The following is a 57014-nucleotide window of genomic DNA, read 5'->3' as shown; positions in this document are numbered from 1 at the left end:
CTGCGCTCGGCCGAGGCATCGGTCAGCGCCACGCACAAACCGGTGTCGCGTTCGGCAGGTTCAGCGATACCGATGCTGATGCCTTCCGCCTGCATTGCCTGCCGCGCCAGATCGCCGAAACGTCCGGTGCCGTGACGCCCCAGATAAACCACGGGCAGACCATTGCGCACCGCTGCTGCCATCACGTTGAACCCGCCACCCGCTTCGAAACCCGCCGACTGCGCCAACACGTCGCCGCCGATCTGCGGAAGTTTTTCCACGGCCATGACCAGGTCGATGATGACCTGGCCGGTGTGCAACATCTTAGGCATGAGCATTCTCGGGGTGCGCGGCGCGGCGATCTTTGGCCCCGCCCAGTACAAGGTAAAGGCCGCCGGCGACAACAAAGGTCACGATCCAGCCGAGGCCGTTATGGCCCAGCCACGAATCGGACAGGAAACCTTTGAACCAGACGTTCTCGGCGGTGGTGCCGATGGTGGTGAAACTGAAACCCAGCACGATGGCGATCGCCCAGGTGCCGAACGCGCGCCATTCGATACCGCCGCGATACCAGTAGGCACTGCTCGGGCTGACGTCGAGCAGGTCTTTCGGGCTGTAGTAATGACGATGGATCAAGTCGACCACGAAAATCCCGACCCACGCCGTGATCGGCACCGCCAGCAGGGAAATGAAGGTGATGAACGGGCCGTAGAAGCTGTCAGCGATCAGCATGAAATAAATCGAACCGGCGAAGATCGCGACGATATCCACCACCACCGCGTACACACGTTTGACCTTGAGACCCAGCGTCAGCGTGGTCAGGCCGGCGGAGTACACCGACAGGTTGTTCGATAGCAGCAGACCACCGAACGCCGTGATCAGATACGGCACGGCCATCCAGGTCGGCAGCATGTCGCGAATTGCCACGATCGGGTCAGTGGCCGAAGCCAGATCATTGTTGCCCACCGACAGCAAGCCGCCGAGGGTGATCAGCAGCACCAACGGAATACCCGCGCCGAACGCAGCAGAGGCGACCAGGCGCACGGCTTTGACGCTGCGGTGCTGATAACGCGACATGTCCGCGCCAGCGTTGGCCCAACCAATCCCGGTGCCGGCCGCCATGGTGCCGATGCCGATGATCATCGCGCTCAGCGGTGCAGGCGTCGCGTTGAACACGGCGCTCCAGTCGATGGTCGCGCAGAGGAAGCCGCCGACCAGGATGTTCAGCGCGCCGAACACATAGGTCGCCCACTTCTGAATGACCAGCAAGGTCGCATGACCCAGGCCGGACACTGCCAGAGTCAGCAAGACGAAAATTGCGATGAAGATGAGCGTCAGCAGCGGCGCACTTTTCGCTTCGACCGGCGAGCCGAACAGGATCGAACACAGCGACAGCAGCACGAACGCGGCAGTGGTGGTGTTGACCGTTTCCCAGCCCAGACGCGACATCAGCGACACCAGTGTCGGACCGATATTGCCGCGTACGCCGAAGATCGCTCGTGACAAGGTCAGGCTCGGCGCGCGGCCACGTCGGCCGGCAATCGAGATGATCCCGACCACCGCAAACGAACCGGCGGCGCCGAGGATCGCGACGATGATCGCCTGCCAGATCGCCAACCCGCGAAACGCCACCAGCGTGGCGCCCAGTGGCAGGCCGAGAATGGAAATGTTGGCAGCGAACCAGACCCAGAACAATTGCAGCGGATGGCCGTTGCACTCGGCTTCCGGCACCGGCTCGATGCCGCGGGTTTCCAGTTGCCCGGCGCTCTGCCCGGCGGTCGATGAACTCATGAACGTGCTCCTGTTTGCCTTTTTTGTGGTTGTGGCAATGATGCAAAACGACAAGACCATCGGCCTTCCGAGGCCTGTCTGGGCGATCCATTGCGGTGTTGAGAATTCAAATAGGCGGTGCGCCCTTCGCGAGCAGGCTCGCTCCCACAGGGAAACACGGTGTCCAGTGTGGGAGCGAGCCTGCTCGCGAAGAGGCCAGTCGGTCAGCGCAAGGCCAACAGCCCCTGCACCAACGGCTCAAGCTGCAACTGATTAACAGTTTTCACCGTTTCAATCATTGGCTCCGGCCAACACCCGAGCCCCAGGCAGGCGCCGAGCATCGCGCCGAGTATCGCCGCGATGGTATCCGTGTCGCCACCGAGGCTGGCCGCCATGCACAGCGCCTCGAATGCGCTCATCTCGCCAATGGCCACTTGCTGCGCCAAAGCGAACGAAACCACCACCGATTCCTGCGACGCCACCGAAGTACCAATCACGTCGTACAGCAGATCCGCCAGCAAGGCTTTATCACTATCGACACTGATCGTGCGCGCCCAACTGATCCGCGAGCCGATACGACCACCGGCCACCCAATGCCCGTGGGTTTCAGCCTGCTGGGCGATTTGCTGACCAAGGTTCAACGCCTCGCCCAGATCCAGACCATTGACGCCAGCAGATACCACCGCCGCCACCGCCGCCGCGCTGGAAATTCCCAGCGTGGTGTTATGGGTGACCTGGCAGGCCTGCACCACAGCCGCGATAAACCGTTCGCGATCAGCCACATCGGCGGCGATCCCGACCGGAGTGATGCGCATCGCCGCGCCGTTGGTGGTGCCATAGCGCCCGGCCTCTTCCGGCGAATGGCCGGCGAGAATCATTTCAATCGCACGCTTGGTCGACGGCCCGAGCAGATCCTGCGAACCCTTGGCCTGCATCTCGGCTTCCCACTCGATCAGGCGTTGCGCGAGGATCGCCGGCTCGATGTGGCCCTTGCCTTCGACCAGCAATTGACCGACCAGAATCGCCTGCTCGGTGTCATCGGTGATCGAGCCCTTGGGCATGTTCGCCGCGATGGGTTGCAGCGGCCCGGCGTCCTGCAGATCGTTGATCTGGCCAAAACGCGCCTTGATCGTTTCGCGACTGAGCGACTGCGTCGGCATGCCCAGCGCATCACCGAGGGCCAGACCATAAAAAGCGCCAAGAGCACGGTTGAGCGGGGTCATTGCGATTCTCCGAATTGCAGGTGCAGACGAAAATGCACCGGGTCGAGCAGGCTTTCGACCTGCTCCATGAAACGGTTCTGGCGGTCGTAAGTGGTGCGCAGGGCTTTGAGGAAGACCGTACCGACCGGTCGACCGAGCAGTTCGGCATCTTCGGCATTCAGCGGTTCGGCGCCGATCCATTGATCGCCGCGTTCGCCGATGTAGCCATAAGCGGCCAGGGTGATGGTCAGCGAGTTGTCGATCAGGCCCACGCGCGGCAGGCTTTCCAGGCCGCCATTGGCCGGCATCAATGAGCGTTCGAGGGACACCAGGGTACCGTCGGTAGCGCGCCGACGACGGTCGAGAGTGATGAACTGGTCGGTGCCGAATCGCACCAGCAGGTCGGGACGGGTCACGGCTTCGAGGCGCAGCACTTCAGTGTTGATCAGCGCCCCGCTGTCGGCCAGCGCCTGCGCCCAGCCGCTGCGCTGATCGAGCGCGACACCGTCGAACGTGACGATAGAGCCGACGCCGCTTTGCGTGGCGATGTAATTGCGCCGCTTCAGCTCGGCCAGCGCCTCACGCAACGTGCCACGGCTGACCTTGAGTTCCTGCGCCAACTGGTGCTCGCCGGGCAACAGAAAGCCGTCCTCCATGAGGCCGCTTTCGATGCGCCGGACGAGCTCGTCGACCACCCGTTGTTTCTTGTCGAATCGTACCTGTCTAATCATGTACAAATTGATAACCGAAACGGGGTGTGGCGGGCAAGGGATATTTTGTGGGAGGTGACCGGAGGGGGCCAAGATCAAAAGCAAAATCAAGAGCCCCTCACCCTAGCCCTCTCCCGGAGGGAGAGGGGACTGATTGAGGTGTTTATTCGAATTGCATCGACCTGATATATCCAGTCGAACTCAGGTTTTGAAAAGCCAGGAGATCTGCTCCCTTTCCCCCTCTCCCTCTGGGAGAGGGCTGGGGTGAGGGGCTTTTGACCTTAACGTTGCTTCAGTCGATCAATCACCACGGCCAGCAACAAAATCGAACCACGAATCACATACTGATAAAACGTGTCGATGTTCTTCAGATTCATCGCATTCTCGATGATCGCCAGAATCAACACCCCGGCAATCACATGGCGGATCATGCCGATCCCGCCGCTCAGCGACACGCCGCCCAGCACGCAGGCCGAGATCACCGTCAGCTCGAAACCCTGGCCAATCATTGGCTGCCCGGAGGTCATCCGCGATGCGAGGATCACCCCGGCCAGCGCACCGATCAAGCCATGCACAGCGAAGATGATGATCTTGGTCCGGTCTACGTTGACGCCCGCCAGCAGCGCCGCTTCCTGGTTACCACCGATGGCCATGGTGTTGCGCCCGTAGGTGGTGTAGTTCAGCAGCCAGCCGAAAAACAGGAAGCAGACGATGGTGATCAGGATCGGCACCGGCACGCCAAACAACTGGCCGTTACCGAAGACGAAGAACGATTCCTGCGACACGCCCACCGCTTTGCCGTTGGCAAAAATGTAGGCCAGGCCACGGACGATCTGCATGGTCGCCAGCGTGGTGATCAAGGCATTGACGCGCAGTTTGGCGATCACGATGCCGTTGATCAGGCCAACGATCAGGCCCATCGCCAGCGCCGCGCTGACGCCGAGAAACACACTGTTGGTGTCGCGCATCACCACTGCCGCGACCACACCGGCACAGGCGATCACCGAACCGACCGACAAGTCGAAATGCCCTGACGCCAGGCAATACAACATGGTGCACGCGGCGATGCCGGTGGTGGAAATCGCCAGACCCAGCCCGCGCATGTTCAGCGGCGAGAGGAAGTTATCGATCAGCAGCGTGCAGGCAATGAAAATGCCGATCGCCGCCAGCAGCATGACCCAGTCGTCGAGGAAGCGCCGCATGTCCAGCGGTTTGCGCTCGGTCGGCAGGGTTTCGTTTTGGGTTGTCATCATAGTCACCTCTCAGTTCGCCACGCCGTCAGCGCGGTGGCGCGGCAAAGCCAGTTGCAGCAGGTTGGATTCATTGGCCTGGTCACGGTTGACTTCGCCGCGCAGGGCGCCTTCGCACAGCACCAGGATGCGGTCGGAAATCCCCATCACTTCCATCAGGTCGCTGGACACCACGATCACCGAAATACCGTCGGCGGCGAGGTTATGGATGATCTGGTAGATCTCCGCTTTGGCACCGATGTCGATGCCGCGGGTCGGTTCGTCGAGCAGCAGGACTTTCATCGGCATCGACAGCCAGCGGCCAAGAATGGCCTTCTGCTGATTGCCGCCAGAGAGGAATTTGATCTGCTGGCCGGCATGCGGCGTTTTCACTTTCAACGCCTTGATCTGCTTGTCGGCGTTGCCCTTCTCCCACAGCCCGCGAATCAGGCAGCCGAGACTTGAATGGGCGCCACGGGCACTGATATTGATGTTCTCGGCGACGCTGGCCAGCGGGATGATGCCTTCCTTTTTACGGTCCTCCGGGCACAGCAGAATGCCGGCGGCAATCGCGTCGCGCGGCGAACGCAGTTTCAGTTCGTGCCCACGCAATTCCAGACGTCCGGCGGTGTTGCGCTCCAGCCCACTGAGCAGGCGAAACAGCTCGGTGCGCCCTGCCCCGACCAGCCCGAACAGACCGAGGATTTCGCCTTTGTGCGCTTCGAAACTGATCGGCTCGCGCAGTCCTGGGCCGAGCAAACCGTCAACCTTGAGCGCCACGGCGCCGCGCGGTCGATGGCGATAATCGTAGATGTCCTGAATGTCACGACCGACCATGCAGGTCACCAGTTGATCGTGGGTCAGTTGGCTCATGTCGTCGAAGGTGCGTACGTAGCGACCGTCCTTGAACACCGTCACCGCATCGCAGATACGGAACACTTCTTCCATGCGATGGGACACGTAAAGCACCACTTTGCCCTCGTCGCGCAGGCGGCCGATGATTGCCATCAAACGATCGATTTCACGCGCCGAGAGGCTGCTGGTCGGTTCGTCGAAAGCGATGACGTGGGCGCCGCGCGACAGCGCTTTGGCGATTTCAACCAGTTGCCGCTGACCCAACGACAAGCGTCCGACCTTGGTCTGCGGGTCGATTTCGTCGGCCAGGCCTTTGAGGCAATTCAAGGCTTTCTGGCGCAGCTCACCGCGATTGATCAAACCGAAACTGGCCGGTAAATGCCCGAGAAACAGGTTTTCGGCGACAGTCATTTCCGGGACCAGATGCAATTCCTGGTGAATCACCGCGACGCCGCTGCCAATGCTGTCGGCGGTCGATTTGAACGCCATGGTCTGTTCGCCGATCTGCAACTCCCCGCTGCTCGGGATGTAGGCGCCACCGAGGATTTTCAGCAGGGTCGATTTGCCAGCGCCGTTCTCGCCCATCAGCGCATGAACCTGACCGGGATGAGCGACGAAACTGATGCCGTCCAGCGCCTTCACACCGGGAAAGGTTTTGCCGATCCCGTTGAAACGCAGGCTGCCGCTGGCGCTGTGTTGTTCTTGTGTCTGTACTTGCGCGTGCATAAAGCCACCTCTTCACACCGATAAACGGCCCGGCTGCCGGGCCGTCGCTGCGTCAGTTCCACAGGCCGATTTTTTCCAGCTCTTGCTTGAAGTTTTCGCGGGTGATCAGGGTGACGTCATCCATGGCGGTGTACTTCGGTGGTTCTTTGCCGGCGGTGATCCATTCGTACATCATCTCGGCAGTCTTGTAGCCTTCGATGTGCGGGCTTGGCAGCATCGAACCGAAGAATCCGCTGTTAGGCTTTTTCAGTTCGCCGATAGCATCGGTGCCGTTGATGCCGATGCCGATCACGTTGGTCGCGGCAAAACCGGCCGCTTCAGTGGCGCGCACGCCGCCGAGCACAGTGTTGTCGTTCATGCCGCCGATGATCAGGTTTTTCGCCGCGCTTGGCAGCTTGACCAGCGCCGAGTTGGTGGCGTCCATGCTGCCCGGTACGTCGAGGGTTTTCAGGGCGGCGAAAAGGATGTGATCTTCCGGCATGCCGGCCTTCTTCAAAGCATCGACCGAACCGTCGGTGCGCTTCTTGCCGGTGTCGAGTTCGTTATAGGTGTTGACCACCGCGTAGGTGTCTTTCCAGTCCCAGTTACGCTTTTTCGCTTCAGCGGCCATGGCGGCGCCCTGCTTCTGGCCGACTTCGAACGCAGCCATGCCGAGGTACGGCACGTCTTCCATGAATTTGCCGTTAGCGTCGACGAAACGGTCGTCGACTGCGATCACCTTCAGATCGTTAATCTTGGCTTTGGCCATGATCGCCGGGCCGAGGGACACATCCGGCGGGCAGATCACGAAGCCCTTGGCGCCATTGGCCGCTAGGCTGTCAATGGCCGAGAGGGTCTTCTCGCCGTCGGGTACGGCGATCTTGATCAGTTCAAAGCCTTTGTCCTTGGCGGCTTTCTCGGCAAAAGCCCACTCGGTCTGGAACCACGGTTCTTCGGCCTGCTTGACCAGAAAACCGATCTTCACCGCGTCGGCAGCGAGCAGCGCGCTGCTCAGGCTGAACGCAGTGACCGCCAGGGCAGTGCTGCACAGGGTACGAATCCCGAATCGACGTTTCATCAGATGACTCCTTGTTATTTTTTTTGAGCAAGGTTTGAAAAGCGTTGAAGCGTGTTCTCAGTGAAGCGTGTTGAAAATAGTCATATCGTATGATGATTGGATTGCAAGCGTAGTTCAGCGCTGCGAACCGTTTATTCAGTCGTGGTACATCACCGAGCGTCCACCATCGATGGTGATGCACGAAGCATTGATAAAGGGTGCTTCGTCACTGGCGAGAAACACCGCCGTCATCGCCACTTCCAGCGGCTGGCCGATGCGTTTCGGCGGGTGCAGGTCGAAGGCGCGCTGGCGCTCGGCATGCGGGTCGGCGAAACCGTTCCAGTAGTCGACGTTCAGTTGCGTTTCGATGTAGCCCGGCGCGATGGCGTTAACGCGAATGCCTTTGGGCGCGTATTCGATGCCCAGCGCGCGGGTAAGGCCGAGCAAACCGTGTTTGGCTACCGGGTATGGAAAGCAGCCGGGAATGATGTGGCTGGAATGGGTCGAGGCGATATTGATGATGCTGCCCACGCCCTGCTCGATCATTTGCGGCAGTACCGCTTTGCAGCCGTACCAGGCGCCGTCCAGATCGATGGCGAAGCAACGGCGCCAGTCTTCTTCGGTCATCTGCAGCGGATCACGGAACACGTTGACCCCGGCGCAGTTGACCAGCACGTCGATACGCCCGTGCAGTTCAACGGCGCGTTTGGCCATGGCGTTGAGATCGGCCTGACGCGAAACGTCGGCCTGCATGGCTTGCACGTCGTAACCCTGAGCGCGCCAGTGTGCAGCGACGTTTTCGACCTTTTCGCCCTGGATGTCGCTGATCAGCAGTTTTGCCTGTTGGCAGGCGAACGCAGCGACGATGGCTTCACCGATGCCTTGCGCAGCGCCGGTCAGCAGCACGACTTTGCCTCGCAGACGTTCACCTTGGGGTGGCGCAGGCACCGGCGGCAGAGTAAGCGCTTGAGCCACGATCAGGCCTCCTGTGCGCAGGCGCAAAAAAACCGGGCATCCGCCGATCTCCGGTTTGCAAGGCATGAAGAATTGAACAGGCAAGTGCGCGCCACGACTTCAAGCCGTGGCGAGAGACGGACTCCGCGCTGGAGTGCGATAGACATTCGCTGCATCACTTCACCTGTTTTGTTCTTTTTAAGTGTGAGTGCGTGTTACTGCTGGAGCCGACTATAAACCCGACTGCCAAATAATCTCAATATATAATTTTGCATCCCATATTATGGGATTTAACCGGCAAAACGCGTACAGAGCTTTCCTGCAACATCGACGCGCATGGACAGCACCGCGCCGTCCAGCGGATGGTTGTGCGGGCTCTGCGCACTGGTGATGTACAGGGTTTTCAGATCCGCACCACCGAATACGCAACTGGTCGGACGACTGATCGGCAAATCGATCTTGCGGTCGACAACACCGTCGGGTGTCAGGCGCAGCAGACAGCTGCCGTCCCAGCGCGCATTCCATATGCAACCTTCAGCGTCCATCGCCGAGCCGTCCGGGCCGCCGTGCTGATCGGATTTATAAAAAACCTGCGGATCGTCGAGACTGCCGTCGGTGCGGATGAAATATTGATTCAGCGTGCTGTCGAGGCTGTCGCCGAACAGCAGCCGGGTGCCGTCGTCACTCCACAGCAGGGTGTTGGGAATGCCCAGGTTGAGCAGCAACGGCGTGACGCGTTGATCCGGATCAACCCGGAACAAACCGCCGGAGCGGCGCACGATCGGCAGGTCTTCACCCTGCTCGCCGATGTTGTTCTGCATCGTGCCGAGCCATAGCCGACCCTGCGCATCGCAGCGCGCCTCGTTCGGCCGGTTGCCGGGTTGCGGGTCGGCGACGCAGAACAGCGTCAGCCGCGGTTCGAGGCCTGGCGAATCGAGGTCGAGGCGATAGACGCCGCTGCTCAGGGTCACCAGCGCATCGCCGCTGTTGCATGGGATGAACGCGGACACATGCTCCGGCATCTGCCAGATCTGCACGTTCTGGCCGATCAGACGCAGTGCCTGCTTGCCGGCGATATCGACCCAGTACAGCGCTTGGGTCGGCGCGTCCCAGAAAGGACCTTCACCGAGCTGGGCGCGGTGTTCGGTCAGGGCGGTCCACTGCATTTGAACTCCTTCTTTGTTGTTGTTTTACTGTGGGAGCGAGCTTGCTCGCGAAGGCGGAGAGTCAGTCAATGATGATGTATCTGACCTGACGCATTCGCGAGCAGGCTCGCTCCCACAAGTGTCTCGCGTTTTTCAGCTGGCTTTTTTGTCGGCCATGACTTTCGGGTAAAAACGTTTTATCGCCAGATCCGCGTTGTCGATCAGGGTCATGCACGCCCAAACGCCGCGCGTTGAGTCGCGGGCGGCGATGGCGTCGGCCATGTCCTTGTGGATCGGTAACGTGCGGCGCAGTTCATCCGGGTCGGCGGCCGACACTTCGAACGACACCGCGAGCAGCGCGCCGAGGGCCGGGACCATCTGTTCGATAAATTGATTATGGCTGGCGGCGAGAATGCATTCGTGGAAGGCCTGATCGGCGCGGTTGTAATCGATGCCGCTGTCCACTGCGCGTTCGAGCGCGTGATAGGCCAGTTTCACCGCCTCGGTCTGTTCCGGGGTTGCGCGTTCGCAGGCCCAGCGCACCGCCATCGGCTCGATGGTACGACGCAAGTCGAGCAGGTCGTCGACGAAGTTCTCCGGCAAACCATTGCGCGACAGCCAGCCGACCACTTGCGGGTCGAACAGGTTCCAGCGCCGCACCGGCAAGACCCGCGTGCCGACTTTCGGCCCGACTTCGAGCATGCCTTTGGCGACGAGGGTTTTGATCGCTTCGCGAATCACCGTGCGGCTGACTCCGAGCTGTTCGCCCAGATCCGCCTCGACCTTGATGGTCTGCCCCGGTCGCACCTGGCCCGCGGCGATCCAGCTGCCCAGCCAGTCAACGGTTGACGCATGAAAGCTGCTGGACATGAACACCTCAAAGCGGTTCGCGATGGGTGAACAAGCTAATCATCATACGAATAACAGTCAATCGGATATTTTTCAGGCAAACCAAAAACCCATTGTGAGAGCGAGCCTGCTCGCTCCCACAGGGGTTTAGTTCTAAGGTTCGAGACCGATGCGGAAGAACTCGCCGCCGCTCCATACGCCCAGCCAGCGCAGGCCATCGATTTCCCGGCTGACGGCCAACTCCACCAACTCGTAGAACACGTTGCGGTGGATCAGCGCTTCAAGATTAGTGCGTACATGCACATAAGGCGCGGGTTCCTGCGTCTTCGGATCGATCTCGACACGAAGCGGATGCTCGGGTCCGGCCTCGGTGGTTTCATCGACGTTGGTGGTGAAGCGCAGCACTTGCGCTTCGCCCTCGCCTTGTACCTCAACGGCGATCGCCACGAACGGCGCGTCGTCGACCTTGATGCCGACCTTCTCGACCGGCGTGATCAGGAAATAATCATCGCCGTCGCGGCGGATGATCGTCGAGAACAGCTTGACCATCGGCTTGCGCCCGATCGGCGTGCCCAGGTAATACCAGGTGCCGTCGCGGGCGATGCGCATGTCGATGTCGCCGCAGAAGTCCGGGTTCCACAAGTGCACCGGCGGCAGGCCTTTGGTTTTGGGGATCTGTCCCAACAGGTCATTGGCTTTTTGCGGGCCACTCATGGCGTCCTCCTTCGGTTATTGGTTGCCGATCCCCAGCAGACTGCGTGCATATTGCGCCAGTGGCGGGCCGATCAGGTCTTCAGGCTTGTTGTCGTGGAACGTCAGTAAACCGCCACGACTTTTGATCCGTGCAGTATCAATCAAATACTGGGTGCTGGTCTCGATCAACATGATCTGAATCACGCCGCCGTCGATACCGAGGCGGTCGACCGCTTCCTGATCGAGCCATTCATCGGAGTTGCCGATGCGGTCATCAGCCTTGGCGAAACGCGTGTACAACAAATAATGCGCGCCGGCATCACGAGCTTCGCCCATGGCCTGGTCAAGGCCTTCGGGAGCGCGGGCGCGGCGGACCATCGGGAAGTATTCGACAAAACCCTTGAAGGCTTCTTCGGCGACCACATTCGGCCGCGGATAGGAACCGCCCGGCGGCGCAAAAGCGCCCTGAGCGATGTAGATGAACGAGTCCGGCTGAATGCGGAAGTTGTTCACGCGACGACTGTCGCTGTGGTCCAGCAAACCGGCATCGCTCATCTGGTAGCGAGTGCCTTCGGCCATATCGCTGACAGTCATACAGCCGCCAAGCGCCAAAACGGCCAGCAGCAAAACCAGGCTACGCATCCTATTCCTCCAAAGGCCGGTGACGGAAAACCGGCGAATGGCCGTTGAATGCAGCTTTTGCGCCAGCTCTGAAGATTCAGCGCCAGACGCATTCGCGAGCAGGCTCGCTCCCACATGTGAAATGCATTCCAGGGTGGGAGCGAGCCTGCTCGCGAAAGCGGTTAATCAGCCGCCGATAATCTTCATGACGGTAGCACCACCGGAAAACGCCACCTCCTGCTTGTCCCCCAGCGCCTTGATCAGCAAACGCTGCAACGCCGGCAACGCCTCATGCCGCGGCTTGTCGAGCAGATCGCCGACATAGTGGCGGTTGCTCGACGACAGGCAGCCATGCAGCCAACCCGTCGAAGACAGGCGCAGGCGCGAGCAGGTCCGGCAGAACGGCACGCTTTCGTTGGCGATCACACCGAAGTTACCCAGACCGGGAATCGCATAACGAACCGCAGTGGCATCGATCGGCGCGTCGGTCTGCGCATATTCGTAGCGCTCGCCGATCAGGCTTAGCAGTTGCTCGAGGCTGACGAACTGCTGCAGGAACGCATTGGAGTCCTTGGCCAGATGGCCCATGCGCATCAGCTCGATGAAACGCAGTTCGAATCCGCGTTCGAGGCAGTAATCGAGCAACGGCATCACCTGATCAAGGTTCTGCCCGCGCAACGGCACCATGTTGACCTTGATCTTCATGCCCGCCGCGGCGGCCTGTTGCATGCCATCGAGTACGCTGGCCAGATCACCACCACGGGCGATACTGCGAAACGCTGCCGGGTCGAGGGTATCGAGGGAGACGTTAATGCGGCGCAGGCCGGCATCGATGAGCAAGGGGAGTTTTTTCGTCAGGAGCTGGCCATTGGTGGTCAGACTGATGTCATCCAGGCCCATCTTGCCGACGGCGCTCATGAACGATTCGAGTTTGGGGCTGACCAGCGGCTCGCCGCCGGTGATGCGCAAGCGCTCGATGCCGGCCGCTTCGATCAGATACGCCACGCCGCGGGCCATGGCTTCGGCCGACAACTCGTCCTGCGCCGCCACCAGCCGCTTGCCGTTGGGCACGCAGTAGGTACAGGCGTAATTGCAGGCGGAAGTCAGGCTGATACGCAAATTGCGAAAACGCCTGCCTTGACGGTCAACGATCATGATCACTCCGGCGATGGAAAATCGAGCGGCTAAAACTTGACTCAGAATTCAAGTTTTAGCAAGCCCTATGCCTGAGTATTTTCCTGCGGTATTGCGACCTGTAGCGAAATCACGACGCAATAAGCCGGCTGAATGGCTCAGCTACTCGGCGTTTCCGGGTCGCGCTTGCGCTTGTTGCCCATGCGCACGCCGATGTCCATCAGGAACTGGAAGAAGCCTTCCTGATCTTCCAGCACATTGCTCCAGAATGGCGAGTGGTACAGCGCGACTGCGCCGTGCACCAGCGCCCAGGCAGCGCAGTAATGGAAGTACGGCGGCACGTCTTCAAGCTTGCCTTCGCTGATGCGGCCCTTGATCAGCAGGGTCAGGCGTTCGAAGTTCGAGGCGCGGATCTTGTGCAGCTCCTCGACCATTTCCGGCACTTGATTGCCTTTGACGACCTTCTCTTCGAGACGGTCGAACAGGCGATAGCGCTGCGGGTCGCGCATGCGGAATTCGAAGTAGGCGCGCGACAGCGCTTCCTTGTCCTTGTCGACGTCCGCCGAATGCAGCAGCTCGTTCAAATCGCGCTCGTAATCGAGCATCAGGCGCAGATAGATCTCGGCCTTGGATTTGAAGTGCTTGTAGATCGTGCCTTTGCCGATACCCACGGCATCCGCAATCATCTCGACGGTGACACTGTCTTCACCTTGTTCGAGGAACAGCTTGAGCGCGGTATCGAGAATTTCCTGCTCGCGGCGACGAAACTCACGGACCTTACGAGGTTCTTTGTGCATAAGAAAAGGTCTGAAGGGTCAAAATACGAAGCCGCGTATTATGCCTAACTTGCGCAAAAAAGCACGGATCATCGACCATATCTGTGTTTGTCGTTCATTTTGGGAACGTTTCAGGGGCAATGAGAACTCAACTGAAGCGAACGTATTCCAAATTTGTTTAAAAATCCCGACCGGCTTACTGGACTGCGCGCCAGACTGATCAATACTTGAACTGTCGGGCGACATCTCCCCCAAGTGTCGCGCCGGTAAAGGTACCAAGGGACCGCGTGCCTTTGTTTTACTCCTAATGGTCTTAACCCGGATTCACCCCCCAGAACCCGGGTTTTTTTTGCCTGCGATTTGGCCAACCGCTACAGAGCAGACTTAACACTCGCCAAGGGAAACAGACGCATGAAGTTATCGGTGGTCTGCTCGGCAAAGCGCTCGTAGTTTTCGCCGCGCAGCATCGCCAGAAACTCCGCCACCTCGCGCACATACTGCGGCAGGTTGGGCTTGCCGCGATAAGGGATCGGCGCCAGATAAGGCGAATCGGTCTCCACCAACAAGCGATCTGCCGGCACTTTGCTGGCGACATCGCGCAACGCATCGGCATTGCGGAAGGTGACGATGCCCGACAGGGAAATGTAATAACCCATGTCCAGCGCGGCTTTGGCCATGTCCCAGTCTTCGGTGAAACAGTGCAGCACACCGGCCTGAGGCAATGCGGCTTCGCGCAGCAGCTCGAGCGTGTCGGCCCGCGCACCACGGGTGTGGATGATCACTGGTTTACCGGTCTGTTGCGCGGCTTGCAAGTGCAGGCGGAAGGACGCTTGCTGCAGCTCGGCGGCCTCCGGTTCGTAGTGATAGTCGAGACCGGTTTCGCCGATTGCCACCACTTTCGGGTGATCGAGTTCGTGCAGCAGCCAGTCGAGCGCCGGCGCAGCGCCGGGCTGGACGTCGAGCGGATGCACGCCAACCGAGCAATCCACATCCGCATACCGCTCGGCGAGGGCTTTGACGTCGGCGGCGTTGTCGGCGCTGACGCCGATGCACAGAAAGTGCCCGACGCCGCGCCCGCGAGCTGCATCGAGCGCAGCATCCAGCGAGCCGTCATGGGCGGCGAGGTCAAGGCGATCAAGGTGACAATGGGAATCTACGAGCATAAAAACGGCATCTTACATCGTGTGGGTGGGACGGTCGGACTTCAACGCTCCGGCCAGATGGGTTTCGATGCGACTGCGCGCGGTGTCGTCGCCGTCGTTGAACTGCACGCCGACACCGGCGGCACGATTGCCCTGCGCACCTTTGGGCGTAATCCAGGCGACCTTGCCGGCAACCGGGATCTTCTCCGCCTCGTCCATCAGATTGAGCAGCATGAACACCTCGTCGCCCAACCGGTAGCTCTTGTTGGTCGGGATGAACAAGCCACCGTTCTTGATGAAAGGCATATAGGCGGCATACAGCACGGATTTGTCCTTGATCGTCAGGGACAGAATGCCGTTGCGCGGGCCGGGGCTGATCGGTTCAAGCATGTTCACCTCCACTGCTGATGTGCAGAGTCTAGGTACACATTTCTATCTTTGACCAGGCAATCCCGCCCATTGCACCAATAAAGCTTCGAGCAGCAACGCCGAATTGAGGTTGGCCTTGCTCAGCACCTTCTGCCGCTGGGCGAGAATCCAGTCCTGAATATCGAGGACTTTGCCTTGTGCACTTTTCTGTGCCAGGTACTGCACGACCTTGCGCATGTCAGGCAGACCGAGGCCGGCCTCGTCCTGAGTCAGTTGATAGCGCAGGATCAGGCTCGACCAGTCGCAGAACCAGTCGAACAGGCGCAGCATCGGAATGTTTTTCCACTCCTCGGCCAATTGCGTTGGCGACTGCTGGCCCTTGAGCAACTTTTTCACGCCCTCGACCACTTGCGCACGCTGCTCACGAACTCCCTGGGCTTGCAGGCTGACCGCCATTAACGGCGAGCCGGCCGCCAATGTCAGCAGTTCGACCCGCTCTTCTTCGGAACACTCCGGCAACGCTTGCGCCAGCCATTGCAGGCTCATCGCCTCACCCGGCAACGGACAGGCCTGCTGCACGCAGCGGCTCTTGATCGTCGGCAGCAAACGGCTGGTCTGGTGGCTGACCAGCAGCAACACGGTGTCGCCAGACGGCTCTTCAAGGCTTTTCAGCAAGGCGTTGGCGGCGTTGATGTTCATCGACTCGACCGGCTCGATCAGTACCACTTTGCGCCCGCCCAGTTGCGCGGTCTGCACGACGAAACTGACCAGATCGCGCACCTGGTCGACCTTGATGGCCTTGTCGGCTTCTTCCGGTTCAAGAATGTAATTGTCCGGGTGGCTGCCGGCCTTGAGCAAAAGACAGGATTTGCAGTCGCCGCACGCTTGCGGCGTCGGACGCTGACACAGCAGGCTGGCCATCAGGCGCTCGGCCAGGGCCCGCTTGCCAATACCGGCCGGGCCGTGCAGCAGATAGGCGTGGGCGTGCTGGCTACGCCCGGCCAATTGCTGCCAAAGGCTGTCCTGCCACGGATAGGCCTCAGCCACGGCTCAGCTCCACCAGATTCGGAATCAGGGTATCCAGCGATTGCTGCACCTTGCTCAGCGGCTGACCGGCGTCGATCCGCACATAGCGTGCAGGATCGGCTTCGGCACGCTTGAGGAATGCACTGCGCACCGCTTCGAAAAAGGCCCGCCCTTCGAGCTCGAAACGATCCAGCCGGCCACGAGCGCTGGCGCGCGCCAGGCCGATTTCCACCGGCAGGTCGAAAATCAGGGTCAGGTCCGGGCGCAGATCGCCCTGGACGAAGCTTTCCAGGGCGGCGATGCGCTCCAGCGACAATCCGCGACCGCCGCCCTGATAGGCGTATGTCGAGTCGGTGAAACGATCGCACAGCACCACCGCGCCACGGGCCAATGCCGGACGAATCACCTCGGCCAGATGCTGCGCGCGCGCGGCGAAGACCAGCAACAGCTCGGTATCGGGGTTCATGACTTCGTCGGCCGGGGCCAGCAGCACATCGCGAATCCGCTCGGCCAGTGGCGTGCCACCCGGCTCACGGGTCAGCACAACCTCGATACCGGCGGCGCGCAGGCGCTCGGCGAGGTATTCGCGGTTGGTGCTTTTGCCGGCGCCTTCCGGGCCTTCGAGGGTAATAAACAAGCCAGTCACAGGCAGTCCTTAATCAAAGTCATTGCGCGTTTTCGGGGGCAGCGGCATCCGGTGCCGGCGCAGGCTCCTGCGGCGTAACCTGTGGCAATGTTTCCGGCGCAGGATTGGGCGAGGCCGCCGGAATCGCTTCCTCGGTTGCCGGCGCTTCCGGCGCCGTTGCCGGTGCGGGACTGGATCGGTAATCGGCACGACGCTTGAGCTGATATTCGCGCACCGCATTGTTGTGCGCATCCAGGTCATCGGAGAACACATGGCTGCCGTCACCACGGGCGACGAAATACAGGCTGGTGCCCTCCACCGGATTCAGCGCAGCGTGAATCGCTTCACGCCCGACCATCGCGATCGGCGTTGGCGGCAGGCCAGGAATCACATAGGTGTTGTAGGCCGTTGGCTCTTTCAGGTGCGCACGGGTCAGCTTGCCGGTGTAGCGATCACCGAGGCCGTAAATCACCGTCGGGTCGGTCTGCAGTTGCATGCCCAGCGCCAGGCGTCGTACGAAAACCCCGGCAATCTGCCCGCGCTCCTGCGGTACGCCGGTTTCCTTCTCGACCAGCGAAGCCATGATCAACGCCTGATACGGCTCTTTGTAAGGCGCATCGACGGAACGTTTTTCCCACTCGCTGGCCAGCACTTCGTCGAGACGAGCAAAGGCCTTTTTCAGCAGCTCGGCATCGGACATGCCGCGCACGAAGCGGTAGGTATCGGGAAAGAACCGCCCTTCCGGAAACAGCCCTTTATGCCCGATCTTCGTCATGACGTCGCTGTCGCTCAAACCGTTCAGGGTCTGTTCGAGCTTTTCGTCCTTGGCCAGCGCGGCGCGCACTTGATGGAAATTCCAGCCTTCGACCAGCGTCAGGCTGTACTGGACCACATCGCCGCGCTTCCACGAGTCGATCAGACCGTTGACGGTCATGCCTGGCTGCATGCGGTATTCGCCGCTGTGGATGGGCGTGCCGGCGAGGTTGAAGCGCCAGTACACGCGAAGCCAGAACGCGTCCTTGATGACGCCATCGGTTTCGAGAGAAAGGAAAGTACGGGTCGGCGTCGAGCCTTTCGGCACATCCAGCAGTTCTTCCTGCGTGATGTTCAGAGGCTGTTCCAGCGCGCTGTGAATCTTCCAGGCGCTGGCGCCCAACAGCAGCCCTGCCAGAACCAGTCCGGTTTCCAGCAGCAGCAAAAGTTTACGTCTCACAAATCAGGCATCCAATAGGGCGCGGGCAAGGGTTTGCAGTTTACGGGTGAGCGGGCCAACCGGCCAGCTCAGTGCAGCGTAGGCGCGTACCGGCCACACGCCATACACGCTGTTGCAGACAAACACTTCATCCGCCCATTGCAGCTGCTCCAGGCGGATATCGGTGATTTGGCTGGGAATGGCCAATGACTCGGCCTGAAACAATATTTCTGCGCGCATCACACCAGCCACGCCACAGCGCTGCAAATCCGGTGTCATCAACACGCCGTCGCGGACGATGAACAGGTTGCTGAACACACCTTCAATGACCCGTCCGGTGCGGTCGAGCATCAAGCCTTCGGCGTGCTCGCTGTCCTGCCATTCGGCGCGGGCGAGTACCTGTTCGAGTCGATTGAGGTGTTTGAGCCCGGCCAGCAATGGCTGCCTGGATAGCCGCGTGTTGCACGGAAACAGGCGTACGCCGTGCTCGGCATGGGCAGCGGGATAAGCGGCAGGAGGATTGCCTTGCAGAATGCGTCGGCCCGGCGCTGCGGGATCAGGCGCATAACCGCGCTGACCGTCGCCACGGGTGAGAATGAGTTTGAGCACGCCCTCGCCCATCGCTGCCGCATAGCGCAGCAGTTCGTCGCCGATCTGTTCGATATCAGCAACGATGGCCAGCCGCGCACAGCCCTCGGCCAGACGCGCCAGGTGCCGATCCAGCAGGATCGGCTGGCCGCCACGCACGGCGATGGTTTCGAACAGACCATCGCCGTAAGCCAGGCCGCGATCTTTCAGCGACAGACTGTCAGCCGGTTGACCGTCGACCCAGCAGTCCATCAGCCTGCGAACCGGCGGAACGCCAGGGTGCCGTTGGTGCCGCCAAAACCGAAGGAGTTCGACAACACGACATCGATGTCCATGTTGCGCGCAGTGTGCGGCACGAAATCGAGGTCGCAGCCTTCGTCCGGCTCATCGAGGTTGATGGTCGGCGGCGCCACCTGGCTGTTGATTGCCAGTACGCTGAAGATCGCCTCGACCGCGCCAGCTGCGCCCAACAGGTGACCGGTCATCGACTTGGTCGAGCTGACCGCCAGCTTGTAGGCGTGATCGCCAAACACCGACTTGATCGCATTGGCTTCGGCAAGGTCGCCGGCCGGGGTCGAGGTGCCGTGAGCATTGATGTATTGCACCTGATCGACATTGATTTTCGCGTCGCGCAGCGCATTGGTGATGCAGCGTGCGGCACCGGCGCCGTCGGCCGGTGGCGAAGTCATGTGGAAGGCATCGCCACTGGTGCCGAAACCGATCAGTTCAGCATAGATGGTCGCGCCGCGCGCCTTGGCATGCTCCAGCTCTTCGAGCACCAGCGCACCGGCACCGTCAGACAGCACAAAACCATCACGGCCCTTGTCCCACGGACGGCTGGCACGGGTCGGTTCGTCGTTGCGGGTCGACAGCGCACGGGACGCGCCGAAGCCGCCCATGCCCAGACCGCACGCGGCCATTTCGGCGCCGCCGGCAATCATCACGTCGGCTTCGTCGTACATGATGTTGCGCGCCGCCATGCCGATGCAGTGCGTACCGGTGGTGCATGCGGTGGCGATGGCGTAGTTAGGTCCCTGTGCACCCAGATGGATGGACAGGAAACCGGAAATCATATTGATGATCGAGCCTGGCACGAAGAACGGCGAAATCCGTCGTGGGCCGGTCTCATGCAGGGTACGGCTGGTTTCTTCGATGTTGGTCAGACCGCCAATCCCCGAACCCATGGCAACGCCGATGCGCTCACGGTTGGCGTCGGTGACTTCCAGCCCGGCGTTGCGCACGGCTTGAAAGCCAGCGGCGAGGCCGTACTGAATGAACAGGTCGAGCTTGCGCGCTTCCTTGACCGACAGGTATTCCTCGACATTGAAGCCCTTGACCGAGCCGCCGAAACGGGTGGAATAGGCAGAAAGGTCGGTGTGTTCGATCAGACCAATGCCACTGCGGCCAGCCAGAATGCCCTGCCAACTGCTCGGCACATCCGTGCCCAGTGGCGACAACATACCCATACCGGTGACTACGACGCGTCTACGCGACACAGCACTCTCCTTTTTCGAATGACGACTTTGCATCAGGCCTAAAGAAAAAACCGCACGCCGTAATGGCAGTGCGGTTTTTCCATGACAGCTAGCGACGACTAAAAACGATTACGCCTGGTGGGCAGTAACGTAGTCGATTGCAGCTTGTACAGTAGTGATCTTTTCAGCTTCTTCGTCAGGGATTTCGGTCTCGAATTCCTCTTCCAGAGCCATCACCAGCTCAACGGTGTCAAGGGAGTCGGCACCCAGGTCTTCAACGAAGGAAGCGGTGTTGACTACTTCTTCCGGTTTGACACCCAGTTGCTCGGCAACGATTTTCTTGACGCGCTCTTCGATGGTGCTCATACCTTGTTTTCACTCCTAATGGACAAATTCAGGCAGCTGGCCAGTGGGTAAGTGTATAGAAAGACTTTTCAGTTTTTCAACTGAAAGCTTCACTCCTCAAACCCTGCGACCCTCTGCCTATAAATAGATTGCAGCTTTATAACGGATTTTAGACAGCTCGTATGACATTTTTTTGAAGCAATCCGTCACATTTTACTTACATGTACATCCCACCGTTCACCGGGATTGTAGCCCCGGTCACGTATGCCGCACCGTCGGATGCAAGAAAAGCGACCACGGACGCGATCTCTTGAGCTTGCCCCAGACGACCCAGCGGAATCTGCGTCTGCAAGGCTTCACGCTGTGCTTCAGGCAGCTCGCGGGTCATATCGGTGTCGATGAACCCTGGGGTCACCGAGTTGACCGTAATCGAACGCGAACCGACTTCACGCGCCATCGCCCGGCTGAAACCTTCCAGACCGGCCTTGGCGGCTGCATAGTTTACTTGGCCGGCGTTGCCCATGGCACCCACCACCGAGCCAATACTGATAATTCGACCCCAACGCGCCTTGGTCATGCCACGCAGAACGCCCTTGGACAGGCGATACAGACTGTTCAGGTTGGTATCGATCACGTCGTACCATTCATCGTCTTTCATGCGCATCATCAGGTTATCGCGGGTGATGCCGGCATTATTGACCAGAATCGCCACCGGCGCACCGAACTGCTCCTGAATGCCTGCCAGTACCGCGCTGACCGATTCGTCGCTGGTGACGTTGAGTTCGAAACCGGTGCCCTGGATACCGTGTTCCTTCAGGGTCGCGGCGATGCGCTCGGCGCCCGACGCGGAGGTCGCGGTGCCGACCACGATTGCGCCCTGACGACCCAGCTCCAACGCGATGGCCTGGCCGATACCGCGGCTTGCACCGGTGACCAGTGCAACTTTACCTTGCAGACTCATGCAAGTTTCTCCTGATTCAGGCCTGCGCTGCGCGAGCGGCAGCGAAGGCATCTGGGGTATTGAGGTTGGAAGTCGCAACGCCGTCGGCGCAACGCTTGTTCAGACCGGCCAGGACTTTGCCCGGACCACATTCGACCAGATTGGTCGCGCCTTTGGCGGCCAGCGTCTGCACCGACTCGACCCAGCGCACTGGTTTGTAGAGCTGTTCGAGCAGATCACGCTTGAGGGTTTCCAGGTCGGCCGGCACTTGTGCACTGACGTTCTGTACCACCGGGATCTGCGGCGTCTGCCAGTCGATGGCGGCGATGGCTTCGGCAAACCGCTCGGCGGCCGGACGCATCAGTTCGCAGTGCGATGGCACGCTTACCGGCAGCGGCATGGCGCGCTTGGCACCACGAGCCTTGCAGCCTTCAATGGCGCGCTCGACGGCAGCCTTGGCGCCGGCAATCACGACCTGGCCCGGTGAGTTGAAGTTGACTGCGCTGACCACCTCACCTTGCGCCGCTTCGGCGCAAGCTGCCAGCACGTCAGCGTCTTCCAGGCCAAGAATGGCAGCCATGCCGCCCTGCCCGGCCGGAACCGCTTCCTGCATCAGCTGACCGCGGCGCTCGACGAGCTTGACCGCATCAGCCAGGGTCAGGCTGCCAGCGGCGACCAGCGCGCTGTATTCACCCAGGCTATGACCGGCAACGAATGCCGGACGCGCACCACCTTCCGCCAGCCACAGACGCCACAAGGCGATCGAGGCGGTCAGAATGGCCGGTTGGGTCTTGTCGGTTTGATTGAGCAACTCTTCCGGGCCCTGCTGGGTCAACGCCCACAGGTCATAACCCAGCGCAGCAGAGGCTTCTTGAAAGGTTTCGAGGATCAGCGGATGTTGCGCGCCCAGCTCGGCCAGCATGCCGAGGGACTGCGAACCCTGTCCTGGAAAGACGAATGCGAGGGAAGCAGACATGTAACAAGCCCCTAATGATCTTGTCGTCGGAAAATAACGCCCCGCTCGGGACGCCAGAAACTGACAGTTTGGATGGCCCTTTGAACCGGGCGGTCACATTTAAGCATTGTCCGACGAAAACGCCTAAGACAACAGGTCCTCCAGACGACCGTGGAGACGCTCGGGCAAGTTCTCCTGGATCTCGATCAGCGCCCGGGAAATCGCACTCTGAAAGCCCTGAACGCCGGCCGACCCGTGACTTTTCACCACGATGCCCTGCAAGCCGAGAAAGCTTGCGCCGTTATGTCGCGCCGGCGCCAGATCGGCCTGCAAGCGCTTCATCAGCGGCAGCGCCAGCGCGCCTACCGCCCGCGAGGCAAGATTTTTCTTGAACAACGCCTCGATGCGCGCGGCGATCATTGTCGCCAGGCCTTCGCTGGATTTGAGCAGAATGTTGCCGACGAAACCGTCACACACCACCACATCAGCCTCGCCGCGGTACAAACCGTCGCCTTCGATGAAGCCGATGTAGTTGATGCCACGCGCCGCCTGCAACAGCGTTGCCGCCAGCTTGACCTGCTGATTGCCCTTGATGTCTTCGGTTCCGATGTTCAGCAGCGCAACACGCGGACGATGAATGCCCAGCGTCTGCGCCGCCACCGAGCCCATCACGGCGAACTGCAACAGATGTTCGGCGCTGCAATCGACGTTGGCGCCCAGATCGAGCAACTGACAATAGCCAGTTTGCGTCGGGATCGCGGCCACCATCGCCGGTCGATCGATGCCCGGCAAGGTCTTCAGCACGAACCGCGACAACGCCATCAACGCACCGGTATTGCCAGCGCTGACGCAGGCCTGAACCTTGCCATCACGCAACAACTCAAGAGCGACACGCATCGACGAGTCCGGCTTGCCACGCAGGGCCTGGGTCGGCTTTTCGTCCATGGTAATGACTTCGCTGGCCGGCACAATCGTCAGGCGCGCGCGATCGGCAGCCGATTGGCCGTTGATCAGTTCTTCAAGAAGGGAGGGTTGACCGACGAGGGTCAGGTGCAGCGAGGGCGTAGCAGACAGGCAAGCAAGGCTGGCCTGAACAATGCTGCGGGGACCGAAGTCCCCGCCCATTGCGTCAATCGCGATGACTTGAGCGGACAAGTGATTACTCGTCAGCGCCCTTGTCGATCACTTTACGGCCACGGTATACGCCTTCTGGCGATACGTGGTGACGCAGGTGAACTTCACCAGTGGTTTTTTCTACAGACAGGGTGCTAGCCTCGAGAGCGTCGTGCGAACGGCGCATGTCACGGGCAGAGCGGGATTTTTTGTTCTGCTGAACAGCCATAATTGATTAACTCCTAAACGTTTGGGTCACGCTTTAACTGCGCCAATACACTGAACGGGTTGGACCGCGTTACCTCGTCCTCGCTCGGTTCGGGCTCATCTGCTCCCGCCGGCTGCTGGCATTCTTCCGGATGATGAGCAGGCACAATGGGCAAGGCGAGCAGAAGCTCCTCCTCGATCAGTGACTGCAGATCCAATGGATCTTCGCCCAGTTCCAGCACGTCATAACCTTTCGGCAACGACTGGGTATTCGCACCCTCCTTCACCACCGCGTAACTGCATTCGCTGTGGATCGGCAGGGTGACCAGCTCAAGACAACGCTGGCAAACCATTTTGACTTCGGTGTCGATAACGCTGTGGATCACCACAGATTTACGTTCATCTCGTTCAAAAACTAATTTGGCCTGCACCGTACCGACATCGTCGGAAAGCGGGTCGCAGAGTCTCTTCAAATCGGCCAGCAGCAGTTCACCTTGAAGGGTGGTGCCACGGTCAGCCAATTTGCGCGGGTCAACGTGAGGTGGAATCGGGTCATTCAACATAGGCGCAGCATTATAGGGATGCACCCACCCATGTCAAAGGAAATTGTGCCCTGTCCGTCACTTGCGTGCCTCCGCTAGAATCCGCACCTGCCTGAGGAGACGCCTATGCTGCCTTTATTACTTGCTTCAAGCTCGCCCTATCGACGCGAATTGCTCGCTCGCCTGCACCTGCCGTTCGTCTGCAGCTCGCCGGATATCGACGAAAGCCACCGCCCGGGCGAGCCGGCCATCGAGCTGGTCAAACGCCTCGCCGAACAAAAAGCGAGAGCACTGGCTGACAGCCATCCAGCCCATCTGATCATCGGCTCGGACCAGGTGGCGGTACTTGGCGAGCAGATCATCGGCAAACCACACACCTTCGAAAAGGCCCGCGAGCAATTGATGGTGGCCAGCGGCGCGAGCGTGACCTTCCTGACCGGCCTGGCCCTGCTCAACAGCCAGACCGGCCACTGCCAGGTCGACTGCGTGCCGTTTACCGTGCATATGCGCCGACTCGACCCGGCGCGCATCGAGCGCTACCTGCGCCTCGAACAGCCTTACGACTGCGCCGGCAGCTTCAAGGCCGAAGGCCTCGGCGTGAGCCTGTTCCAGTCCACCGAAGGCCCGGACGCCACCAGCCTGATCGGCCTGCCGCTGATTCGCCTGATCGACATGCTGCTGGCCGAAGGCGTGCAGATTCCCTGATGCAAAAAAACCGGCCAATGAAAGGCCGGTTTTTTTATACAGCGAAGGCTTATCGCAACGACGGCCCGTGGAAACCCATCCACATCGCTAACTGCTCGGCCACACTGGCGCCGAGCTTTTTCGAGAAGCGGTCGAACGGCGATTCCTGGACGGTGAAATCCACCAACTCCTTCTCGCCGATCACGTCACGCGCCACCGAACTGGCACTGCCCAGACCGTCGATCAAACCCAGCGGTAGCGCCTGCTCGCCTGACCAGACCAGCCCGGAGAACAGCTCCGGATGTTCTTTGTCCTTCAGACGATCGCCACGACCCTGCTTGACGCTGTTGATGAACTGCTTGTGGGTGGTGTCCAGCACACTCTGCCAGAACGCTGTTTCTTCGGGTTTCTGCGGTTGGAACGGATCAAGGAATGCCTTGTGCTCGCCCGACGTATAGGTGCGACGCTCGACGCCGAGCTTTTCCATGGTGCCGACAAAGCCGTAACCGGCTGCAGTCACACCAATCGAACCGACCAGACTGGCCTTGTCGGCGTAGATCTGATCGGCCGCGCTGGCGATGTAGTAGGCACCGGACGCACCGAGATCGGAAATCACCGCATACAATTTAATCTCCGGATGCAGACCACGCAGGCGCTTGATTTCGTCATAGACGTAACCCGACTGCACCGGGCTGCCGCCCGGACTATTGATGCGCAGGATCACGCCCTTGACCTTCTTGTCCTCGAATGCCGCGCGCAGGCTGCCGACGATGTTGTCGGCGCTCGCCGGTTCTTTGTCGGCAATCACGCCGTCAATTTCGATCAGCGCCGTGTAGTTCGGGCCGCGCGTGGCGCTCTTTTCCATGTCCATCAGCGGCGTGAACAGCAGCAACGCAACAAACAGATAAACAAACGTCAGCAGCTTGAAGAAAATCCCCCAGCGCCGCGAGCGGCGTTGTTCCTGCACGCCGGCCAGCAAGGTTTTTTCCAGCAGCTTCCAGCTTTTCGCGTCACCGTCGTCGGCACTTGCCTTGGCCGGTGCTTTCCATTCGTCGGTCATGCCATCACCCCAAAAACGTATTAAGCCTGCTGCCCCAGCCAGGCATGCAATTCAGAAAACCGATCGATCGACAGCAGCGGCTCGAACTGTTGCAACGATTCGATCGACTGCGCGCCATAACTGACGGCTACCGAACCCATCCCTGCGTTGCGCGCCATCAGCAGATCGAAGGAAGAATCCCCCACCATCAGCGCCTGTTCGGCACGTACACCGCAATGCGCAAGGATCTGCTCCAGCATCAGAGGGTGCGGTTTGCTGGCGGTTTCATCGGCGGCGCGGGTAATGTCGAAATAATCTTCCCAGCCATTGGCCTTGAGCACCCGATCGAGCCCGCGGCGATTCTTGCCGGTCGCCACTGCAAGGTGATAACCCTGCTCGCGAAACGAGGCCATCGACTCGATGACACCGTCGAACAGCGGCGAAGGCACGGCTTCGGCAGCGATGTAGTGATCGGCGTAGTACTCGCGAAACACGGTCATTTCGGCATCGCCGATCTCCGGGTACAAGGTGCGAATCGCCTCTGGCAAGCCCAGACCGATAATGCCCTTGACCGCTAAATCATCGCGCAGCTCGAAGCCGGAACGCCCGGATGCCGAGTGCATGGCCTCGACAATCCGGTGAATGGAATCGGCCAGCGTGCCGTCCCAGTCGAAAATCAACAGTTTGTAATCAGGGTGCTGCACTCAGGCGCTCCACAGTCTTGGCCCACATTTCATCGACCGGGGCCTGCAAGGTCAGCTTGCCGCCATCGGGCAGCGGCACGGTCAGCATGTACGCATGCAGAAACAGGCGCTTGCCGCCCAGATCGCGAATTTCCCTGGTGAAATCGTCGTCGCCATACTTGCTGTCGCCGGCGATGCAATGCCCGGCGTGCAAGGTATGCACGCGAATCTGGTGCGTACGACCGGTGACCGGCTTGGCCTCGACCATGGTTGCGAAATCACCGAAGCGGCGCAGCACCTTGAACACGGTCAGGGCTTCTTTGCCTTCATCGTTGACTTCAACCATGCGCTCGCCGGAACGCAGATTGCTCTTGAGCAACGGCGCACTGACCTGCTTGATTGAAGTGGCCCAGTTACCGCGCACCAGCGCCATATAGCGCTTGTCGACGCCGTCGCCGCGCAGTTTTTCGTGCAGGTGACGCAGCATGCTGCGCTTCTTGGCAATCATCAGCAGGCCGGACGTGTCACGGTCGAGACGGTGAACCAGCTCCAGCTCTTTCGCGTCGGGGCGCAACTGACGAAAGGCTTCGATCACGCCGAAATTCAAGCCGCTGCCACCGTGAACGGCAATGCCTGCGGGCTTGTTGATCACGATCAGCGCCTTGTCTTCGTAGACAATCGATGCCTCGAGACGCTGCAGCAGACCCTGGGCAAGTGGCACCGGTTCATCGCGCTCAGGCACGCGCACCGGCGGCACGCGCACAATATCGCCGGCCTGCAGCTTGTATTCGGGCTTGATCCGGCCTTTGTTCACACGCACTTCGCCTTTGCGCAAAATGCGGTAAATCAAGGTCTTGGGCACGCCTTTGAGCCGGGCGAGGAGAAAATTGTCGATTCGTTGGCCGGCATACTCCGGCGAGACTTCAAGCAGTTGAACGCCTGGAGTCGAAGGGGCAGTAGTTGTCATGCCGCGGATGATAACAATTTTTATGGAATTGAAGCACTTAATCATTGCTGCTATAGTCGCGAACGCCGCCAAAAGCGGCCTGGACAGAGGAATCACGGTCAAAGACCGGCCCTGACCAACGCAATTCACCAGGGCGCGAGGCCGTCCTACGGGGCTTTCGCTACGTAACGGTGGAGTTTGCAGTTGTAACAAGCGCAGGTGACATGAGGCCTGAATCACACCGCCGAGCAGCGTCTCCAATCGCCCGGCAGGCAAATATTCGAGGCCAGTTCACAAAGTGCAGTCAGCTGCGAATGACCCCGAGCGAACGCTTCGGAAACATCGCCTGAATTAGCCATGATGCGTGACCTCCCCTTTCGGAGCTCACGGTAAATGCCAACCCGCTGCGGATTCTGCGCGCGGCAGCACCCGAATTATCAGGGATACGTGTAGGGTGGAGATGCACAACCGCCGGACTGTGTAGCAACAAGCTTTTATCAAGACGCTTCATCTCGTCCACAGCCGCTGGTTGATTCCTCCTCCTGACTGAGTGCTTAAGTAGCCACAGCAAGCAGGACGCGTACGTCGCGGTATCGGCCCAATTGGCCTGACATCGCTGGACACGGGAATGGCCAACCACTCCCGACGCACCTGACACCGACCGTGAGAAGTCGTGTGTGCCGAACGCCGTTTCCGGCAGCCCGGAAACCGACGGTACTACATGAAAAGAATGCTGATTAACGCAACTCAACCCGAAGAGTTGCGTGTTGCACTGGTAGATGGCCAGCGCCTCTACGACCTGGACATCGAATCCGGTGCACGCGAGCAGAAGAAGGCCAACATCTATAAAGGCCGTATCACTCGCATCGAACCAAGCCTTGAGGCTGCCTTTGTCGATTTCGGCTCCGAGCGCCACGGCTTCCTGCCCCTCAAAGAAATCTCCCGCGAATACTTCAAGAAAGCCCCCGAAGGCCGCGTCAACATCAAGGACGTCCTGAGCGAAGGCCAGGAAGTCATCGTTCAGGTCGAAAAAGAAGAACGTGGCAACAAGGGCGCAGCCCTGACCACCTTCATCAGCCTGGCCGGTCGTTACCTCGTATTGATGCCGAACAACCCGCGTGCCGGCGGCATCTCCCGTCGCATCGAAGGCGAAGAGCGCAACGAGCTGCGTGAAGCGCTGAACGGCCTGGTTGCGCCGGCCGACATGGGTCTGATCGTGCGCACTGCCGGCCTGGGCCGCAGCAGCGAAGAAATGCAGTGGGACCTCGATTACCTGCTGCAACTGTGGACCGCCATCAAAGAAGCTTCGCTGGATCGCTCCGCGCCGTTCCTGATCTATCAGGAAAGCAACGTGATCATCCGCGCCATCCGCGACTACCTGCGCCAGGACATCGGCGAAGTGTTGATCGACAGCGTTGAAGCCCAGGACGAAGCCCTGACCTTCATTCGCCAGGTGATGCCGCAGTACGCCAGCAAGATCAAGCTGTACGAAGACAGCGTGCCGCTGTTCAACCGTTTCCAGATCGAAAGCCAGATCGAGACCGCCTTCCAGCGCGTCGTCGAATTGCCTTCCGGCGGCTCCATCGTCATCGATCCGACCGAAGCCCTGGTGTCCATCGACATCAACTCGGCGCGCGCCACCAAAGGCAGCGACATCGAAGAAACCGCGCTGCAGACCAACCTTGAAGCCGCCGAAGAAATCGCCCGTCAGTTGCGCCTGCGCGACATCGGCGGCCTGATCGTCATCGACTTCATCGATATGACCCCGGCCAAGAACCAGCGCGCCGTGGAAGAGAAAGTCCGCGAATGCCTGGAAGCTGACCGAGCCCGCGTGCAGATCGGCCGCATCTCGCGTTTCGGCCTGCTGGAAATGTCGCGTCAGCGCCTGCGTCCATCGCTGGGCGAAAGCAGCGGCATCGTCTGCCCGCGTTGCAACGGCACCGGCATCATTCGTGACGTTGAATCGCTGTCGCTGGCAATCCTGCGCTTGATCGAAGAAGAAGCCCTGAAAGACCGCACCGCCGAAGTCCGCGCCCAGGTGCCGATCCCGGTCGCTGCGTTCCTGCTCAACGAAAAACGCAACTCGATCACCAAGATCGAACTGCGCACCCGTGCCCGCATCGTTATTCTGCCGAACGATCACCTCGAGACGCCGCACTTCGAAGTCCAGCGTCTGCGTGACGACAGCCCGGAAGCCGCGACCAACCAGTCCAGCTACGAAATCGCTGCCGCCGCTGCCGAAGTCGAAGAAGTTCAGCCAGCCGCTGCGACCCGCACCCTGGTTCGCCAGGAAGCTGCGGTCAAGACGGCCCCGGCCCGCGCCAATGCGCCGGTGCCGACCGAAGTCGCTCCAGCCGCCCCTGCTCCGGCACCGGTGGCTGCGCCAGAGCCAAGCCTGTTCAAGGGTCTGGTGAAGTCGCTGGTCAGCCTCTTCGCTACCAAGGAAGAGCCTGCCGCTCCGGTCGCCGTGGAAAAACCGGCCGCCGAACGTCCGGCCCGCAACGAAGAGCGCCGCAACGGTCGTCAGCAGAGCCGCAACCGTAACGGTCGCCGCGATGAAGAACGCAAGCCGCGCGAAGAACGTGCACCGCGTGAAGAACGCGCCCCACGCGAGCCGCGTGAAGAGCGTCAGCCGCGTGAAGCCCGCGAAGTGCGCGAGCCTCGTGAAGCGCGCAGCGAAGCGCCGGCCGTCCGTGAAGAACGCGCGCCACGTGCACCGCGTGAAGAACGTGCCCCGCGTGCGCCGCGTGAAGACCGCAAGCCTCGTGGCGAGCGTGAAGAACGCGTACGTGAACTGCGTGAGCCACTGGACGCCGCTCCAGCGGTAGCCGCTGCTGCCACCGTCACCGCTGAAGAGCGTCCGGCCCGCCAGCCACGCGAAGAACGCGCCCCGCGTCCGCCGCGTGAAGAGCGTCAGCCACGCGCCGAACAGGCCGCTGCTGCCGTCGCCGAAGAAGAAGTGATCAGCAACGAAGAGCAACTGCCGGAAGACGGTCAGGACGGCGCCGAAGGCGATCGTCCACGTCGTCGCTCGCGTGGTCAGCGTCGTCGCAGCAACCGTCGTGAGCGTCAGCGTGATGCCAACGGCAACGTGATCGAAGGTTCGGAAGAATCCGAATCCAACGAAAACGCTGACGAGCCAAGCACTGCCGACCTGGCCGCTGGCCTGGCCGTCACCGCCGCCGTTGCCAGCAGCGCGATCAGCGCTCCGGCCGAAGCACAGGCGCACGAGCAAGCCGAACGCGCCACCGCTGCCACACTGGACACTGTTCCAGTCGAAGCGCCGGTTGTCGAAGCCAACACCCCGGTGGAAGTGATTGCTGCTCCGGAAATCGAAGTGGCACCGGTTCAAGAGCCTCAGCCGCAAGCTGAAGTGCTTGCCGAGCCTGCCGTTATCGCCGAAGCGCCGCAGGTGGTTGCAGAACCGGTTGTTGAAACCGTCGCTGAAACCGTAACCGAAAGCGTGCGTGAAGTTCGCGAAGAGCAGACTGCCTTCAACTGGACTGCCGAGCCTGCCAAGACCGAAGCGCCAGCGCCAGTCGCTGAAGCAGAAGTCGCAGAGGCGATGGTTTCCGAGCCAGTGGTTGCCGCTGCCGAACCGGCCCCAGCGCCAGTGATTGAAGCACCGGTTGTCGAGGCCCCTGCCGTCGTCGAAGCGCCAGCCCCGGTGGTTGAGGCGCCGGCTCCGGTCAGCGCCCTGACGCCAAACGGTCGCGCACCGAACGATCCGCGTGAAGTGCGTCGTCGCAAGCGTGAAGCCGAGCGTCTGCAGAAGGAAGCCGAACTGGCCGCCTCTGCGGCGCCAGCGGTTGCCGAACCTGCCGCTGCTGCCGAAGTGATCGAGGCAGCACCTGCCCCGGTTGCCGAAGAAGCATCGGTTGAAGCAGTAATCGCCGAGGCGCCGCGCTCCGTTCAGGACGCGGTCGAGCAACGCGAAGAGGCCGAGGAAAAAGAGCACGAGCCTAAACCTCTCGTGTAAGTTCCCAAGCCGTTAAAAAGCCCCGCCTGGTGTAAGCCTGGCGGGGCTTTTTTATGCCTGTGGCATTTGTGGTGCGCTCCCGATCTTACCCCCTCACCCCAGCCCTCTCTCCCAAAGGGGGCGAGGGGGAAAGGGAGCCGATCTTCAAGCAATTCAAATTCAGGTTCGCCTCAGAAACTGCAGGTCGGTGCATCTCGATAATACACCTCGGTCAGTCCTCTCTCCCTTTGGAAGAGGGTTAGGGTGAGGGGCTTTTGAAGGCCAGCGCATCAGGCACGTCGACATCCCAAACCACGCCGGGATCATCCACCGCCACCTCAACCACCCTGCCCTGAGCGAACAGTGGCCTGGCACCCCGATCACCGGACAAACCGGACAACGCCGGGCCACACGAACAGCCAAACCCCACCGGATGGCCAAACTCCCCACCTAGCACCGGCACGCTCACCGCATCGTCAGCCATCGCCGCCACTACTCGCTCGATACTCGACGGCAGGATAAACGGCATGTCCCCCAGCACGATCAACCAGCCATCCGCATCGGCACACGCAGCGACACCCGCAGCGATGCTGTCGCCCATGCCGGTCGACTCGATCGAAACAACGTCACAGCCGTAAGCCTGGGCCATGCGCATCGCCTGCGGCCGCGCCTCGGTCGTGACCAATACGCGCTTATCGAGTTCAGCCGGCAAGTTCACCAGCACCTGCTCGATCACCGAGCGCACGGCACCGTCACGCCCGGTGCAGTCGGCGAGCAATTTGTCCTTGTCGGGACCGGCGATCTGGCGAAAGCGGCTGCCCTCGCCCGCTGCCAATACAATCACTGCGATGGATCGGCTCATGCACCCTCCAGCGGTTTCTTCTGCTTCAACTCCACGCCGTTCTTGATCGCGACGATCTCCGCCAGCAGCGACAACGCAATCTCGGCCGGCGAATGACTGCCGATGTGCAGACCGATCGGTCCGTGCAAACGATCGATAGCCGCTTGCGTCAAGCCTAGCTGAGCCAGATTCTCGCGACGTTTCTGACTGTTGACCCGCGAGCCCAGCGCGCCGACGTAAAACGCCGGGGAATCCAGCGCCGTCAGCAGCGCCATATCATCCAGACGCGGATCATGGGTCAACGCGACTATCGCGGTGCGCTCATCGGTCTGAATGCTCAACACCGCGTCATCCGGCATGCCCGGCACAAACCGCCCGTGTTGCTCTTCCCAGCCATAGACGAACTCGGTGCGCGGGTCGCAGATCAGCACTTCAAAATCCAGCAGCCGTGCCATGTCCGCCACGTAACGCGACAACTGCCCGGCGCCGATCAGCAGCAGACGCCAGCGCGGGCCATAAATGGCGCGCAAGGTCTTGCCATCGAACACCAGCGAATCGCTTTTACTGGCGGGCGCAAGCGTCACTTCGCCGGTTTCGATGTTCAGTTCGCGGGCGACGATCTGGTGATCTTCGCAACGGGCGAGCAGCTCTTCGACCCACGCAGGATCGCCAACGCGCTCCTCGGTCAGGCGCAAGGTGCCGCCACACGGCAAACCGAAACGCGCCGCCTCCTCGCGCGTCACGCCGTAGGTAATCAACTGCACCGGCGGGCCATCGCTGGCGATGCGGCCATCGTGCAGGCGGGCGATCAGGTCGTCCTCGACGCAGCCGCCCGACACCGAACCGATCACCACGCCATCCTCACGCAAGGCGAGCATGGCACCGGGCGACCGGGGCGCGGTGCCCCAAGTCTGCACCACGCTGAACAGCACCACCCGCTGCCCGGCGCGGCGCCACTCAAGGACGCTGCGCAGGACATTCAGATCGACGCTGTCCATTACGCTTGCGCCTTCTGCCAGTCCTGCAACTGATAACGCACCGGCAGGTTGCGGATGCGTTTGCCGGTGGCAGCGAAAATCGCGTTGCACAAGGCCGGCGCAATCGGCGGCACGCCCGGCTCGCCGACGCCGCCCAACGGTACATCGCCCGGCGGCGTGACCAGATGCACGGCGACTTCTTTCGGCGCCAGCGACATGCGCGCCACTTCATACATATGGAAATTGTCCTGCTGGACCTTGCCGTCCTTGAAACTGATTTCACCCAGTACGGCGTTGCCCAGGCCCATTACACAGGCGCCTTCGAACTGCGAACGGATGCGCTCGGGGTTGATCTGCGGTCCGCAATCCACAGCAATATCGGCCTTGTGCACGATCAGCGTGCCGTCGTCCTTGACCTCGACCTCGATCACGGCCGCCACGTAAGTGACGAAGCTGTAGTGCACCGCCAGGCCAAGACCGCGGCCCTTGGGCAATTTGCGCCCCCAACCGGCGGCCTTCGCTGCGGTTTCCAGCACCGCACGCATGCGTCCGGTGTCGATCGGGTAGCGCTCGGGGGACTCGCCGTAGTTCCACTCTTCACTCAAGGTTCGTGGGTCGATCTGGCGATCGGCGCCGAGCAGTTTGATTTGATACTTCAGCGGATCTTCGCCGGCCTTGTACGCCAACTCGTCGACGAAACTCTGGATCGCAAAACCATGGGGAATGTTCGACACCGAGCGATACCAGCCCACCCGCGTGTGCACCTTGGCTTCAGGGTTTTCCAGACGCACGTTGGGAATCGCGTAGGCCATGTTGGTGAAGCCCATGCCCAGCTCGAACGCCGCTTCATGGTTCATGTCCGGGGCAAACAATGCGGTAATGCTCGGCGCTACGGTGCGGTGCAACCAGCCAGAGGGCATGCCGTCCTTGCCGACGCCAGCCTTGAGGTATTCGGCAGACACGGTATGGAAATACGAGTTGTGGATGTCATCTTCGCGTGTCCACTGCACGCGTACAGCCTTGCCCGGAAACTCCTTGGCGAGGATCGCCGCTTCAACGACAAAGTCAGGCTTCGACTTGCGACCGAAACCGCCGCCGAGCAAGGTGACATTGAAGGTGACGTTGTCGAACGGCACGCCAAGACGCTCGGCGATGCGTTCGCGCGTCACTTGCGGCGCCTGACTCGGCGCCCAGGCTTCGCAGACGCCCTTGTCGAAACGTGCGATGGCGACCATCGGCTCCATCGGTGCCTGCGCCAGGTGCGGCAGGTAGTAAGACGCTTCCAGAGTGCTGGCCGCGCCGCTCAACGCCTTGTCGATATCGCCGGTGTTGCGCACCACTTTGCCGGGTTTCAACGACGCCGCTTCCAGTTCCTTGCGGTAGGCGACGGAGTCATAGCTGGCATTCGGGCCGTCGTCCCACTCGATCTTCAGCGCTTCACGGCCCTTGATCGCCGCCCAGGTATTGCTGGCGACCACTGCCACGCCACCCAGTGGCTGAAATTCCGATGGCAACGGACGAGGTTCGATCTGGACCACCTTGAGTACGCCCGGCACTTTCAGCGCGGCGCTGTCATCCAGCGACTTGACCTTGCCGCCGTACACCGCCGGGCGCGCGATGGTGGCGTACAGCATGCCGTCGAAATGCACGTCGGCACCGTAGACCGCACGCCCGTTGACGATATCGTCACCGTCGATGGCTTTATTGCCTTCCTTGCCGATGTAGCGAAATTCCGCCGGCTGCTTGAGGCGCAGGCTGTCACGCGCCGGTACGGCCAAGGCACTGGCAGCCGCGGCAAGTTCGCCATAGCCCAGCTCACGGCCGGAAGGTTTGTGGATGACTTTATGCAACTGCGCGTGGCATTCACCGACCGGCACTTTCCACTGCGCCGACGCAGCCTGCTCAAGCATGGTTCGCGCCGCCGCGCCGCAACGGCGCATCGGCTCATACCAATGGCGCATGCTGCGTGAGCCGTCGGTGTCCTGGTTGCCGAAGCGCACTTCGTCCCCCGGCGCCTGCTGCACCTTGACCCGCGCCCAATCGGCTTCCAGTTCATCGGCAACCACCATGGTCAGACTGGTGCGCACGCCCTGGCCCATTTCCGAACGGTTGCAGACCACGGTCACAGTGCCGTCGGCAGTAATACTCACATAAACTTTCGGATCGTCGATCCAGCCGTTGGGCATGCCCTCGGCGCCAAACTGCTTGGGCTTGTCTTCGGCCAGCACGTCCTGCCAGCCCCAGCTAGCGGCCAATACCAGCGCACCGGTGGCGCCGACACCTTTGAGAAAACCACGGCGGCTGAGGTTGCTCAGGGCGAAATCGTTCGGCAGGCGGCTCATGCCTTGGCCTCCTTCAGGTGAGTGGAGGCCTGGCGGATCGCAGTCTTGATCCGGTTATACGTGCCGCAACGGCAAATATTGCCAACCATGGCTTCTTCGATTTGCGCATCGCTCGGGTTCGGGTTGGTCTTGAGCAATGCCGTCGCCGACATGATCTGCCCGCCCTGGCAGTAACCACATTGCGCCACCGCGCTGTCGAGCCAGGCTTGCTGGACGACTTTGCCGATCGGGTCGGCGTGCAGGTTATCGATGGTGGTGACGTTCTGCCCGGTCACCGAACCGATTGGCGTGATGCAACTGCGCGCGGGCGCGCCGTCGATATGAATGGTGCATGCGCCGCACAGGCCCATGCCGCAGCCGAACTTGGTGCCGTTGTAACCGGCAACATCGCGAATTGCCCAGAGAAGCGGCATGTCTTCGCTGACATCGAGGGAATGGTCTTGATCGTTGAGTTTCAGGGTAATCATGGGCACGCCCGCATATTTTTCGTGGTTATCGGATCCTATATTAGCTGCAAGCGGCAAGCTTCAAGCTGCAAGTAAAAGCATCGCCAGCAGCTTTTGCTCTTGGCTTGCCGCTTGAAGCTCGTAGCTGCCTCAATACCGATTGGGCTCCATTTCCAGCTCGACATTGAACCGCTCGGCAATGTCTTTCTGGATACGCTGCGCCAGACTCAGCAGTTGCAGACCGGTGGCTGTGCCGTAGTTGACCAGCACCAGCGCCTGCAATTTGTGCACGCCGGCATCACCGTCGCGAAAGCCTTTCCAGCCGGCGCGTTCGATCAGCCAGCCAGCGGCCAGTTTCATTTGCCCGTCTGCCTGCGCATAAGCCACGACGTCCGGATGCTCCTGCTTGATCTGCGCGACTTGCGCAGCGGATACCAGCGGATTCTTGAAGAAGCTGCCGGCATTGCCGAGTACCGCAGGGTCAGGCAGTTTTTCGCTGCGGATGCTGCAGATCGCGCGACTGACATCGCTCGGCGTTGGCTGCTCGATGCCCTGTTCGGTCAGGCGCTGGCGCACCGGGCCGTATTCCAGATGCAGCGGCGCGCAGCGATCAAGCTTGAAGCGCACGCGCAGAATCAGCCAGCGCCCCGGCTGCTGCTTGAACAGGCTGTCGCGGTAAGCAAAGTTGCATTCTTCCAGGCTGAAATCGCGCAACTCGCCGGTCTGCCGATCCAGCGCGGTGAGGCCGGCAAACACGTCTTTGATTTCAACGCCGTAGGCACCGATGTTTTGCATCGGCGCCGCGCCGACCGTGCCCGGAATCAGGCTGAGGTTTTCCAGACCGGAAAAACCCAGCGCCAGCGTATGCAGAACAAACGGATGCCACGGCTCGCCGGCTTCCGCCTCGATGACGACGCGACTGCCGTCATCGCTGAGCACGCGGATCCCACGCGTCGCCATGCGCAGGACCAGCGCCGCAATATCCGCCGTCAGCAGCAGATTGCTGCCGCCGCCGATCACCAGCAGCGGTACATCGTGCGCCGTGGCATAAGCCAGCGCTTCACGGACATCGTCGTCGCTGTGGGCTTCGGCGAACAGTTGCGCGCGCACGTCGACGCCAAAACTGTTGAACGGTTTCAGGGAAACCTGCGCTTGCACCGGCAAACTCATAAGCGTCCCTTCACTTCGATAAGCAGTTGGTCACAGGCTGCTTCGATCAGATCCAGCACCTGTTCAAAGCCCTGATCACCGTCGTAATAAGGATCGGGCACTTCGTCGACCAGCCCCGCGTAACGGCGCAGGAACAGATCCAGCTCCGCCTTGCCGGTGGATGGCTGCAACGCCTTGAGATTGCGCAGGTTGCTGTTGTCCATGGCCAGAATCAGGTCGTAACTGGCGAAGTCGGCACGGCTGACCTGCTGCGCACGTTGCAGCGACAAGTCGTAGCCGCGCACTTTGGCTGCGGCCTGGCTGCGCTTGTCGGGCGGGTTGCCAACGTGCCAGTCGCCCGTGCCGGCGGAGGCCACTTCGACCTGATCCGCCAGCCCCGCTGCGCGCAGCTTGTGACGCAAGACCCCTTCAGCGGTGGGCGAACGGCAAATGTTGCCCAGGCACACGAACAGAACGCGCATCAGGCCCCCAGCAGGCGACGAACGCGTTCGAGGTCTTCGACGGTGTCGACACCGGTCGGTGGCGCGATCAACGCGTCGGCGACGTGAATGCGCACGCCATGCCAGAGGGCACGCAGTTGCTCAAGGGATTCGGTGTTTTCCAGCCAGCACGGGCCCCAGTTGACGAAATCCTGGAGGAACCCGGCGCGGTAGGCGTAGATGCCGATGTGGCGGCGGTACGGCACGCCTTCAGGCAATTGCTCGCGGCTTTTGGCGAACGCATCGCGGGCCCACGGCAAGGTGGCGCGACTGAAGGTCAGCGCAAGGCCGTTGATGTCGCTGGCGACCTTGACCACGTTCGGGTTGAACAAGGTTTCCACGTCTTCGATCGGCTCGGCCAGGGTGGCCATGCGCGCTTCGGTGTGGGCGGCAAGGTTGGCCGCGACCTGATCGATCACGCTGGGCGGAATCAGCGGCTCGTCGCCCTGCACGTTGACCACGATCGCATCGGGCTCGAGGCCCAGCTTGGCGGCGACTTCGGCCAGACGATCAGTACCGGAATTGTGATCTTCACGGGTCAGCACCACTTCGGCGCCAAAGCGCTTGCAGGCCTCGACGATGCGCGCATCGTCAGTTGCCACCACAACACGCGTGGCGCTGCTTTTGCTCGCCTGCTCCCAGGCGTGCTGGATCATCGGCTTGCCAGCAATATCCAGCAGCGGCTTGCCCGGCAGGCGTGTCGAGGCATAACGCGAGGGAATCACAACGGTGAAGGCTGTGCTCATTTATCCAGACGCTCGTCGGTGGTCAGGGTGCGAGCTTCGCTTTCCAGCATCACCGGGATGCCGTCGCGGATCGGGTACGCGAGGCCAGCGCCCTTGCTGATCAGTTCGGTCTTGTCAGCACTGAGCTTGAGCGGACCTTTGCACACAGGGCAAGCGAGGATGTCGAGCAATTTGGTGTCCATGAGCATTCCCAGATAAATAAACAGTCAAGGCAATAGCCGATCAGGCAGCAGGCGCATCAGTTGCGTGTCGAACCAGGCCACGAAGGCCGGCGACGGCAGCGCATCGACCGCCAGATACCACCAGTCGGCAGCAGCAAAGGCGCGGCACTTCACCGCGTCCTTTTCGGTCATCACCAACGGCAATGACGGGGTGAAATTCAAGGCCTGCACGCTGTACTCGGCGTGGTCGGCAAATGCATGGGGGATAGCGCGCCAGTCTAGCGCTTCGAGCGTATTGAAGAAACGCTGCGGATTGCCGATCCCGGCCACCGCATGCACCGCCTGACCGGGCGCAAAAAATTCGAGCGGCTGGCGCTCGCCGCTGCGCAGATTGACCAACGCAGTGGGTTGCAGGCGAAAGGCAAAACCGTCCTTGCGATCTTCGCTGGCGCCGTTGAACAGCACGCCATCGACGCTTTGCAGGCGCTCGACCGGCTCGCGCAGGGGGCCCGCCGGCAGGCAGCGTTGATTGCCGAGGCCGCGTGCCGCGTCAATCAGCACGAGCTCCAGATCGCGACCCAAGCGGTAATGCTGCATGCCGTCATCGGAGAGGATCAGGTCCAGCGGTTCGCTGGCCAGCAGGGCTTTGACGGCGGCGCTGCGATCGGGATCGATCATTAACGGCACGCCGGTGCGCTGGACGATCAGCAACGGTTCATCGCCAGCAATATCAGCTGTTTGATCGGCCTCGACGCGCCACGGCAGTTGCGCCGGCTTGGCCCCGTAACCGCGGCTGACCACGCCGACGCGCAGACCACGCTGGCGGCAATGTTCGATGAGCCAGAGGATCATCGGCGTCTTGCCGGTACCGCCCACGGTAATGTTGCCGACCACGATCAGCGGCACGGGCGGCTGGTAGATCTCGCCCTGGCCGTCGAGAAAGCGCTGACGCTTGTTGACCACCACCCGGCGGTAAAGCATTTCCAGCGGCCGCAACAGCGTCAGGGCCGGGTGCCCCGCATACCACGCAGCGAGCAAGCGATCGGACAGGCTCATCAGGATTTGGGCGCCGCCTCGACCGTGGTCATGCGCAGATGGCTGAAACCGAGCTTGCCGGCCGCGTCCATGGCGGTGATCACCGATTGATGCTGGGCCTTGCCGTCAGCACTGATCGACAACGGCATGCTGGTGTCGCCGTTGGCTTCTTTCTGCATGGCGTCCATCAGGGTCGCCAGATCGTTTTTCGGCAGGACCTTGTTGTTCACCGAAAACACGCCCTCGGCGCTGATCGCGATATCCAGTTGCTTGACCTGCTGGTCCTCGGCCGGCGAACCGCTGACCGCTTCCGGCAGATCGACACGCAGTTGGGTTTCGCGGGTGAACGTGGTGGTCACCACAAAAAACAGCAACAGGATGAACACCACGTCGATCAGCGACGCGAGGTTGATGTCCACGGTTTCCCGGGGCTTGCGACGGAATTTCACGCTTTGCCCTCGGCCAGGTCGACGTCACGGTCGCCCTGCACCACTTCCACCAGTTTGATCGCCTCCTGCTCCATGCCGACCACCAGTTCATCGATGCGGCGTTGCAGGAAACGGTGGAAGAATACCGCCGGGATACCGACCATCAGGCCCGCCGCCGTGGTGATCAGCGCTTTGGAAATACCGCCGGCGAGGACCGAGGCATTGGTGGACATGCCGGTACCGGTGAACGCGCTGAAAATGTCGATCATGCCCAGCACGGTGCCGAGCAGACCGAGCAGCGGCGCCATCGCAGCGATGGTGCCGAGCGCATTGATGTAGCGCTCCAGCTCATGAATGACACGGGCGGCGGCCTCTTCGATGCATTCTTTCATGATCTCGCGACCATGCTTGGAATTGGCCAGGCCAGCGGCAAGGATTTCGCCCAACGGCGAGTTGGCGCGCAATTCCTTGAGTTTTTCCTTGTTGAGCTGTTTGTCCTTGATCCAGACCCAGACCTGGCCCAGCAGATGCTCGGGGGTGACGCGGCTGGCGCGCAGGGTCCACAGGCGCTCGGCGACAATCGCCATGGCCGCGATGGAACTCAGAATGATCGGCAACATCATCCAGCCGCCGGATTTGACCAATTCCCACACAGTGACAGTCCCCTCGAAAAAGTGCGCCACTTTACCATACCGATTGCCGATTAAGACCCGCCGCCCCGACGACCGTAACGCCACAGTCGCCCACACGCCGATCAGCGGGCCAGTGCCGGCGGACCACGCCAGAACCGCCGCTGGTGACGCAGGGTTTGCGCGGGCTGGAAGGTGCCCAGTTGCAGATGAATGGCGCCGTGTTCGGCGCTGTCGTAGATGCGCAGGCGCTGTTTACGGTAGCGCGCCATTACGGTCGGATGCGGATGACCGAAGGAATTGCCGTGACCGCGAGAAATCAGTACCGAGTGCGGGTGCAATGCCTTGAGCAGCGCCATCGACGATGAGCTGCGGCTGCCATGATGCGGCGCTTGCAACCATTGCGTCGGTACTGCCAGCGGCCCGTCGAGCAGGACCCGCTCGGCGTGGCTGTCGATATCACCGGTCAATAACAGACGTTCGCCGTTGGCCTCGATCTGCAACACGCAAGAGCGCTGATTGCTGTCGTGGGCGTCTGCCCATTGCCAGAGCTGAAAACTGACCCCGTCCCACTGCCATTGCTGTCCGGATTCACAGGCAGCGGCGTTCAACAGTTGAGGTAATCCCTCGGGATCACCACTGATCACGCGATCGATCGGTAAACCACGGGAGATGGCCAGCGCTCCACCGGCATGATCGGCGTCGGCGTGGCTGAGCAGCATCAGGTCGAGTTTTTCCACGCGCAATTTGCGCAACGCGGGCAAGACCACGCGTTCGCCGATATCGAACTCACCAAAGCGCGGCCCGGCGTCGTACAGCAACGCGTGGTTCCGGGTGCGGATCAGGATCGCCAGACCTTGCCCGACGTCCAGTTGCCAGACGTCAGCAAGGCCTGACGCCAGTCGCTCGCGCGGCGGCAGCGCCAGCAATAACAACAACGGCCAGCCCAGCGGACGCAGCGGGACACCGCGCGGCAACAACAGCAGCACCGCGCCGAGGCTGCCGAGCAGCCAGATCCCGCCGGGTAGCGAGCCGGGAATCCACGCGGGCCATTGCCCGGCGATCACCGCGAGCCCGCGAAACAGCCAATCGATCAAGCCACCCGCCAGCCACAGCAAGCCTTCGCCGACATACGGCACCGGCAACAGCACCGTCCCCAGCAACGCTGGCGGCAACACCACCAGACTGACCCAAGGGACCGCGAGCAGATTGGCCAACGGCCCGCTCACGCTGATCGGCAGACTCAACGCCAGCAGCACCGGGCACAGGCCGATTGCGATCAGCCATTGCGCCCGCGTCCAGGTCTGCCACCAGCGCCAGGCACCGAGACGACCGCCGAAGGTAAAGATCAACACCGCAACCGCCGCGAACGACAGCCAGAAACCCGGACGCAGACTGGCCAGCGGGTCGAGCAACAACACGCCATCGAACGCCAGCAACAGCGGCCACCACGCCCCGAGATGGCGAAAACGCAGCCGCCATAACAGCACCAGCCCGACCATCACGCAGGCCCGCTGCACCGGCACATCGAACCCGGCGAGCAGGCCATAACCCAGCGCCGCCGTGAAGGCCAGACCACAGGCCCACGGCAGCCACGGCCAGCGCAGCGGCCACAGCCCATACCGCGCCAGCCCGGCGACGAGCAGGTACATGACCGCTGCGAGCAGACCGATGTGCTGGCCGGAAATCACCAGCAAGTGCACGGTGCCGGTGTCCTGGAGGATCTGCCAGTCCTCGCGACTCAGCCCGGAACCATCGCCCAGCACCAGCGCGGCCAACGCACCGCTGCGGCCTTGCGCATCCACCGCCAGCAAACGCTGACGAATACTGTCGCGCCAGGCCCAGCGCGCCTCGCTCAGGCGCTGACCATCCTTGATCGTGCCAGTCGCACCGATGCGTTGCGCCAGCAGCCAGGCCTCGAAATCGAAGGCATCAGGGTTGCGCAAGCCACTCGGGCGTTTCAGTTTCACTGCCAGACGCCAACGCTCGCCACTTTTGACCGCAGGCCCGGCGTACCAGGCCAGACGCATTCGCGTCGGCAGTTTTTCGTGCCGCGCCCGCGCATCAGCCAACTCGAAGCGCACCACGCCCTCGCTGTTTTGCGGCAGCCCGACGACGCGTCCTTCGAGCCAGCGGGTTTCGCCATCAAGTTTCAGCGCCAAGCGATCATCCAGTGCCCACTGCGCCGCGATGCTGCTCCAGGCGAACCCGAACAGCACGAACGCCAATGGATAACTGCGAAACGGCAGCAGCATCAGCGCAACTATTGGCGCCAACAGCATCAACCAGACCGGCGGTAACGCCGGCATAAAAACCGGGGCCAGCAGACCGACTGCCAGCGCCATCATCCCTGTGCGCATAAGCCCATCCTTGAGAGTCCCACACTAGGCATAGCGGGCGTCGGGCACCTGCGTCGTCAATAATTGTCACAAAGTCTGAATGGGCGGTTCGTAGAATCCAGACATACTTGCCGCCTTAACCGACCGAGAAGCCTTATGCCCCGGCGCTTATTCAAACGTTACATGCCCGACCCGACGAGCATCAGGGAACACAAATCCTTACGCTTTCTCGGCAAGTTGCTGCATGACCCGAACCTTTGGCACCTCAACCGCCACTCGGTGGCCCGAGCGATGGCGGTCGGCCTGTTCGCCGCATTCCTGCCGATTCCAGCACAAATGCTGGTAGCCGCCGCACTCGCAATCACCGTACGCGGCAATATGCCGATCGCCGTCAGCCTGGTCTGGCTGACCAACCCGATCACCATGCCGGCGGTGTTCTTCTGCACCTATCAGGCCGGCGCATGGTTGATGGACGTGCCTGCACGACATTTGCCGGATGAGCTGTCATGGGAATGGATCAGCGGCGAACTGTCGACGTTGTGGCAACCGTTTCTGCTCGGTTCGGTGGTGGTCGGGCTGGTGCTCGGCGCCCTCGCCTACTGCATTGTGATGATGTACTGGCGCTGGTGGGTCGCCCGACAATGGGCACGGCGCAAGAAAAGCCGGCAGAAATGAATGCAAAACGGCCTCCGCAGTGGGAGGCCGTTTTTTATTGCAGTGTTTGGGGTGGTGCCATCGCTTGCGGGCAAGCTCCCATATTTTGATCGCTTTGTTTCAGTTGGGATGCGGTCAGCCTGTGGGAGCCAGGCTGCTGGTGATGGCAGTGGTACAGGCAAACGCCTGACTCAGTCTGAAAATCAAAAGCCCCTCACCCTAACCCTCTCCCAGAGGGAGAGGGGACTGACCGAGGTGAATGCGAGAGCAACGCCGACCTGAAATACCGAGTCGTACGCAAACTTCAAAGCCAACCCAAATCGGCCCCCTCTCCCTCGGGAGAGGGCTGGGGTGAGGGGCAGCCACACCACAAATCAAAAGCCAACCACCGCTTCTAACCACTCAACAATGAGCGTTAGCTCGAGTGCCCTTGATCTTGCGTCACCAGCGACGTCGGAAGGCTGAGCGCAGGGATTGATCCGGGCGTGGGAGCGCAGCGACCGTCTGGCGCAGCCAGACACAGCGGAAGTAGGTGCAGCGAAGCAAACCGTAGCCGCTGCGCCCGGATCGATCCCGCAGCGAAGGAACCCGAGCCTGCGAGGGCCGAACGTAGGAGCAAGCGTTTTGGGTTACCTTTTTGGCGTTTGAAAAAGGTGACCCGCCGTAAGGGCGGAACCCTAAGCGGCCGTTACCGCAGCAACGGATATGTACCCAAAACACACCGCCTGAAAGACAGCCATCACCCGCCAGATCAGGTACGCATCCCCCGCCCACTCACCAGCAACCGCGCGCAACCGAGATACAGCACCACCGTCGCCACCAGCATAAACGTGATAGCAATACCGATCCGGATATCCGACACCCCAAGAATCCCGTAACGGAAGGCGTTAACCATGTGCAACACCGGGTTCGCCAGCGACACCGTCTGCCAGAACGGCGGCAACAGCGTAATCGAATAAAACACTCCGCCCAAGTAAGTCAGAGGAGTCAGCACAAACGTCGGAATAATCGAAATATCATCGAAATTGCGCGCAAACACCGCATTGATGAAGCCCAGCAGCGAGAAGATCGTTGCCGTCAGCACCACCACCAGAATGGTCACACCCAAGTGATGCACCTGCAGATCGGTAAAGAACAGCGACAGAATCGTCACGATCAAACCCACCGCCAGACCGCGCAAGACACCACCAATGGTGAAGCCGATCAGAATGGTGTGCGGTGAAACCGGCGAGACCATCAGTTCTTCAATAGAGCGCTGAAACTTGCTGCCGAAAAAACTCGAAACCACGTTGCCGTAGGAGTTAGTGATCACCGACATCATGATCAGCCCGGGCACGATGTACTCCATGTACGTGAAGCCACCCATGTCACCGATCTGTCGGCCAATCAGGTTACCGAAGATCACAAAGTACAGAACCATGGTGATCGCCGGCGGCAGCAGGGTCTGTGGCCAGATCCGCATGAAGCGTTTGACCTCACGGTAAACGATGGTCTGCAGGGCGACGAGGTTGGGACCGAACTCAGAACTCATACCGCCACCTTCGACAGATTTTTCTCCACCAGGGACACGAACAACTCCTCGAGGCGATTGGTTTTATTACGCAGGCTCAGCACTTCGATGTTCTGCAAGGCCAATTGACCGAACAGCGCAGTAATGCCCATCGACTTGTCGACCTGCACTTCCAGCGTGTGCGCATCGATCAGCCGCGACGGGTAACCGACCAGTTGTGGCGCGGCCGCCAGATCGCCCTTGAGATCGAGCAGGAAGGTTTCCACATGCAACTGACCGAGCAGTTGGCGCATGCTGGTGTTCTCGACAATCGTGCCGTGATCGATGATGCCGATGTTGCGGCACAACTGCTCAGCCTCCTCCAGATAATGCGTGGTGAGGATGATGGTGATGCCTTTCTGGTTCAGTTCGGTGAGGAACGTCCACATCGACCGGCGCAGCTCGATGTCGACACCGGCAGTCGGTTCGTCAAGGATCAGCAGGCGCGGCTCGTGCACCAATGCGCGAGCGATCATCAAGCGCCGCTTCATGCCGCCGGACAGCGAACGCGACGGCACATCGCGCTTGTCCCACAAGCCCAGTTGCGTGAGGTACTGCTCGGCGCGTTCTTTAGCGATTTTCGCCGGGATGCCGTAATAACCGGCCTGGGTCACGACGATGTCGAAGGTCTTTTCGAACTGGTTGAAGTTGAATTCCTGGGGCACCACGCCGATCGAGCGCTTGAGCGCGGCCGGGTTCTTGTCCAGGTCGTGGCCAAAGATATTCACCGTGCCGCTGGTCTTGTTGACCAAGGTCGAGAGAATGCCGATGGTCGTGGATTTGCCGGCGCCGTTGGGGCCGAGCAAGGCGAAGAAGTCACCTTCGGCGACGTCCAGATCGATACCACTCAAGGCCTGGAACCCGTTGCCGTAGGTTTTGGTTAGCTGCCGGATGGACAGAGCGGAACTCATATCGGATTTACGCACCATGAAGGGAAGAAAGGAATAAATAAGGGCGAGCGGCGAGGGAAACAACCGCGGCGCAAGTTCGCAATGGTGCTTGCCGCCGCCGCACAAGTACAGTCAAGTGTGTCGATAGTAATTATCAAGTCAACGCGGTCATGACCGCTTTCTGATAGGCCGGGCGCTGTTTCAGGCGCTCGTACCAGGCTTGCAGATGAGGTTGTGGCGCGCGCTCGATGGGCATTTCAAACCAGGCATAAATGAAGCTGCCGAGCGGGATATCGCCCATGCCGATTTCATTGCCGGACAGGTAAGGCTGGCTGATCAAGGCATGGTCGGCCATGTTCAACAACTCGTCGCACTCTTTGATCGCGGCATTGATCGCCGCCCAGTCCTGCTTCTCGGCGGGCGTACGCAACACGCCCCAGAACACCGTGCGAAAAGGCCCGGCAAAACTTGAGCTGGTCCAGTCCATCCATTTGTCAGCGGTGGCGCGGGTGCGCGGATCGGCTGGATACCAAGCGCTGTCTGACGCGTGTCTGGCCAGCAGATAACGGACGATGGCGTTGGATTCCCACAGCACCAGGCCTTCGTCTTCGATGACTGGCACCCGGCCGTTAGGATTCATCGCACGGTATTCCGGCGTATCGACCACACCGAACGCGCCACCGGCATCGATCGCCTCGTAAGCCAGGCCAAGCTCCTCGGCCGCCCATAACGCTTTCCTGACATTCGATGAGTTTTTCCGTCCCCAGATCTTCAGCATGACCGCCTCTTTGCAAATGCGTGGACGGCCAGCATACGCCGGATCAGCGAGCACTCACATCACTGAGCATGTCACCCAGTAACGCCGGTTGCTGATCGGTAAACAGGTGCGGATAGCATTTTTGCAGATGCTCGAAGAAGAACGCTTCCGGCACATCGCTGAACTGACCGTGGTCGACCAAATATTCCATCAGCAGCGCGCCGTCACGGTTGTACGGGTGGAAAACGCTGTCGTTGATGCCATCGAATTCCAATGGTGCGACGTTGAACAGTTCACACAGTTGCTGATTGAACGCCGGCGTGGCCTTGACCCAGCGGCCACCAAGAAAGAACTCGGTGTAGCCGTGCATGGCGAATCGGTCGCTTCGCAGCAACTCAAGCAGGCGCGGCGTCGACAGATGATTGCGCACATCGGCCAGACCGATGCGCGCGGGAATGCCGCAGTGTCTGGCGCAGCCGGCCAGCAGCGTGGCTTTGGGCACGCAATAACTTTCGCCGGTTGCCAATGCATGGCTGCCGCGCAAGGTCTGCGGGTCGCTGCTGAACGTGTAGGGGTTATAGCGCACCGCTTCGCGCACGGCGTAATAGAGACTGATTGCCTGTTCACGCGGATCATGACTGGCGCCCCGATGCTGCTCGGCGAACTCCACCACTGCCGGGTGGTCACTATCGATGAAGCGGCCGGGGCTCAGATACTCGTGCATGACGGCAATCTCCTGGATGAGTCACAAGTCTAGCGACAGCCTGAGCACAGAGATAACGACGTTTCGGCCAAACCTGGAAGCAAAGCCGCGGGATCGGCGAACGATTTCCCACACGTGTTGCCCACCGAACCTACGAAAATCATCCGGGGTTTCCCACGATTTCAATCACCTTGGTCTGACCACCCGCTTTTACAGATGCCGTCTAAGCTCTGGAGGGTCGATTTGCCTTGGTTCACGGAGGACTGAATATGCTGTTGTTGTGGATACTGGTTTTGATCGTCGGTGTGGCGTATCTCGCTCACCGACGCATCGCCCCTCTGCCTGCCTTGGGCATCGTTGCCGTGTACTTGGTGGCGATGGGTATTTTCAGTCACGCGCCGGGCTGGTTGCTGGCATTGTTCTGGGTAGTGCTGGCGCTGATCGCCGCCCCTTTGCTGCTGCCTGACCTGCGCCGCCAGCATTTCACCGCGCCGCTGTTCAACTGGTTTCAGAAAACCCTGCCGCCGATGTCGCAGACCGAACGCGATGCCATCGATGCCGGCACCGTGTGGTGGGATGGCGAACTGTTCAGCGGTCGTCCGGACTGGGAAAAACTGCTGGCCTATCCCAAGGCGCAATTGAGCGAAGAAGAGCAAGCTTTCATCGACGGCCCGACCGAAGAACTCTGTGCGATGGTCACTGATTGGCAGATCGGCCAGACGATGGATCTGCCGCCCGAGGCCTGGGCACACATCAAGGAACACGGCTTTTTTGCCCTGATCATTCCCAAGGAATTCGGCGGCAAAGGTTTCTCCGCGTACGCTCACTCACAGGTGGCGATGAAACTGGCCACCCGCAGCGGCGACCTCGCCTCCACGGTGATGGTGCCCAACTCTCTCGGCCCGGCCGAACTGCTGCTGCATTACGGCACTGACGAACAACGCAATCACTATCTGCCACGACTGGCCCGCGGCGATGATATTCCGTGCTTCGCCCTCACCGGCCCACTCGCCGGCTCCGACGCCGGGGCCATGCCTGACACCGGCATCATCTGCAAAGCCCAGTGGCAAGGCGAGGAAGTCATCGGTCTGCGCCTGAACTGGGAAAAACGCTACATCACCCTCGGCCCCGTCGCGACACTTCTCGGCCTGGCCTTCAAGGCTTACGACCCCGAGCATCTGCTCGGCGAAAAGGAAGATCTCGGCATCAGCCTGGCGCTGATCCCCACCGACACCCCCGGCGTGGAAATCGGCCGTCGTCACCTGCCGCTCGGCGCGGCATTCATGAACGGGCCGAACTCCGGCAAAGACGTATTCATCCCGCTGGACTACCTGATTGGCGGTCAGGAAATGCTCGGCAAGGGCTGGATGATGCTGATGAATTGCCTGTCGGTCGGCCGTTCGATCTCGCTGCCCGCAGTCGGCACCGGCGCTGCCAAGTTCACCAGTCTGGTCACCGGGCAATACGCGCAGATTCGTGAGCAGTTCAACGTACCGCTGTCGGCCTTCGAAGGTATCCAGGAGGCCATGGCGCGCATCGGCGGCAACGCATGGATGATGGACGCTGCGCGGATGCTCACCGCCAACGCCGTGGATCTAGGCGAGAAACCTTCGGTGCTGTCGGCCATCCTCAAGTATCACCTCACCGAACGCGGACGCGAGTGCATCAGTCACGCCATGGATGTGCATGGCGGCAAAGCCATCATCATGGGCCCGAACAACTACCTGGGGCGCAGCTGGAACGGCGCGCCGATTTTCATCACCGTCGAGGGTGCGAACATTCTCTCGCGTAATCTGATGATCTTCGGCCAGGGCGCAATCCGCTGCCATCCGTTCGTGCTCAAGGAAATGGCCCTCGCCGGTCGAGAAGACAAGGACCAGGCGCTGAAAGAGTTCGACGGCCTGCTGCTCAAACACATTGGTTTCGCCGTAAGCAATGCTGCCAGTACCCTGGTGCTCAACCTCGGCTTCGGTCACTTCGAACACGCGCCGGGCGACAAAATCAGTCAGGGCTACTTCCGCGCGCTCAACCGTCAGGCCGCGGCGTTCGCCATGCTCGCGGATTTCAGCATGATGCTGCTGGGCGGCGAACTGAAACGCCGCGAACGCCTGTCGGCGCGCCTTGGCGATGTGCTGAGCAACCTGTACCTGGCCTCCGCCGCGCTCAAGCGTTATCACGACCTCGACTCGCCGGCGTACATGGAACCGCTGCTGCGCTGGGCCATGGAAGAAAGCCTCGGCCAGTCGGAACGAGCACTCGATGAACTGCTGCGCAACTTCCCCAGCAAAGCGTTCGGCTGCCTGCTGCGGTTTATCGTCTTCCCGTTCGGTCGTCGCCACAAAGGCCCGTCGGACAAGCTCGGCGCCGAAGTGGCCGGCGTCATCGGTCGCGCCAAGGGCGATCCGGCGCTGGAACAACTGCTTGCCGGCTGCTACCGCCCGCAATCGCCAGACGACGCGGTCGGCGCCTTGCAATACGCCAGCGACCTGTTGCATGCCGCGCAGCCACTGCACAAAAAACTGCACACTTCGCTGAAAAGCGGTCAGGTCAAACCGGTCGCCGGCGAACACGCCATCGACGCGGCAGTGGAGGCCGGCGTGCTGCAACCGGTTGAAGCGCAAAACCTGCGCGACGCCGAAGCCGCACGACGCAAAGTGATCGATGTCGATGATTTCGACAAGGAAGAACTGGCACTGGCCGAGGGCAAAGTACGTTGACCCCGGTCGCCGTATAGCGTTTAACCTGTGAAAAACGGGCGCGGGGGCTTTATACTCCCGCGCCCGTTTTGCTCTTGAGGACTTATCTCGTGTCCAACGTCGTTGCCGATCATCTTGTATTGCTCGACCACCTTCGCAGTATCCTGGTCGCCGTAGGTGAGGCCGAACAGGTGCCCGAAGAAAGCCATGCCCTGTTCCTCGAGCGCTTCGACGAACTGCTGGCGTCCTTGCCGATCGATCCTATCGAAAGCCAATATCTTGGCCAGGACATCCTGACCCAGGTCATCACCCGCTACCCGCAAATCGCCCACCTCATCCCGCGCGACCTGCTGTGGTACTTCGCCGGCGACTGTCTGCACTACCTGTCCGACGAAGAAATCGACCTGTACCAGGCACTGGAAGAACGTCGCTACGAAGCCGAACAGAACGACGAACCGTTCGACTGGAATCAGGAAAAGCAGCTGATGGCGATGTCCGCGCAGGACAGCAAGCACTGAGATTGCACTGGTCATGAAAATGCCCGCATGGTGATGCCATGCGGGTATTTTTTTGATTGTTTAACAGGTGGACATGACGCTGGCTTTCGGCTGCGGACTCACCGACAAAGATCAAAAGCCCCTCACCCTAGCCCTCTCCCGGAGGGAGAGGGGACTGACCGAGGTGGTTGGGCTGGATGCGTAAGCCTGAGATACCGAGTCGAATGCGAATTTCGAATCCAACCAAAACCGGCTCCCTCTCCAGGGGGAGAGGGCTGGGGTGAGGGGCGAATCCACCACAAATCCCAAACCACCCCCCGCTTCTAACCACTCAACAATGAGCGTTAGCTCGCGTGCCCTTGATCTTGATCTTGCCTAACCAGCGACATCGGAAGGCTGAGCGCAGGGATTGATCCGGGCGTGGGAGCGCAGCGACCGTCTGGCGCAGCCAGACACAGCGGAAGTAGGTGCAGCGAAGCAAACCGTAGCCGCTGCGGCCGGATCGATCCCGGAGCGAAGGGACCCGAGCCTGCGAGGGCCGTACGTAGGAGCAAGCCTTTTGGTTCCTTTTTGGCGTCTGAAAAAGGGACTCGCCGTAGGGCGAAACCGCCAGCCGCAGCACCCAAAAAAACGGATATCCACCCAAAAACCCAAGAGTCTGGCCGACCCAAAGGCCGCCAAGACCAAACAAAAGCAGACAGAAAAAATCAGAGCAACCCCTCCCCCTCCGGCAACTCATAAGCCATCGCCACATTCCCCCCTGCCCCCGACCGCCCCGGTCGCCCCAAGGTCGGCTCCTTCTGCAGACACTCCACCAGATAATCGATAAACACCCGCAGCTTGGGCGGCAGATACCGCGTCGGCGAATGCAACAACCACAACCCACCGTGATACGACGCCAAAAACGACCACTGCGGCAACACCTGCACCACCAACCCCTGCTCCAACGCATAACGCGCCGTGAAATACGGCAGACTGCCAATGCCAATGTGCTGCAACACCGCCCCCAGCCGCACCCCCGTATGGTTGGCGGCATAACGCCCACGCACCCCGACCGTCACCGCTTTGCCGCCTTGCTTGAATTTCCACCGTGCATCACTCGGGGTTTCGCCCAGATAAATACAGCTGTGATTGAGCAAATCATGTGGATGCGTCGGCGTGCCATGTTCGGCCAGATACTGCGGCGTGGCACAGAGCAAATGATCGATAGTCAGCAACTGACGCCCGACCAGCCCCGCCGGCGGACGATCGGTGATGCGAATCGCCAGATCGACGTGGTCATCGATCAGATCCACCTGGCGATCCTCCAGCAGTAACTCGACATCGACCTTGGGATAACGCCGCAAAAACTCCGGCATGTGCGGATGAATCACGAAGCGCCCCACCGCTTTCGGCACACTGACGCGCACCAGCCCTTCGGCCTCATGAGTGAACTGGCCGCTGATTTCCATCACCGAGCGGGCGGCACTGACCATCTCCTGACAGCGCTTGAAGACTTCTTCGCCACCGTCACTCAAGCGCAGCTTGCGCGTGGTGCGCTGCAACAAGCGCGTAGCCAGAGCCTTTTCCAGGCGGGAAATGCTGCGGCTCACCGCTGAGGGTGACGAACCCAGTTGTCGAGCGGCTTCAGAGAAGCTGCCGGTCTCCACGACCCTGACGAAAATCGCCATTTCTCCAAGTAACGGTAGCGGCAAATTTATGCTCACAGCGCACAAGTCCTTTGATGTTTGAACGGATTATCACGCTATTACCCGATTCATATAATAAAAAAAGAAACTTTAATAAGGGCATGGAATATGACGCTTCGCCTCTTTTTCCATAGTGATGACCTCAAGGCCAATGTGGAAGTCCTTGACTGCACGCCCCAGGAAAACGAATTTGCTGTCGTGCTGCGCGCGACCCTGTTTCATCCGCAGGGCGGCGGCCAGCCCAGCGATACCGGCTGGATTGGCGAAAGCCAGGTATCGCGCGTGGTACAGGAGCTGGAGCGGATCATCCATTTTGTCGACCGGCCGGTGCCGCTGGGTATGACAGTGATCCACATCGACGAACAGCGGCGACGTTTCAACACGCGCATGCATTCGGCCGGCCACCTGATCGGGCATTTCATTCAGGCGCAGGGCTGGACACCCATCAAGGCTCACCATTGGCCGGATGAAGGTCGCGTGCAATTCAAACCCGGCGACGCCGCGCAGGAAATTGACGTAGCGGTCGTACAACAAGCGCTAGATCAATGGATCGCCGACGATCTGCCACGCCTGACCTCACTGCGCGAAGGGGCGCGGGAAATCAGTTTCGGTGACCTGCCCGCTTATGGCTGCGGCGGCACCCATGTACGCAGCCTGAAGGAACTGGGCACAGTCACGATTACGTCCCTTTCGCAGAAGAAAGGCACGTTGTCCGTCCACTACAACGTGGATTGAGCATTTCGAACGCTGGGCATGCAGCGTTCGGCGCCGGGGGACCGCATTCGCCGGTTCCGTTGACTATCGATAGATGGACCTAAGACATGATGCTAGACGTCGAGCGTCTCGATGAGACGTGCATAAAAAAACTGGCCAACGAAGAAGTCCTCGCCATCCGCGTCAAAAGCTTCCTGGCCGAGCCACTGGCGATCGAGATTGGCAACAAGATCCTCGCTCCGGGGTTCGAAGGCTACCTCAACGCGCCGAGCATCGGCCGCATCGGCATGGCATTTTACGAGGCGGAAAATCAGCCGCTGCTGATCGAGGATTACTTCGAGCGCGCGGCCAACAATATCGCTGAACTGCGCAATCGCTGCGCGCCCTACTCTTCACCGATCGACACCTTGCGCTGCATGCTCGACGAATCCTGGCCGGCCGGTGCGCACCTGGAAAACCTCTACGGGCGCAAAATGTATGTCGGCTTGTCGCGGGTGGTGAAGCCGGGCGTGTGCTTTCTTGCCCATCACGACATTTTCGCCAAGGACGCCCCGGACAGTTTTCAGGCACGCAGTCTGGAAGCGCAGTTCGCCTGCAACGTCTATCTGAACATGCCGACCGAAGGCGGTGCGTTGCAGATGTGGGACGACCGCATCACCCCTGACCAATTCGACGACATGCGTGGCGACAGTTACGGCATCGACCCCGCCCTGCTCGGTCCTCCTGCGCTGGAGGTCCGACCGCAACCGGGCGATTTCATCATGTTCAACTCGCGACGCATGCACTCGGTGACCCCGGGCGTGGCTGATCCGCGCTTGAGCCTGTCGTTCTTTGTCGGCTATCGCGGCAATGCATCACCCCTGACTTACTGGAGCTGAAATGTATTCGAATTATCTGGGCGAATTTCTCGCGCTGGCGACCATCCACTTCCTGGCGGTGGTAGCGCCCGGCCCGGACTTTGCCGTGACCATCCGCCAAAGCGTGCGCTTCGGCCGGCTGGTGGGTATTTGCACGGCGCTGGGCATCGGTGCAGGAATTTCCGTGCATGTGCTTTATACCCTTCTCGGTGTCGGCGCCTTGATGCACACCACGCCGTGGTTGCTGACGGTCGCCAAAGTGATCGGCGGTGCCTACATTCTGTATCTCGGGGTCAGCCTGCTGCGCAGCAAACCAAAATCGGCCGTCGAAGGTGAAAAAACCAGCGACGAACCAATGATCGAACAGACCTTGTTCAAAGCCTTTACCACCGGTTTTCTGACCAACGCCACCAATCCGAAAGCCACGCTGTTTTTTCTGGCGATCTTCACCACGATCATCAGTGCCAGCACGCCGCTGCAAATCCAGGCGTTCTATGGATTGTGGATGTGCTTTATCAATGCATCGTGGTTCGTGCTGGTTGCGCTGTTCTTCTCGAGCAATCGGGTCAGATTGCTGTTCATACGCATGGGGCATTGGTTCGAACGCACCATGGGCGTCGTACTGATTCTGTTTGCTGGTCGATTGATGTTGTCCTGGTAAAAGGACGAAACGCAAAAGGCCCGCCGAAATCGCATCAGCGGGCCTTTTTGAGAATTTACATGAACGGCATATAAATGCCGCGCAAACAAAAACGCCGATCATTGCTGATCGGCGTTTTTGTGAATATGGAGCGGGAAACGAGACTCGAACTCGCGACCCCGACCTTGGCAAGGTCGTGCTCTACCAACTGAGCTATTCCCGCAATGGCGTCCCCTAGGGGACTCGAACCCCTGTTACCGCCGTGAAAGGGCGGTGTCCTAGGCCACTAGACGAAGGGGACACAGGCTACAACTTTCACTAATAAAAACGCCGCTCACTGAGCGGCGTTTCTAGAATTTGGAGCGGGAAACGAGACTCGAACTCGCGACCCCGACCTTGGCAAGGTCGTGCTCTACCAACTGAGCTATTCCCGCAAATGGCGTCCCCTAGGGGACTCGAACCCCTGTTACCGCCGTGAAAGGGCGGTGTCCTAGGCCACTAGACGAAGGGGACACGCTACCCGGAACACATGGTGTGTGTTTCGGTGTCCAGATCCGCATCAAAAGACTTGGTTCTGATTTCACTCAGCACCGCCCGAAAGCACTGCCGTTTAAAACTGGAGCGGGAAACGAGACTCGAACTCGCGACCCCGACCTTGGCAAGGTCGTGCTCTACCAACTGAGCTATTCCCGCAATGGCGTCCCCTAGGGGACTCGAACCCCTGTTACCGCCGTGAAAGGGCGGTGTCCTAGGCCACTAGACGAAGGGGACACACTACAACATTCACTTCCTGCCGCGCTTCGCTGTGTGCTTTACGCTGCAAGTGGCGCGCATTCTATGGATGGATTGAGGGGTCGTCAACCCCCAGATATAAATTTATTTAAATCAATGACTTCGCCCCGCTTTAGGGCGGCAGGCGGGCTTTTCCGTCGTCCGATGTTTGACGCCTATATTCTGCCACCCGCCAAGACGTTATAGTCCGCACAGTGATGGCAATCTGTACATCAAGGGCCAGCATTCATATAAACAATGTGCGGCCGATACAGATTGAACTGCCGAACCGAATCGTCGAGTGGCGCTAGGCGGCCCTATGCCCAGCCACTACACTCGCATGCGAACCCTATAAAGAGGTCTTACCGGTGACACCACTCATGATCACCCTGCTAGTCATAGCCGGGATCGCAATTCTGATCGCCATTGGCTACATGAACCATGTGGTGGAAAACAACAAACTGGAGAAGGCCCGCACCAAGGTCGAACTCAACGACCGCCTGCGCCGCTGCGGCGAACTGACCGAGACCTTCCCTGGCCAGTTCATGAGCCCGGCACTCAAGCTGTTGCTGACCCGCCTGGAACTGAACGTCTGCCAGCGCCTGCTGAACCTGGAAAAAACCAGCGCCACCACCAAAGCGCGCATCACCGAACTGAGCGCACTGGTGGCTCAGGGCGAATCGATTCCGGTCAACAACCCACCGGCACCGATCATCACCGAAGCCAAGGCCAAAGACGTACGTTTCCTCCTCGAAGCCCTCCACGGCCAGATTACCCGCGCCGCCCATGACGGTTTCCTGCCACCAAACGAAGCCAAACACTGGGTTCGCGAAGTGCGTCACATCCTCGTCCTGCTGCACATCGAATTTTTCAACAACCTCGGCCAGCAATCCCTGCAACAAAACCAGCCCGGCCAGGCCCGCCTCGCCTTCGAACGCGGCGTGCAATACCTGCGCAAACAACAAGACCCACAGATATACGCCGAACAACTGCAATACCTGGAAAAACTCCTGGCCCGCGCCAACGCCCAGGTCATGGACAAGATCGCACCGGTCGAAGGCGAAGAAAACCAACTGACCGCCGGCCTCAAAGACGTCGAGGCGGATGCGGATTGGAAGAAGAAAGTTATTTACGACTGATTGCAGAGATTTGAAGAGAAGCCACCGAGAGGTGGCTTTTTTGTGTGATAGCGGCAGACCGCCTGACAAAATATCGCTGAAGGTGAGACCGCTTTCGCGAGCGGGCTGAATTCACAGAAGAGCAAAGGCAAAAAACGCAATTGCGTCGCTCTTCACCACTCAACAATGAGCGGTAGCTCGAGTGCTTTTGATCTTGCCTCACCGGCGACGTCGGGAAACCAGTTTGAAGATCAAAAGCCCCTCACCCTAGCCCTCTCCCTGTATGTACCGGACACATGGTGGACAGGTGTTCGGAGACATGGTGGACACTTTTTAATAGGCACATTGCTCATCATCAAGGAGATGACCTGTGTCCTGG

The 57014-nt window shown here is 60.5% G+C and carries 56 protein-coding genes and 6 tRNA genes (1 of these 62 running past the window's edge); 9 read left to right on the top strand and 53 right to left on the bottom strand.

The features are described 5' to 3' along the window. The 27 genes from V6F91_RS19735 to V6F91_RS19605 form a co-directional block, all read right to left on the bottom strand. Window positions 1–311, bottom strand: the 5' end (the start) of a protein-coding gene (locus V6F91_RS19735) for a PfkB family carbohydrate kinase (protein ID WP_332767350.1). Its footprint begins 619 nt before the window's first position; only the first 311 of its 930 coding nucleotides appear in the window; it begins with the start codon at window positions 309–311; its stop codon lies beyond the left edge, outside the window. Further along, window positions 304–1770 carry a purine-cytosine permease family protein gene (locus V6F91_RS19730; protein WP_332767348.1) on the bottom strand — a complete coding sequence of 489 codons (1467 nt, stop codon included), beginning with the start codon at window positions 1768–1770 and terminating at the stop codon, window positions 304–306. Before V6F91_RS19730 ends, V6F91_RS19735 begins: the two co-directional genes overlap by 8 nt. Window positions 1771–1973: 203 nt before the next feature. After that, window positions 1974–2972, bottom strand: coding sequence for an ADP-ribosylglycohydrolase family protein (locus V6F91_RS19725; protein WP_332767346.1), 999 nt, complete (start codon window positions 2970–2972; stop codon window positions 1974–1976). Then, on the bottom strand, window positions 2969–3682 hold the full coding sequence (locus V6F91_RS19720) for a GntR family transcriptional regulator (RefSeq protein ID WP_332767344.1): 714 nt from the start codon (window positions 3680–3682) through the stop codon (window positions 2969–2971). Before V6F91_RS19720 ends, V6F91_RS19725 begins: the two co-directional genes overlap by 4 nt. Window positions 3683–3942: 260 nt before the next feature. Then, complete coding sequence (araH, locus tag V6F91_RS19715) at window positions 3943–4911, bottom strand: L-arabinose ABC transporter permease AraH (RefSeq protein ID WP_093106558.1); 969 nt, start codon at window positions 4909–4911, stop codon at window positions 3943–3945. A 12-nt stretch (window positions 4912–4923) separates the two neighbouring features. Next, window positions 4924–6471 (bottom strand): L-arabinose ABC transporter ATP-binding protein AraG, encoded by a 1548-nt coding sequence (gene araG / locus V6F91_RS19710; protein ID WP_093099436.1) that lies wholly within the window; start codon window positions 6469–6471, stop codon window positions 4924–4926. 52 nt (window positions 6472–6523) lie between these two features. After that, a complete protein-coding gene (locus V6F91_RS19705) occupies window positions 6524–7528 on the bottom strand; it encodes a substrate-binding domain-containing protein (protein WP_064361467.1) in 1005 nt (334 codons plus the stop codon). Between the two features lie 135 nt (window positions 7529–7663). Next, window positions 7664–8482 carry an SDR family oxidoreductase gene (locus tag V6F91_RS19700; RefSeq protein ID WP_332767336.1) on the bottom strand — a complete coding sequence of 273 codons (819 nt, stop codon included), beginning with the start codon at window positions 8480–8482 and terminating at the stop codon, window positions 7664–7666. 269 nt (window positions 8483–8751) lie between these two features. Then, entirely contained in the window at window positions 8752–9627 is an 876-nt protein-coding gene (locus tag V6F91_RS19695; RefSeq protein WP_332767334.1) for an SMP-30/gluconolactonase/LRE family protein, read from the bottom strand. A 132-nt stretch (window positions 9628–9759) separates the two neighbouring features. Then, on the bottom strand, window positions 9760–10476 hold the full coding sequence (locus tag V6F91_RS19690) for a FadR/GntR family transcriptional regulator (RefSeq protein WP_332767332.1): 717 nt from the start codon (window positions 10474–10476) through the stop codon (window positions 9760–9762). A gap of 132 nt (window positions 10477–10608) precedes the next feature. After that, the gene (locus tag V6F91_RS19685; protein WP_332767330.1) at window positions 10609–11169 is read right to left on the bottom strand and encodes a DUF1285 domain-containing protein; all 561 of its coding nucleotides are present in this window, start codon (window positions 11167–11169) and stop codon (window positions 10609–10611) included. 15 nt (window positions 11170–11184) lie between these two features. Continuing rightward, window positions 11185–11790, bottom strand: a complete 606-nt coding sequence (locus V6F91_RS19680; protein WP_090285180.1) for a DUF4823 domain-containing protein — start codon at window positions 11788–11790, stop codon at window positions 11185–11187. 165 nt (window positions 11791–11955) lie between these two features. Next, window positions 11956–12924: a GTP 3',8-cyclase MoaA gene (locus V6F91_RS19675; RefSeq protein WP_090285181.1), complete on the bottom strand. Its 969-nt coding sequence runs from the start codon at window positions 12922–12924 to the stop codon at window positions 11956–11958. A gap of 137 nt (window positions 12925–13061) precedes the next feature. Further along, window positions 13062–13700 carry a TetR/AcrR family transcriptional regulator gene (locus tag V6F91_RS19670; RefSeq protein WP_090285183.1) on the bottom strand — a complete coding sequence of 213 codons (639 nt, stop codon included), beginning with the start codon at window positions 13698–13700 and terminating at the stop codon, window positions 13062–13064. A 350-nt stretch (window positions 13701–14050) separates the two neighbouring features. Further along, on the bottom strand, window positions 14051–14842 hold the full coding sequence (locus tag V6F91_RS19665; protein ID WP_332767324.1) for a TatD family hydrolase: 792 nt from the start codon (window positions 14840–14842) through the stop codon (window positions 14051–14053). Window positions 14843–14854: 12 nt separating this feature from the next. After that, window positions 14855–15211 (bottom strand): PilZ domain-containing protein, encoded by a 357-nt coding sequence (locus tag V6F91_RS19660; protein ID WP_090285187.1) that lies wholly within the window; start codon window positions 15209–15211, stop codon window positions 14855–14857. Window positions 15212–15253: 42 nt separating this feature from the next. Then, a complete protein-coding gene (locus V6F91_RS19655) occupies window positions 15254–16237 on the bottom strand; it encodes a DNA polymerase III subunit delta' (RefSeq protein ID WP_332767319.1) in 984 nt (327 codons plus the stop codon). Beyond that, window positions 16230–16862 (bottom strand): dTMP kinase, encoded by a 633-nt coding sequence (gene tmk, locus V6F91_RS19650; protein WP_332767317.1) that lies wholly within the window; start codon window positions 16860–16862, stop codon window positions 16230–16232. The genes V6F91_RS19655 and tmk overlap by 8 nt, the downstream gene beginning before the upstream one ends. 19 nt (window positions 16863–16881) lie before the next feature. Then, window positions 16882–18054, bottom strand: a complete 1173-nt coding sequence (mltG, locus tag V6F91_RS19645) for an endolytic transglycosylase MltG (RefSeq protein ID WP_332767315.1) — start codon at window positions 18052–18054, stop codon at window positions 16882–16884. A 3-nt stretch (window positions 18055–18057) separates the two neighbouring features. After that, window positions 18058–18873 carry an aminodeoxychorismate lyase gene (pabC, locus tag V6F91_RS19640; RefSeq protein WP_332767313.1) on the bottom strand — a complete coding sequence of 272 codons (816 nt, stop codon included), beginning with the start codon at window positions 18871–18873 and terminating at the stop codon, window positions 18058–18060. Further along, window positions 18873–20117, bottom strand: coding sequence for a beta-ketoacyl-ACP synthase II (gene fabF / locus V6F91_RS19635; RefSeq protein WP_007908259.1), 1245 nt, complete (start codon window positions 20115–20117; stop codon window positions 18873–18875). The genes pabC and fabF overlap by 1 nt, the downstream gene beginning before the upstream one ends. A 108-nt stretch (window positions 20118–20225) precedes the next feature. Beyond that, complete coding sequence (gene acpP / locus V6F91_RS19630) at window positions 20226–20462, bottom strand: acyl carrier protein (RefSeq protein ID WP_332767310.1); 237 nt, start codon at window positions 20460–20462, stop codon at window positions 20226–20228. Window positions 20463–20658: 196 nt separating this feature from the next. Further along, window positions 20659–21402: a 3-oxoacyl-ACP reductase FabG gene (gene fabG / locus V6F91_RS19625; protein WP_332767308.1), complete on the bottom strand. Its 744-nt coding sequence runs from the start codon at window positions 21400–21402 to the stop codon at window positions 20659–20661. A 16-nt stretch (window positions 21403–21418) separates the two neighbouring features. Then, entirely contained in the window at window positions 21419–22357 is a 939-nt protein-coding gene (gene fabD / locus V6F91_RS19620; RefSeq protein WP_332767306.1) for an ACP S-malonyltransferase, read from the bottom strand. A gap of 123 nt (window positions 22358–22480) precedes the next feature. Further along, window positions 22481–23491 (bottom strand): phosphate acyltransferase PlsX, encoded by a 1011-nt coding sequence (plsX, locus tag V6F91_RS19615; protein ID WP_208940201.1) that lies wholly within the window; start codon window positions 23489–23491, stop codon window positions 22481–22483. A 4-nt stretch (window positions 23492–23495) separates the two neighbouring features. Continuing rightward, window positions 23496–23678, bottom strand: a complete 183-nt coding sequence (rpmF, locus tag V6F91_RS19610; protein WP_003179396.1) for a 50S ribosomal protein L32 — start codon at window positions 23676–23678, stop codon at window positions 23496–23498. A 13-nt stretch (window positions 23679–23691) separates the two neighbouring features. Then, a complete protein-coding gene (locus V6F91_RS19605; RefSeq protein ID WP_332767304.1) occupies window positions 23692–24219 on the bottom strand; it encodes a YceD family protein in 528 nt (175 codons plus the stop codon). A gap of 105 nt (window positions 24220–24324) precedes the next feature. On the opposite strand from V6F91_RS19605, the gene V6F91_RS19600 reads away from it, so the two are divergent. Next, on the top strand, window positions 24325–24903 hold the full coding sequence (locus V6F91_RS19600; RefSeq protein ID WP_332767302.1) for a nucleoside triphosphate pyrophosphatase: 579 nt from the start codon (window positions 24325–24327) through the stop codon (window positions 24901–24903). 49 nt (window positions 24904–24952) lie between these two features. On the opposite strand, the gene sppA is transcribed toward V6F91_RS19600, so the two are convergent. The 3 genes from sppA to rluC are packed head-to-tail and all read right to left on the bottom strand — an operon-like array spanning window position 24953 to window position 27571. Beyond that, on the bottom strand, window positions 24953–25942 hold the full coding sequence (gene sppA / locus V6F91_RS19595) for a signal peptide peptidase SppA (RefSeq protein ID WP_093099410.1): 990 nt from the start codon (window positions 25940–25942) through the stop codon (window positions 24953–24955). Between the two features lie 20 nt (window positions 25943–25962). Continuing rightward, window positions 25963–26625: an HAD-IA family hydrolase gene (locus tag V6F91_RS19590; RefSeq protein WP_332767298.1), complete on the bottom strand. Its 663-nt coding sequence runs from the start codon at window positions 26623–26625 to the stop codon at window positions 25963–25965. Continuing rightward, the gene (gene rluC / locus V6F91_RS19585; protein WP_090285209.1) at window positions 26612–27571 is read right to left on the bottom strand and encodes a 23S rRNA pseudouridine(955/2504/2580) synthase RluC; all 960 of its coding nucleotides are present in this window, start codon (window positions 27569–27571) and stop codon (window positions 26612–26614) included. The genes V6F91_RS19590 and rluC overlap by 14 nt, the downstream gene beginning before the upstream one ends. A gap of 700 nt (window positions 27572–28271) precedes the next feature. Here rluC and rne point away from each other — a divergent pair. Next, window positions 28272–31529, top strand: a complete 3258-nt coding sequence (gene rne, locus V6F91_RS19580; protein WP_332767296.1) for a ribonuclease E — start codon at window positions 28272–28274, stop codon at window positions 31527–31529. A gap of 238 nt (window positions 31530–31767) precedes the next feature. Here rne and V6F91_RS19575 read toward each other — a convergent pair whose 3' ends face one another. The 12 genes from V6F91_RS19575 to V6F91_RS19520 all read right to left on the bottom strand — a co-directional run bounded on the left by V6F91_RS19575 (window position 31768) and on the right by V6F91_RS19520 (window position 43122). Further along, a complete protein-coding gene (locus V6F91_RS19575) occupies window positions 31768–32370 on the bottom strand; it encodes a nucleotidyltransferase family protein (RefSeq protein ID WP_332767294.1) in 603 nt (200 codons plus the stop codon). Further along, window positions 32367–33347 (bottom strand): XdhC family protein, encoded by a 981-nt coding sequence (locus V6F91_RS19570; protein ID WP_332767292.1) that lies wholly within the window; start codon window positions 33345–33347, stop codon window positions 32367–32369. The genes V6F91_RS19575 and V6F91_RS19570 overlap by 4 nt, the downstream gene beginning before the upstream one ends. Then, window positions 33347–35668, bottom strand: coding sequence for a xanthine dehydrogenase family protein molybdopterin-binding subunit (locus tag V6F91_RS19565; protein WP_332767290.1), 2322 nt, complete (start codon window positions 35666–35668; stop codon window positions 33347–33349). Before V6F91_RS19565 ends, V6F91_RS19570 begins: the two co-directional genes overlap by 1 nt. Continuing rightward, window positions 35665–36135: a (2Fe-2S)-binding protein gene (locus tag V6F91_RS19560; RefSeq protein ID WP_332767288.1), complete on the bottom strand. Its 471-nt coding sequence runs from the start codon at window positions 36133–36135 to the stop codon at window positions 35665–35667. Before V6F91_RS19560 ends, V6F91_RS19565 begins: the two co-directional genes overlap by 4 nt. Before the next feature lie 129 nt (window positions 36136–36264). Next, the gene (murB, locus tag V6F91_RS19555) at window positions 36265–37284 is read right to left on the bottom strand and encodes a UDP-N-acetylmuramate dehydrogenase (RefSeq protein WP_332767286.1); all 1020 of its coding nucleotides are present in this window, start codon (window positions 37282–37284) and stop codon (window positions 36265–36267) included. Beyond that, window positions 37281–37745 carry a low molecular weight protein-tyrosine-phosphatase gene (locus V6F91_RS19550; protein WP_203419019.1) on the bottom strand — a complete coding sequence of 155 codons (465 nt, stop codon included), beginning with the start codon at window positions 37743–37745 and terminating at the stop codon, window positions 37281–37283. The genes murB and V6F91_RS19550 overlap by 4 nt, the downstream gene beginning before the upstream one ends. Beyond that, a complete protein-coding gene (kdsB, locus tag V6F91_RS19545; RefSeq protein WP_332767283.1) occupies window positions 37745–38509 on the bottom strand; it encodes a 3-deoxy-manno-octulosonate cytidylyltransferase in 765 nt (254 codons plus the stop codon). The genes V6F91_RS19550 and kdsB overlap by 1 nt, the downstream gene beginning before the upstream one ends. Continuing rightward, window positions 38506–38691, bottom strand: coding sequence for a Trm112 family protein (locus V6F91_RS19540; RefSeq protein WP_003179363.1), 186 nt, complete (start codon window positions 38689–38691; stop codon window positions 38506–38508). Before V6F91_RS19540 ends, kdsB begins: the two co-directional genes overlap by 4 nt. 24 nt (window positions 38692–38715) lie before the next feature. Further along, window positions 38716–39726 (bottom strand): tetraacyldisaccharide 4'-kinase, encoded by a 1011-nt coding sequence (lpxK, locus tag V6F91_RS19535; protein ID WP_332767280.1) that lies wholly within the window; start codon window positions 39724–39726, stop codon window positions 38716–38718. After that, window positions 39726–40154 carry an ExbD/TolR family protein gene (locus V6F91_RS19530; protein ID WP_090285229.1) on the bottom strand — a complete coding sequence of 143 codons (429 nt, stop codon included), beginning with the start codon at window positions 40152–40154 and terminating at the stop codon, window positions 39726–39728. Before V6F91_RS19530 ends, lpxK begins: the two co-directional genes overlap by 1 nt. Further along, window positions 40151–40786: a MotA/TolQ/ExbB proton channel family protein gene (locus V6F91_RS19525; RefSeq protein WP_332767278.1), complete on the bottom strand. Its 636-nt coding sequence runs from the start codon at window positions 40784–40786 to the stop codon at window positions 40151–40153. The genes V6F91_RS19530 and V6F91_RS19525 overlap by 4 nt, the downstream gene beginning before the upstream one ends. 101 nt (window positions 40787–40887) lie before the next feature. Next, entirely contained in the window at window positions 40888–43122 is a 2235-nt protein-coding gene (locus V6F91_RS19520) for a DNA internalization-related competence protein ComEC/Rec2 (protein ID WP_332767276.1), read from the bottom strand. Window positions 43123–43257: 135 nt separating this feature from the next. Between V6F91_RS19520 and V6F91_RS19515 the strand changes: the two genes are divergently transcribed. Beyond that, complete coding sequence (locus V6F91_RS19515) at window positions 43258–43776, top strand: DUF2062 domain-containing protein (RefSeq protein ID WP_332767274.1); 519 nt, start codon at window positions 43258–43260, stop codon at window positions 43774–43776. 730 nt (window positions 43777–44506) lie between these two features. Here the strand turns inward: V6F91_RS19515 and V6F91_RS19510 are convergent. The 4 genes from V6F91_RS19510 to V6F91_RS19495 all read right to left on the bottom strand — a co-directional run bounded on the left by V6F91_RS19510 (window position 44507) and on the right by V6F91_RS19495 (window position 47675). Next, window positions 44507–45286 carry an ABC transporter permease gene (locus tag V6F91_RS19510; RefSeq protein WP_039760202.1) on the bottom strand — a complete coding sequence of 260 codons (780 nt, stop codon included), beginning with the start codon at window positions 45284–45286 and terminating at the stop codon, window positions 44507–44509. Beyond that, a complete protein-coding gene (locus tag V6F91_RS19505) occupies window positions 45283–46215 on the bottom strand; it encodes an ABC transporter ATP-binding protein (protein ID WP_203419030.1) in 933 nt (310 codons plus the stop codon). The genes V6F91_RS19510 and V6F91_RS19505 overlap by 4 nt, the downstream gene beginning before the upstream one ends. A gap of 133 nt (window positions 46216–46348) precedes the next feature. Further along, window positions 46349–46972, bottom strand: coding sequence for a glutathione S-transferase (locus tag V6F91_RS19500; protein ID WP_332767269.1), 624 nt, complete (start codon window positions 46970–46972; stop codon window positions 46349–46351). Between the two features lie 43 nt (window positions 46973–47015). Then, window positions 47016–47675: a transglutaminase family protein gene (locus V6F91_RS19495; protein WP_332767267.1), complete on the bottom strand. Its 660-nt coding sequence runs from the start codon at window positions 47673–47675 to the stop codon at window positions 47016–47018. A gap of 248 nt (window positions 47676–47923) precedes the next feature. On the opposite strand from V6F91_RS19495, the gene V6F91_RS19490 reads away from it, so the two are divergent. After that, a complete protein-coding gene (locus V6F91_RS19490) occupies window positions 47924–50371 on the top strand; it encodes an acyl-CoA dehydrogenase (RefSeq protein ID WP_332767265.1) in 2448 nt (815 codons plus the stop codon). An 89-nt stretch (window positions 50372–50460) separates the two neighbouring features. Further along, window positions 50461–50868 carry a PA2817 family protein gene (locus V6F91_RS19485; protein ID WP_258448364.1) on the top strand — a complete coding sequence of 136 codons (408 nt, stop codon included), beginning with the start codon at window positions 50461–50463 and terminating at the stop codon, window positions 50866–50868. 686 nt (window positions 50869–51554) lie between these two features. On the opposite strand, the gene V6F91_RS19480 is transcribed toward V6F91_RS19485, so the two are convergent. Beyond that, window positions 51555–52553, bottom strand: a complete 999-nt coding sequence (locus tag V6F91_RS19480) for a LysR family transcriptional regulator (RefSeq protein ID WP_332767261.1) — start codon at window positions 52551–52553, stop codon at window positions 51555–51557. Window positions 52554–52643: 90 nt separating this feature from the next. On the opposite strand from V6F91_RS19480, the gene V6F91_RS19475 reads away from it, so the two are divergent. From V6F91_RS19475 to V6F91_RS19465, 3 genes are all read left to right on the top strand, one after another. Continuing rightward, on the top strand, window positions 52644–53270 hold the full coding sequence (locus V6F91_RS19475; protein ID WP_332767259.1) for an alanyl-tRNA editing protein: 627 nt from the start codon (window positions 52644–52646) through the stop codon (window positions 53268–53270). 86 nt (window positions 53271–53356) lie between these two features. Beyond that, window positions 53357–54127 (top strand): 2OG-Fe(II) oxygenase, encoded by a 771-nt coding sequence (locus V6F91_RS19470; protein ID WP_332767257.1) that lies wholly within the window; start codon window positions 53357–53359, stop codon window positions 54125–54127. A 1-nt stretch (window position 54128) separates the two neighbouring features. Next, on the top strand, window positions 54129–54767 hold the full coding sequence (locus tag V6F91_RS19465) for a LysE family translocator (RefSeq protein WP_332767255.1): 639 nt from the start codon (window positions 54129–54131) through the stop codon (window positions 54765–54767). Window positions 54768–54893: 126 nt separating this feature from the next. Here the strand turns inward: V6F91_RS19465 and V6F91_RS19460 are convergent. From V6F91_RS19460 to V6F91_RS19435, 6 genes are all read right to left on the bottom strand, one after another. Beyond that, a tRNA-Gly gene (locus V6F91_RS19460) sits at window positions 54894–54969 on the bottom strand. Between the two features lie 2 nt (window positions 54970–54971). Further along, a tRNA-Glu gene (locus V6F91_RS19455) sits at window positions 54972–55047 on the bottom strand. Window positions 55048–55104: 57 nt separating this feature from the next. Continuing rightward, window positions 55105–55180: transfer RNA gene (locus V6F91_RS19450), tRNA-Gly, on the bottom strand. 3 nt (window positions 55181–55183) lie between these two features. Continuing rightward, window positions 55184–55259 (bottom strand) — tRNA-Glu (locus V6F91_RS19445). Between the two features lie 104 nt (window positions 55260–55363). Then, window positions 55364–55439 (bottom strand) — tRNA-Gly (locus V6F91_RS19440). Window positions 55440–55441: 2 nt separating this feature from the next. After that, window positions 55442–55517, bottom strand: a tRNA-Glu gene (locus V6F91_RS19435). 380 nt (window positions 55518–55897) lie between these two features. On the opposite strand from V6F91_RS19435, the gene V6F91_RS19430 reads away from it, so the two are divergent. After that, window positions 55898–56656, top strand: a complete 759-nt coding sequence (locus V6F91_RS19430; protein ID WP_172833250.1) for a hypothetical protein — start codon at window positions 55898–55900, stop codon at window positions 56654–56656. Window positions 56657–57014 lie beyond the last annotated feature (358 nt).

Source organism: Pseudomonas koreensis, assembly GCF_036668835.1.
Taxonomy (GTDB): Bacteria; Pseudomonadota; Gammaproteobacteria; order Pseudomonadales; family Pseudomonadaceae; genus Aquipseudomonas; species Aquipseudomonas koreensis_I.
The sequence above is the reverse complement of the archived record's forward strand: the minus strand, read 5'-3'. Positions and strand labels throughout refer to the sequence as shown.

Excerpts from the sequence above, each read along its gene's own strand:
- V6F91_RS19730 (WP_332767348.1), bottom strand. The coding sequence starts at position 1,770 with ATGAGTTCATCGACCGCCGGGCAGAGCGCCGGGCAACTGGAAACCCGC.
- V6F91_RS19725 (WP_332767346.1), bottom strand. The coding sequence starts at position 2,972 with ATGACCCCGCTCAACCGTGCTCTTGGCGCTTTTTATGGTCTGGCCCTC.
- V6F91_RS19720 (WP_332767344.1), bottom strand. The coding sequence starts at position 3,682 with ATGATTAGACAGGTACGATTCGACAAGAAACAACGGGTGGTCGACGAG.
- araH (WP_093106558.1), bottom strand. The coding sequence starts at position 4,911 with ATGACAACCCAAAACGAAACCCTGCCGACCGAGCGCAAACCGCTGGAC.
- araG (WP_093099436.1), bottom strand. The coding sequence starts at position 6,471 with ATGCACGCGCAAGTACAGACACAAGAACAACACAGCGCCAGCGGCAGC.
- V6F91_RS19705 (WP_064361467.1), bottom strand. The coding sequence starts at position 7,528 with ATGAAACGTCGATTCGGGATTCGTACCCTGTGCAGCACTGCCCTGGCG.
- V6F91_RS19695 (WP_332767334.1), bottom strand. The coding sequence starts at position 9,627 with ATGCAGTGGACCGCCCTGACCGAACACCGCGCCCAGCTCGGTGAAGGT.
- V6F91_RS19690 (WP_332767332.1), bottom strand. The coding sequence starts at position 10,476 with ATGTCCAGCAGCTTTCATGCGTCAACCGTTGACTGGCTGGGCAGCTGG.
- V6F91_RS19685 (WP_332767330.1), bottom strand. The coding sequence starts at position 11,169 with ATGAGTGGCCCGCAAAAAGCCAATGACCTGTTGGGACAGATCCCCAAA.
- V6F91_RS19680 (WP_090285180.1), bottom strand. The coding sequence starts at position 11,790 with ATGCGTAGCCTGGTTTTGCTGCTGGCCGTTTTGGCGCTTGGCGGCTGT.
- V6F91_RS19675 (WP_090285181.1), bottom strand. The coding sequence starts at position 12,924 with ATGATCGTTGACCGTCAAGGCAGGCGTTTTCGCAATTTGCGTATCAGC.
- V6F91_RS19670 (WP_090285183.1), bottom strand. The coding sequence starts at position 13,700 with ATGCACAAAGAACCTCGTAAGGTCCGTGAGTTTCGTCGCCGCGAGCAG.
- V6F91_RS19665 (WP_332767324.1), bottom strand. The coding sequence starts at position 14,842 with ATGCTCGTAGATTCCCATTGTCACCTTGATCGCCTTGACCTCGCCGCC.
- V6F91_RS19660 (WP_090285187.1), bottom strand. The coding sequence starts at position 15,211 with ATGCTTGAACCGATCAGCCCCGGCCCGCGCAACGGCATTCTGTCCCTG.
- pabC (WP_332767313.1), bottom strand. The coding sequence starts at position 18,873 with ATGGACTGCTGGGTCGACGGTCAACCGGCTGACAGTCTGTCGCTGAAA.
- acpP (WP_332767310.1), bottom strand. The coding sequence starts at position 20,462 with ATGAGCACCATCGAAGAGCGCGTCAAGAAAATCGTTGCCGAGCAACTG.
- fabG (WP_332767308.1), bottom strand. The coding sequence starts at position 21,402 with ATGAGTCTGCAAGGTAAAGTTGCACTGGTCACCGGTGCAAGCCGCGGT.
- fabD (WP_332767306.1), bottom strand. The coding sequence starts at position 22,357 with ATGTCTGCTTCCCTCGCATTCGTCTTTCCAGGACAGGGTTCGCAGTCC.
- rpmF (WP_003179396.1), bottom strand. The coding sequence starts at position 23,678 with ATGGCTGTTCAGCAGAACAAAAAATCCCGCTCTGCCCGTGACATGCGC.
- V6F91_RS19605 (WP_332767304.1), bottom strand. The coding sequence starts at position 24,219 with ATGTTGAATGACCCGATTCCACCTCACGTTGACCCGCGCAAATTGGCT.
- V6F91_RS19600 (WP_332767302.1), top strand. The coding sequence starts at position 24,325 with ATGCTGCCTTTATTACTTGCTTCAAGCTCGCCCTATCGACGCGAATTG.
- sppA (WP_093099410.1), bottom strand. The coding sequence starts at position 25,942 with ATGACCGACGAATGGAAAGCACCGGCCAAGGCAAGTGCCGACGACGGT.
- rluC (WP_090285209.1), bottom strand. The coding sequence starts at position 27,571 with ATGACAACTACTGCCCCTTCGACTCCAGGCGTTCAACTGCTTGAAGTC.
- rne (WP_332767296.1), top strand. The coding sequence starts at position 28,272 with ATGAAAAGAATGCTGATTAACGCAACTCAACCCGAAGAGTTGCGTGTT.
- V6F91_RS19575 (WP_332767294.1), bottom strand. The coding sequence starts at position 32,370 with ATGAGCCGATCCATCGCAGTGATTGTATTGGCAGCGGGCGAGGGCAGC.
- V6F91_RS19570 (WP_332767292.1), bottom strand. The coding sequence starts at position 33,347 with ATGGACAGCGTCGATCTGAATGTCCTGCGCAGCGTCCTTGAGTGGCGC.
- V6F91_RS19565 (WP_332767290.1), bottom strand. The coding sequence starts at position 35,668 with ATGAGCCGCCTGCCGAACGATTTCGCCCTGAGCAACCTCAGCCGCCGT.
- V6F91_RS19560 (WP_332767288.1), bottom strand. The coding sequence starts at position 36,135 with ATGATTACCCTGAAACTCAACGATCAAGACCATTCCCTCGATGTCAGC.
- murB (WP_332767286.1), bottom strand. The coding sequence starts at position 37,284 with ATGAGTTTGCCGGTGCAAGCGCAGGTTTCCCTGAAACCGTTCAACAGT.
- V6F91_RS19550 (WP_203419019.1), bottom strand. The coding sequence starts at position 37,745 with ATGCGCGTTCTGTTCGTGTGCCTGGGCAACATTTGCCGTTCGCCCACC.
- kdsB (WP_332767283.1), bottom strand. The coding sequence starts at position 38,509 with ATGAGCACAGCCTTCACCGTTGTGATTCCCTCGCGTTATGCCTCGACA.
- V6F91_RS19540 (WP_003179363.1), bottom strand. The coding sequence starts at position 38,691 with ATGGACACCAAATTGCTCGACATCCTCGCTTGCCCTGTGTGCAAAGGT.
- lpxK (WP_332767280.1), bottom strand. The coding sequence starts at position 39,726 with ATGAGCCTGTCCGATCGCTTGCTCGCTGCGTGGTATGCGGGGCACCCG.
- V6F91_RS19520 (WP_332767276.1), bottom strand. The coding sequence starts at position 43,122 with ATGCGCACAGGGATGATGGCGCTGGCAGTCGGTCTGCTGGCCCCGGTT.
- V6F91_RS19515 (WP_332767274.1), top strand. The coding sequence starts at position 43,258 with ATGCCCCGGCGCTTATTCAAACGTTACATGCCCGACCCGACGAGCATC.
- V6F91_RS19510 (WP_039760202.1), bottom strand. The coding sequence starts at position 45,286 with ATGAGTTCTGAGTTCGGTCCCAACCTCGTCGCCCTGCAGACCATCGTT.
- V6F91_RS19505 (WP_203419030.1), bottom strand. The coding sequence starts at position 46,215 with ATGAGTTCCGCTCTGTCCATCCGGCAGCTAACCAAAACCTACGGCAAC.
- V6F91_RS19500 (WP_332767269.1), bottom strand. The coding sequence starts at position 46,972 with ATGCTGAAGATCTGGGGACGGAAAAACTCATCGAATGTCAGGAAAGCG.
- V6F91_RS19495 (WP_332767267.1), bottom strand. The coding sequence starts at position 47,675 with ATGCACGAGTATCTGAGCCCCGGCCGCTTCATCGATAGTGACCACCCG.
- V6F91_RS19490 (WP_332767265.1), top strand. The coding sequence starts at position 47,924 with ATGCTGTTGTTGTGGATACTGGTTTTGATCGTCGGTGTGGCGTATCTC.
- V6F91_RS19475 (WP_332767259.1), top strand. The coding sequence starts at position 52,644 with ATGACGCTTCGCCTCTTTTTCCATAGTGATGACCTCAAGGCCAATGTG.
- V6F91_RS19470 (WP_332767257.1), top strand. The coding sequence starts at position 53,357 with ATGATGCTAGACGTCGAGCGTCTCGATGAGACGTGCATAAAAAAACTG.
- V6F91_RS19465 (WP_332767255.1), top strand. The coding sequence starts at position 54,129 with ATGTATTCGAATTATCTGGGCGAATTTCTCGCGCTGGCGACCATCCAC.
- V6F91_RS19430 (WP_172833250.1), top strand. The coding sequence starts at position 55,898 with ATGATCACCCTGCTAGTCATAGCCGGGATCGCAATTCTGATCGCCATT.